This is a genomic window from Streptomyces sp. NPDC001868, from assembly GCF_040297125.1.
Classification (GTDB): Bacteria; Actinomycetota; Actinomycetes; order Streptomycetales; family Streptomycetaceae; genus Streptomyces.
The window spans coordinates 113,284-164,075 of sequence record NZ_JBEOYO010000020.1; the positions used below are offsets into that span (position 1 = coordinate 113,284).

Genomic DNA, 50,792 nt, shown 5'->3' on the forward strand with positions numbered 1-50,792 from the left:
CGACGCCGTCCCACTAGTTGGTGGGCGTGGGGCGGGTGGGGGTTGATCGACACCCCCCCCCCCCCCCACCGCTGCCGTATCCGGGCTCAGTTCGTACCGACTCGTGCCAACAGGTCCACGATCCGGGTCTGCACCTCGGTGCTCGTCGAGCGTTCCGCGAGGAAGAGGACCGTCTCCCCCGAGGCCAGGCGCGGGAGTTCGGACTGGTCGACGGCGGCGGTGTAGACGACGAGCGGGGTGCGGTTCAACTGGCCGTTCGTCCGCAGCCAGTCGATGATTCCGGCCTGGCGGCGGTGCACCTGAAGCAGGTCCATCACCACGAGGTTGGGCCGCATCTGCGCGGCCAGCGTCACGGCGTCCGCGTCGGACGCGGCCCGGGCGACCTGCATGCCACGCCGTTCCAGCGTCGCGGTCAGGGCGAGCGCGATCTCCGCGTGCTCCTCGATGAGCAGGACGCGCGGCGGGTGCTGCTCGGAGTCACGCGGCGCGAGCGCCTTCAGCAGGATCGCCGGGTCCGCGCCGTACGCCGCCTCGCGCGTCGCCTGGCCGAGTCCCGCCGTCACGAGGACGGGGACCTCGGCGGCCACGGCGGCCTGGCGCAGCGACTGCAGTGCCGTGCGGGTGATGGGGCCGGTCAGCGGGTCGACGAACAGGGCGGCCGGGTAGGCGGCGATCTGGGCGTCCACGTCCTCGCGGGAGTTCACGATGACGGGCCGGTAGCCGCGGTCGCTCAGCGCCTGGTGGGTCGTCGCGTCCGGCGCGGGCCACACCAGCAGCCGGCGCGGGTTGTCCAGCGGCTCCGGCGGCAACTCGTCGTCCATCGGCTGCGGATGCGGCCGGTCGGGGACCTCCACGGCGCCACCGGGACCGTCGAGCGGCTCCGGGCCTTCGTCCGCGTTCTCGTCGGGCGCCCCTATGGCGTACGACCGCCCGGCACCCTCCGTACGGCCCGTCAGCCGGGACTGTCCGGCGAGGGACGGCTGCGGCGGAAGCGGGACCTGCCCGGCGAGCGAGGGCTGCGACACCTGCGCGGCCGGCTGCTGCGGCTGGGCCGTCGGCTGGGCCGGGGGCGGGGTCTGGCCGGTGGCGATACGCATACCGGCGCCGTTGGTCAGGGTGGACTGCGGGTGGGGGCGCGCGGCGGTCTCGGGGCGGTCGCCGGTCGGCTGGGGCGGCGTCCCCAGCTTGCGGCGCCTGCCGGAACCACCGGGCTGGTTCGGGGCGGGCGTGGCCCCGGTCTGGGGCTGCGCCTGGGTGCCCGCCGCTGCCTGTCCCTGCGTCTGCGCCTGCGCCTGGGGGCCGCTTTGGCGGGAGAACGGGACGCCCTGGCCGAGCGTCCGCACGCTGATCGCCCGGCCGTGGGTGGAGTTGGGGTCCAGCGGAGCGGGTGCGGGGGCCGGCGGGGTCGCCTGAGCCTGGGGGCGGGCCTTCGCCTTCGCCTGGGCAGGGGCCGCGGCTTCGGCGGGCAGCGGCTGCGCGGCGCGCGGCTGCTGCTGTACGGCGACCTCCGGCGGCAGCGGGGTGCCCGAGGAGGGGGTCGACTGCGGGGGCAGCGGCGCCTGCGGAGCGGCTACGGGGATACCGGCGCCGGAGGTCTCGTGGCGGGGGTCGGGCCAGGACTGGGGCTGCGGCTGCGGTGCGCCGGGGGTCGCGGCCTGGGCCTGAGCGGCGAGGGGCTGAGCGGCGAGGGGCTGGTGCGCGCCCTGCACGGCCTGAACCCCTGGTACGGCCTGAACTCCTGGTACGACGACGGACTGCCCGACGGCTCCGGCCTGCGCGGGCACCGGCTGCTGTCCACCGGGGGCCCCTTGCGGCGGGACGGTGCCCTGCGCGGCGAGGGGGTGTCCGGCGCCGGGCTGTCCGGGGGCGGCCTGGGCGGCAGCGACCTGTGCGGCGCCCACCGGAACCCCCTGCGGAGCACCGGACTGGGCGGCGACCGCTGCCGGGACGGCTACGGCATGAGGGGCGCCCGGGACACCCTGGGCGGACACGGCGGGTTGCGCGGCGGCCACCGCAGCGCCCTGCGCGGGCACCGGCTGCGCGGGTCCGCCCTGGGGGGGAATCCCCTGCGCGGGAGCGCCCTGGGCGGGCACCCCTTGCGCGGGCGCCATCGTGGCGACGCCGTCGCCCTGCTGCGGAGCGGGCTGCCGTACCGCCCTGCGGCGGCCCGTCGGGGTGGGCACCGGGTGCGGCTGTGGAGGCGTGTGGTCGCCGGCCGGGTTGTGCGGCGCGGCGTCATGGCGGCCGTCGTCGACACCAGCGGCCGGGGCACCCGGCATCTGGCCCGCGGCGGGCACTTGACCCATGCCGGGCGTCTGGCCCTGGTTCACGCTGGGCGCCTGACCGGCACCGGCGGCCTGACCGGCATCAGGGCCCTGCCCCGCGCCGACCGCCTGACCCGCACCCGGGCCGGTGACACCCTGGGGCATCTGCTGCCCGGCCCCGGCGACCTGCGGCCCGATCCCGGCGGCGGGAACCGGCCCGCCGACGGGCACAACTCCCCCGGCCTGCACGGCTCCTGCGGCGGGCGCCGGCTGCCCGGCGGGTACCGGCTGCCCGGCGGGTGCCGGGTGCGCTTCAGCGGCAGGGACGACGCCCCCGCCCGCACCGGCTCCACCCTGGCCGCCTTCAGCTTCGTACCCCTCCCCGCCCTGCACGGGCGCGGCGGGCATGGCGGGCATGGCGGTTCCGGCGGGCAGCGGCATCGGCATGGGCGCGCCGGGCGCACCCGGGCCCGCGGGCAGGGGGACCGGACCGAGGCCGGCCGCCTGCGCGTACTCGGGCCCCCGGTCGGCCTCGGCCGGCGGCAGTGCGAAGACGGGCCGCGCACCCGGCTCGGGCGCGGGGGCGGAATCCTCCCCGCTCCCGAGAGCACGTCGACGGCGCCCGGTGGGCTGCTGGGCGCCGGAGGTCTCAGCGGAACCGGAGCCGGACCCGGAGCCGGACCCGGAGTCGGCGGCCGTCGCCTCGGGCACGGCGGGGCTCGGCCCCGCGGGCAGCGCCGGAGGCAGTGCGTTCTGTGCGGCGGGCTCCCGGCGCGCGCGCCGACCGCTGGGCGCGGGCACACCCCCCGGCGGCACCGTCCCGCCCAGTCCGTTGGCGACGGCGGCGGCACCCGCCGCGTGCTCGGCCGCCGTGACGACCGCGCCCTCGGTGGCCACGGACTCAACAGCGGCATCGCCCGAGGCACCCGGCCCACGCCGCCGTCCGGTACCCCCGGCGCCCTCGGCCTCGGCACCCTGCGCGGCCACGGAACTGTCACCGGCACCGACCGCGTCCTCGGCCCTGCGCCTGCGCCGCCCGGTCGGGGCGACAGGGGCCTCGCCCTCGCGGCTCTCGGGAGCGTCCTCGCTCTCCAGGAACGCGTCCACCGAAGACCGCCGCGCACGCCTGCGCCCGCCACCACCGGCGGGCTGTTCGGGCAGGGCGACCTCGGCACCGGTGGCCACGGCCCCCGAGTCGGCCACCACGGCGGGCACCGCGGCGGCGGGCACGGCACCGGCACCGCCACCCAGCGGCACCTCCAGCACATACGCGCTGCCGCTCATCCCCGGCACCTCGACCGTCTGGAGCACACCGCCGTGCGCCCGCACGATCCCCTGGACGATCGGCTGGTGCACCGGGTCTCCCCCGGCGTACGGCCCGCGCACCTCGATCCGGACGACCTCGCCGCGCTGCGCGGCGGCCACCACGACGGTGTTGTCCATGTAGCCGCCGGTGGACATGGGCGCGTTGCCCGTCGCGTCGACACCGGCGACATCCGCGACGAGATGCGCCAGCGCGGTCGCGAGCCGGGCCTGGTCCACCTCGGCCTCGATGGGCGGCGCGTGCACGGCGAACTGCACCCGGCCCGGCCCGACCAGCTCCACGGCGCCGTCGACACCGGCCGCCACGACCGCGTCGAGCATGACGGCCGTACGCACGAGGACGTCCTCGCCCGCGTCGATCCGCTGATAGCCGAGCACGTTGTCGATGAGCGTCGTGATCCGCGAGTACCCGGCGGTCAGATGGTGCAGCACCTGGTTGGCCTCGGGCCACAACTGCCCGGCGTCATCGGCCGCGAGCGTGCCCAGCTCACCGCGGAGCTGGTCGAGCGGGCCGCGCAGCGAGGTGCCCAGCACGGCGAGCAACTGCTCGTGCCGCGCGGCCAGCGCCTCGTACCGGTCCTTCTCGCGCTCCCCGAGCGCCGCGTACCGCTCGTCCCCGGCGGCGAGTTCCTCGGCGTGCTGCTCGCTCAGCTCGGCCAGCTCGGCGGCGTGCTCCTCGCGTACGCCCGCGAGTTCCTCGGCGTGCTCCTTGGCGAGCCGCTCCAGCTCCTCCGCGTGCGTCTCGGCCTCGGCGTCCTTCTCCTCGGCGAGCTTGTCGTACGGCCGCCGGTCGGTGAACGTCATCACCGCGCCGACGAGCTGGTCCCCGTCACGCACCGGCGCGGTCGTCAGATCGACCGACACCTTCTCGCCGTTCTTCGACCACAGCACCTGCCCGCGCACCCGGTGCTTGCGCCCGGACCGCAGCGTGTCCGCGAGCGGCGACTCGCCGTACGGGAAGGGGGCGCCGTCCTCGCGGGAGTGCAGCACGAGGGTGTGCAGCTCGCGTCCGCCGAGGTCACTGGCCCGATAACCCAGTATCTGGGCGGCGGCCGGATTGACGAGGACGATCCGCCCGTCCGTGTCGGTCCCGACCACGCCCTCGGACGCGGCCCGCAGGATCATCTCGGTCTGCCGTTGCGAACGCGCGAGTTCGGCCTCGGTGTCGACGGTGCCCGAAAGATCCCGTACGACCAGCATGAGCAGCTCGTCATTGGCGTAGCCGTAACCGTCGTACGCCTGCTGCCCGTTCTCCAGATTCGCGCTTGTGACCTCGACCGGGAACTCGCTGCCGTCGGTCCGGCGGGCGGTCATCCGGGTCGGCTTGGTCCGCCCCGTCGGGTCCATGGTGTCGGGGCGTCGCATGGAGCCCGGGATGAGCCGCGAGTCGAACTCGGGCAGCAGGTCCAGCAACCCGCGCCCGACCAACGCGGTCCCGGGGGTCTCGAAGGCCTCCAGGGCGATCGTGTTGGCGTTGACGACGGTCCCATTGGCGTTGACCAGCACCAACGCATCGGGCAGCGCGTCCAGTATGGCTGCGAGGCGAGCAGCGCCTCGGGATGGCCTGCTGCTCACGAGACGCTTCCTCCCTGTTACCGCACCTTGCCGACCGCTGGGCCCATGGCCATCTTGCCAACCGACCCACCACGTGTCACGCGAGGGAGTCTACGGGCAGAGGTTGCGCTCGCGACGCCGGATGAGAGGGAGGTCGCACACCGAACATACGGAGATGGCGTGACTGTGCGGACGGGGATGCCGTGACCGTGTGTTTTGCCGGACGGCTTTGTCGGCGGCACATATGTACGGACTGTGCGCGACTGTCGAGGAGGCTGTCCGCGCCGCCCGCCGGGTGGCTGGTTTCCCTTCCCTTGCTCCCTCGTGTTCCTTGCTCCCTCGCTCCCTCGTGGTTCCTTGCGAGTCCCTCCTTCTTCCTTCCTTCTTCCTTATGCGCGGAGGTCCGGCAGTACGGGCACCAGTGCGTCCCAGCGGGCGATCTCGCAGCCGTTGCCGCGGTCGAAGCGGGCGTCGACGCGACGCCCGGCCCAGGTCCCGGTGACGTACGCGGTGGCCGGCCCGCCGTACTGCATCGTGCACATGGTCCCGGAGCCGACCGGCGCGAACGGGTCCTTCCCCCATGTCGTGCGCCGGTCCAGCTGCCCACACGCCTCGCGTGCGTCCGGGTGGCTGCCTCCTTGGGGATGGCACCGCAGCTCGAACGTCCCGTCCGCCCCGCCCCCGGCGTCCCGCACGGTGACGGTCAGCCGGTCCCCGGGCTCGGCGGCCGGCGTGGGCATGGGCAGCGAGGCCCGCGACACCGCCTCGGCGGCGTACGCGTCCGGCGCCACCGGCGCGAGCGTGCCGGCGGCGGCCGCGGCGAGCGAGGCGGCGGCACCGAGGAACAGCCGGCCCAGGGCGGCGGGGCGGCCGGAGGGAGCGGCCTGAGGGAGCGGGTGCGCGGCTGGGGTGCGGTCGGAGGACTGCGGGTGCGCGGCGGGCGGGTGGTCGGAGGGCCGCGGGCGGGCGGCGGGAGGGCTCAGCAACATGACCTGACTAACGGCACGCCCGTCCCACGGTTGCGGCACCGCCGCGCACCGTCTCCACCCCTCCCCGCTGACCCTCCCCTCCGCCCTCATCGCCGGCCCGTCGCACCACTCCCGACGTGCCATACGGCTTTGCCCTGCGGCCTCTCCGCCTAGTACCGTGGGAGGCGATTGGTGACAGCCCACTCGGCTGTGTCATCATCTGCACGCACCACTCGCGCTCGCGCGGGAGGTTGTGCTGGAGGCGTCGCCTAGTCCGGTCTATGGCGCCGCACTGCTAATGCGGTTTGGGACTTCAATCCCATCGAGGGTTCAAATCCCTCCGCCTCCGCGCTTGATCACCGAAGCCCCGGTCCACCCGACCGGGGCTTCGTCGTTCCCACCCTGCCCCGATAGCGCCCCAGACGGCTGTATCCCCAGGTCACAAGGGGTATGGCAAACGGATTTCACATGGCGACGGCAGTCATGTAATGTTCTTCCTGTCGCCGCGAGCGGGCCGAAAGGACCGGGACCGGCAGAAAACAGAACAAGCACTCGTAGCTTAACGGATAGAGCATCTGACTACGGATCAGAAGGTTGCAGGTTCGAATCCTGCCGAGTGCACATTGACCGAAGGCCCCGGAGAGATCCGGGGCCTTCGGCGTTCGTGCTGTTCGTGCTGTTCGTGGGGCCCCGCGGGGGTGGGTGGAGGGGGTCGGGGGCGGGCTGGGGTTGGAACGGGGCGGACTGGGGGACAGGTGTGGGCGCATACTGGTCGCAATGACAAAGCCAGGTGCACCGAAGCGCTATTTGCCCACCAGTCCCTTCAAGGCCCCGGTAGCCCCGCCTCCCAAGCACTTCGCGGTGGGCGACCAGGTCACGCACGACATGTACGGTCTCGGCCGGGTGATCGGCATCGAGGACGGGATCGCCGCGCTCGTCGATTTCGGGTCGGCGAGGCAGCGGATCTTGAGCCCCTACACCAAGATGAGCAAGCTGTAGGGCCTCGGGCGGTACGGGGTCGGTCTCCGCGCCCCGTAGCCCCGGCCCGCGCCGAGCCGTCTCCCCCCTGAGCCGGCTGGGCAGAACGTCTTCGCTGGTCGGAGGCGTTGTCAGTGGTGCCCTCTAATGTCGTGGGGGATGGCACGCGTGTGGAGATGTACGGGGCTGCGGTGGGGTGCGGACGGACCGCTGCTGGGGTGGGCGGGCGGACGCGGGAGTCCGTTGCCGCGGGGTAAGGCGGTGGCTTTCGGGGTCGTGAGCGAGGGGCGGCGGACGTGCGTCGGGGCTCGGGGGAACCCGTGTCCGGTGCGGGCGGAGGTGCCGGGGCGCAGTACCGGCGCCCGGTGCGAGGAGTGTGCGCGGCTCGACCGGGCGCATTCCGTGGCCGCCGACACGATCGCCGATGATCCGCGGCCGTACCACGTCTACCTCGCGTGGTTCGGGCCCGGCATGGTGAAGGTCGGGATCACGGCGGTCGAGCGGGGATCGGCCCGGCTGCTGGAGCAGGGAGCGGTCTCCTTCGGGTGGCTCGGGCGGGGGCCGCTGATGGCCGCGCGGCGGGCCGAGGAGGTGCTGCGGGCCGCGCTCAAGGTGCCGGATCGGATTCCGTACGCCGAGAAGCGGGGTGTGCGTGACGGGCTTCCGGCCGTCGTCGAGGAGCGCGTCGCGGAGTTGGCGGTGCTGCACGGGCGGGCCCTGGGGCTCGCCGGGTGGCCCGAGTCGCTGGAGCCCGTGCCGTTCCAAGCCGTCGATCACTTCGGGGTGTTCGGGCTCGACGGGCTGCCGGCCGCGGACGGTGTGGTGGGCGAGCTGGTCGCGGGTGGGGCCGTGGGCGGTGAGGTCCTGGCCGTCGCCGGGCCCGATCTGCATCTGGCCACCGGGCGCGGGGTCGTCGTCCTCGATACGCGGCTCATGACCGGGTGGGAGCTGACCGCTCCCGCCGGCGCCGGGGCCCATGACGCCCTCACCGTGCCCGTACGGCAGTTGAAGGGCAGAGGGGACGGGAGCGTGCAGGACGGGCTGTTCTGAGGGGGCAGCGGGCAGCGGCCGGGGTCGGCGAAGCATGACGGCGCTTGCATAAAGGCGGGGTCAGGGGCGGGTGCGGAGGCAGTGGCGCCGGTGGCCGTGAAGCTGTGGGTCCGCGGTGAGGATGCCTGGGGAATGCCGTGGAAACGATCAGAAACGTGCTGGTCGTCGGGGGTGGTGTCCGAGAAGTCGGGGTTCTTCCCAGGGGTTGCCTGAGAGGTACCTGTGCGTTTCTTAGAAAAATCACAGGTTCCAGAAAGGGTGTTCTCAGGGGGCCCCGACAAGGTGTCCAGCATGACCACGACCTCGCCCCAGGGGCGCACCGAACTGCTGAGGCCGGACGGGAGCCCCGTCCGAGTGCTTGTGGTGGACGACGAGCTGTCGATCACCGAACTGCTGTCCATGGCCCTGCGCTATGAGGGATGGCAGATCCGGAGTGCGGGGGACGGCACGGGTGCCATCCAGACCGCCCGGGACTTCCGGCCCGACGCCGTCGTCCTCGACATGATGCTTCCCGACATGGACGGGCTGACCGTCCTCGGGCGGCTGCGGCGCGAGCTGCCGGACGTGCCGGTGCTCTTCCTCACCGCGAAGGACGCGGTCGAGGACCGGATCGCCGGGCTCACCGCCGGCGGCGACGACTACGTCACCAAGCCGTTCAGCCTCGAAGAGGTCGTCGCCCGGCTGCGCGGGCTCATCCGCCGCTCCGGTGCCGCCGACCGCCGCTCCGACTCCGTGCTCGTCGTCGGTGACCTCATGCTCGACGAGGACAGCCACGAGGTGTCGCGCGGCGGGGCGAACATCCACCTCACCGCCACCGAGTTCGAACTGCTGCGGTTCCTCATGCGCAACCCGCGGCGGGTGCTCAGCAAGGCGCAGATCCTCGACCGTGTGTGGTCGTACGACTTCGGTGGCCAGGCCAACGTGGTCGAGCTGTACATCTCGTATCTGCGGCGGAAGATCGACGCCGGGCGCGAGCCGATGATCCACACCCGGCGTGGGGCCGGCTATCTGATCAAGCCCGCCGCGTCATGAGCGGGCGACGACGGACACGTACGCAGTGGCAGCCGAAGCTGCGGCGAGGGCGAGGACGACAGCCACGCACGCTGCGTACGCGGCTCGTCGTCTCCGCGGTGGCGTTGATCGCGGTGGTGTGCGCCGTCATCGGGACGGTGACGACCGTGGCGCTGCGCTCGCATCTGTACGAACAGCTCGACGACTCCGTCAGCGAGGTGGTGGGGCGTGCTGCGGGCGCCGGCCCCAAGAACGCCCCTCCAGGCGCCACGCAGCCCAAGCCCGACGATGAGCGGGACCCCAACAAGAAGGAGACCGGTCCGCCGGACCTGGGAACCTTCGTCACCAGGGGTCCGCAGTCGATGATCGGCACCATCGCGGCGAAGGTCGAGAACGACACCGCCACCGAGGGCATGGTCGGCAAGGAGTCGACCTCCGACAACGGCGTCAAGGACGCCACGGCGGCCGCGCTGAGCGCGGACCAGCTCGCCGAGCTGAACACCGTCCCCAAGGACGAGGGAGCCCACACCGTGACCATCACGGGGCTCGGCGACTACCGCGTGATGTACCGGAGCGGTGACAACGGCGCCTACTACGTCGCCCTGCCCACTACCGACGTCGACAACACCCTCAGCACCCTCATCGCCGTGGAACTCAGCGTCACCGGCGCCGGTCTCATCGCCGCCGGCATCGCCGGCTCCGTCCTCGTCGGTGTCGCCCTGCGCCCCCTGCGCAAGGTCGCCTCCACCGCGACGCGGGTTTCCGAACTGCCGTTGCACACGGGCGAGGTGACCCTGAACGAGCGGGTGCCGGCGTCCGAGACCGATACGCACACCGAGGTCGGCCAGGTGGGCGCGGCGCTCAACAGGATGCTCGACCACATCCACGGCGCCCTGCACTCGCGGCAGGAGAGCGAGACGCGCGTACGCCAGTTCGTCGCGGACGCCAGTCATGAGCTGCGGACGCCCCTCGCGTCCATCCGGGGCTACGCCGAGCTGACCCGGCGCGGCAGGGAGGAGATCGGGCCCGACACCCGGCACGCGCTCGGGCGGATCGAGTCCGAGTCCGGGCGGATGACCATGCTCGTCGAGGATCTGCTGCTGCTGGCGCGGCTCGACGCCGGGCGGCCGCTGCAGTTCGAGCAGACCGACCTCATCCCCCTCGTCGTGGACACCGTCAGCGACGCGCGGGTCGCCGGGCGCAGCCACAACTGGCGGCTCGACCTGCCGGACATGCCCGCGCTCGTGTCGGCCGACGCGGCACGGCTTCAGCAGGTGCTCGTCAACCTGCTGGCGAACGCGCGGACGCACACGCCCCCCGGCACCACCGTCACCGCCCGCGTCCAGCGGCGTGGGCCGTGGATGTGCGTCGATGTCGAGGACGACGGGCAGGGCATCCCGGAGGAGTTGCTGCCGCACGTGTTCGAGCGGTTCGCGCGGGGCGACTCGTCGCGGTCGAGGGTGTCCGGGTCGACCGGGCTCGGCCTCGCCATCGTGCAGGCCGTGGCCGACGCGCACGGCGGTGCCGTGACCGTCGACAGCGTGCCCGGCAGGACCGTGTTCACCGTGCATCTGCCGGCCCTCGGCCGGGAGGTGCCGCTGTACGACGACGCCGCGAACTGGCAGCTCGACGACGAGCGGTACGACGGTGAGCAGGACGGGGAGTTCGACGGAAACGACCTGGTGACCGGCGCAACAAACTGGCAATCGGACTCACAGGCACACCACAGTGTGAGCACACGGGCATAACAGAGCGGCTCGCGAATGTAGTTCACATGCGAACCGACTCTTCTCCCGGCACCCTGCCGGCGCGGGAGCACCTCCCGGCCGGAAACGCCGGTACGCCTGTCCTGGACGTAGTGATCCCCGTCTACAACGAGGAGAAGGACCTCCAGCCGTGCGTCCTCAGACTGCACGAGCACCTCGCGCGCACGTTCCCGTACGCCTTCCGCATCACGATCGCGGACAACGCGTCCACGGACACCACCCCGCAGGTGGCCGCGCGGCTGGCGGCGGAGCTCCCCGAGGTCAGGTCGTTCCGGCTCGACCAGCAGGGGCGCGGGCGGGCCCTCAGGACCGTGTGGTCCGCGTCCGACGCGCCGGTCCTCGCCTACATGGACGTGGATCTGTCGACGGACCTCAACGCGCTGCTCCCGCTCGTCGCCCCGCTGATCTCCGGTCACTCGGACCTGGCGATCGGCTCCCGGCTCGCCCGCTCCTCGCGGGTGGTGCGCGGCACCAAGCGGGAGTTCATCAGCCGCGCGTACAACCTGATCCTGCGCGGCTCGCTCCAGGCCCGCTTCTCGGACGCGCAGTGCGGGTTCAAGGCGATACGCCGGGACGTGGCCCAGGTGCTGCTGACGCTCGTCGAGGACACCGGGTGGTTCTTCGACACCGAGATGCTGGTGCTGGCCGAGCGCGCCGGGCTCAGGATTCATGAGGTGCCGGTGGACTGGGTCGACGACCCGAACTCGACCGTGCACATCGTGAAGACCGCCACCGACGACCTCAAGGGTGTCTGGCGGGTGGGGAAGGCGCTGGCCACCGGGTCCCTCGCGCTGGACCGGCTCGCCCGGCCGTTCGGGGACGACCCCCGCGACCGCGAGATCCAGGACGTACCGCGCGGCCTCGCCCGCCAGCTCCTCGGCTTCTGCGTGGTCGGCGCCCTCTCCACCCTCTTCTACCTGCTGCTCTACAGCGGCTTCCGGACCTTCTCGGGGTCGCAGATCGCCAACGCGCTCGCCCTGCTGGTCTCGGCGGTCGCCAACACGGCGGCCAACCGGCGTCTGACCTTCGGTGTCCGCGGCCGGAGCGGTGTCGTCAAGCACCAGGCGCAGGGCCTGGTGGTGTTCGGCATCGGTCTGGCGCTCACCAGCGGCTCGCTGGCCGCCCTGAACGCGGCGACCTCCGACCCCGCGCACTCCACGGAACTGGCGGTGCTCATCGCCGCCAACCTCGCGGCGACGGTGCTGCGGTTCCTGCTCTTCCGGGCGTGGGTGTTCCCGGAGAGGCGTGACGGCCTCCCCGCCTCCGCCGAGGGTTCGACCGTCGTCGCCTCGCACCACCCGGACCCGCACCACCCGGACCCGCACCACCCGGACCCGCACCACCCGGACCCGTACCGCCCCGCCTCGCACCGTCCCGCCTCGCCCGTCCACGCGACCGCCGGGACGGTACGGCCGGGGCAGCCGGGACCGTACGGCCATCAGGACCGGTTCCAGCCCGGGTACACCGCGACCGGCACGACCAGCGGCACGACCACCACGACCCCGTTCCGCGCCGGTGAAGCCGCGGACGACCGCACCTGGGGGGACGCGACCATGCGGATGCGGCCGGTGGCCCCGCACGATCAGGATTCGAGGAACGCACGATGACCACGCAGTTCGAGACGACGAGCCGACCGGGGGGTCCGGGCCCGGGGCCCGACTGGGGGCCGGCGACGACAGCCCACCAGGAACCGGTGGTTCCGGAGGCGCCCGCCGAGCCCACCGCCCCCGAATCGGGTGAGCCCGGGCAGCCCTTCGCGAAGCGGCTGTGGAGAGGCCGCCCGGAGGACAACCGCTGGATCCGCCCCGGCTTCCTCCTCACCCTCCTCCTCATCGGCGGCCTCTACACCTGGAACCTCACGGCCTCCGGCTACGCCAACTCCTTCTACTCGGCGGCCGTGCAGGCGGGCAGCCAGTCCTGGAAGGCCTTCTTCTTCGGGTCGCTGGACTCCGCCAACGCCATCACCGTCGACAAGCCCCCGGCCTCGCTCTGGCCGATGGCGCTGTCGGTGCGGCTCTTCGGCCTCAACTCCTTCGCGATCCTGTTCCCGCAGGTCCTGATGGCCGTCGCCACCGCCGGGGTGCTCTGGGCGGCCGTACGCCGTCGCTTCAACTCCACGGCCGGCTTCATCTCCATGGCGGTGTTCGCGCTCACGCCCGTCGCCGCGCTGATGTTCCGCTTCAACAACCCGGACGCGGCCCTCGCGCTGCTGATGGCCGCCGCGGTCTACTGCACCCAGCGCGCCCTGGAGAAGGCGCGGACGAAGTGGCTGGTCTGGGCCGGTGTCGCCATCGGCCTCGCCTTCCTGGTCAAGACGCTCCAGGCCTTCCTGATCCTGCCGGTCCTCGCGCTCGTGTACGTCCTCTTCGCACCGGCCCCGGTGAAGAAGCGGGTCGGCCAGGTGCTGCTCGCCGGGCTCGCGATGGTCGTCTCCGGCGGCTGGTGGGTCGCGATCGTCGAGCTGTGGCCCGCGTCCTCCCGCCCGTACATCGGCGGCTCGCAGAACAACTCCTTCCTCGAACTGACCTTCGGCTACAACGGTCTGGGCCGCCTCAACGGCGAGGAGACCGGCAGCGTCGGCGGCGGGGGAGGCGGCGGTGGCGGCAACTGGGGCGAGACCGGCTGGGACCGGATGTTCAGCTCCTCCATCGGCGGCCAGATCTCCTGGCTGATCCCGGCCGCGCTGATCCTGCTCGGCGCCGCGATCTGGGCCACCCGGAAGCTCAGGCGCACGGACACCACCCGCGCGGCCTTCCTCCTCTGGGGCGGCTCACTGCTGATCACCATGGTGGTCTTCAGCTTCATGCAGGGCATCTTCCACGAGTACTACACCGTGGCCCTCGCCCCCTACATCGCACCGCTGATCGGCATGGGCGCGGCCCTGCTCTGGGACCAGCGGACCAAGTTCTGGGCGTCGATCACCATGGCGGCCGCGATGACCGCCACGGCCGTCTGGGGTTACGTCCTCCTCAACCGCTCCTCCGACTACCTGCCCTGGCTCAAGTGGGTCGTGCTCGTCGGCGGTCTGGTCGCCGCGCTCGGCCTGGTCTTCGTGGCCAAGCTGGGGCGTGAGCTGGCCCTGGCGGTCGTGGGCCTGAGCTTCGTCACCGCCCTCGCCGGCCCGACGGCGTACACGCTCACCACCCTCGACGAGGGTCACACCGGCTCGATCGTCACGGCCGGCCCGTCCGTCCAGGGCGGCCGGGGCGGCGGTCCGGGCGGCGGTGGCGGCATGGGCGGCGGTCCCGGTGGCGGCGGTGGCGGTATGCCGGGCCAGAACAACCAGCAGGGCAACGGCCAGAACCAGCAGGGCAACGGTCAGATGGGCCAGCCCCCGACCGGCGGCTTCGGCGGCCAGCAGGGTCAGAACAACCAGAACAACCAGAACAACCAGCAGGGGCAGCAGAACGGCAACGGCCAGACCCAGAACGGTGACGGCGGTCGCATGGGTGGCGGCGGTGGCGGCATGGGCGGCCTGATCAACGGCACCTCCGTCAGCGACGAGGCCAAGGAACTGCTGGAGAAGAACGCGAGTGACTACACCTGGGCCGCCGCCGCCATCGGCGCCCAGAACGCGGCGAGCTACCAGCTCTCCACCGGCGACCCGGTCATGGCGATCGGCGGCTTCAACGGCACCGACCCGTCCCCGACCCTCGCGGAGTTCAAGGAGTACGCGGCGGACGGCAAGATCCACTACTTCATCTCCAGCGGCTCCGGCGGCGGCATGGGCGGCGGCGGCAGCAGCGACGGAACCTCCTCGCAGATCACCTCCTGGGTCCAGGAGAACTTCGAGTCGGTGACGGTCGACGGCACGACGTTCTACGACCTGACGCAGGCGAAGTAACGCCGGGCGCGGTGATGGCGGGGCGGTGGCCCGGGGCGCGGATGAACCCCTGGGCCACCGCCCTTTTCGTACGCCGCCGCCGACGCCTTTCGTACGCCGCCGCCTCTCGGCCGCCGCTGACGAGGGCTTTCGTAGGTCGCCGACAAGTGCGTTGTACGCCGTATAGGAGATGTTCTACGGTGTACAGCATGTCGACCCCCGCCGCCCCCTCCACCCAGGGGCATCCGCAGCGCTGGCTGATCCTCGGCGTTATCTGTCTCGCGCAGCTCACCGTCCTGCTGGACAACACCGTGCTGAACGTGGCGATCCCCTCCCTCACCGAGGAGTTGGGGGCGGCCACGTCGGACATCCAGTGGATGATCAACGCGTACTCGCTGGTGCAGTCGGGCCTGCTGCTCACGGCGGGCAGCGCGGCCGACCGCTATGGCCGCAAGAAGATGCTGATCGCGGGTCTGGTGCTGTTCGGCATCGGCTCGCTGGTGGCCGGACTCGCCCAGTCCACCGGGCAGTTGATCGCCGCGCGGGCCGGGATGGGTGTCGGCGGCGCGCTGCTGCTGACCACGACCCTCGCCGTCGCCATGCAGATCTTCGCGCCCGAGGAGCAGCCGAAGGCGATCGGCATCTGGGCCGCGGTCAACGCGCTCGGCTTCGCGGCCGGTCCCCTCCTCGGCGGCTTCATGCTCGGCCACTTCTGGTGGGGCGCGATCTTCCTGATCAATCTGCCGGTCGCCGCGCTGGGGGTGGTGGCCGTGATCGCCCTCGTCCCCGAGTCGAAGAACCCGCAGGGGGACCGGCCGGATCTGCTGGGCGCGCTGCTGTCGACCATCGGTATGACCGCCCTCGTCTACGCGATCATCTCGGGCCCCGAGCACGGCTGGACGTCCGGGCGGGTACTGGCCACGGCCGCCGTCGCCGTGGTCGTCCTCGGGGCCTTCGCCTACTGGGAGAGCCGGATCCCGTACCCCATGCTCGACCCGCACTTCTTCCGCGACCGGCGGTTCACGGGTGCCGTCGCCGGAGCCGTCCTCATCACCTTCGGCATGGGTGGCGCGCTGTTCCTGTTGACCCAGCACCTGCAATTCGTCCTCGGCTACGACGCGTTGGAGGCGGGACTGCGGACCGCGCCCCTCGCCCTGGTCGTCGTCGCGCTCAACTTCTCCGGGCTGTCGGCGAAGTGGACGGCGAAGCTGGGGATGCCGGTGTCGATCGCGCTGGGCATGGTGCTGATGTCCGGCGGGCTGGTCTCCATCGCCACGATGGCCTCCGGCGGTTATGCCGGGACCCTGCTCGGGCTGATGCTGATCGGGGTGGGCTGCGCGATCGCCAACCCCGCGATGGCACACGCGATCATGAGCGCGATTCCGCCGGCCAAGGCGGGGGTGGGGGCCGGGATCAACGGCACGCTCGCGGAGTTCGGCACCGGGCTGGGGGTGGCCGTGCTGGGGGCGGTGCTCAACTCCCGGTTCGCGGCGCTGATTCCGGTGGCGGCGGTGTCCCTGCCGGGGGCGTTGGGGGCGGCGGGATCGGAAGCGGAGCGGGGGCGGATCGTGGACGCGTTCGCCTCCGGGCTGCAGACGAGTCTGCTGGTGGGGGCCGTGGCTGTGCTGCTCGGGGGGTTGGTGGCGGCGGGGCTGCTGCGCAGGGCGGAGAGGGCCGACGCGGAGTTGGTGGTCGCCTCATAGCTCGGGGGGTTCTGTGATCTCGCGACTGCGGGTGCGTCGTGGCTGATCGCGCAGTTCCCCGCGCCCCTTCGGGCGCGCTGCACGCCTAGCATCGTCACCAGTGGAGGAACGCAGGAGCCACGTCTCGGAAGGTGCTTCATGGTGAGGGCTGACGGTCGGGCCGAGGGTCCCACGCGGGCCAGTGTCTGGCTGGAGGGGAAGGTACGGGCCGGGCGGGGTGGGCAGCCGTCGGGGCTGGACCGGGAGCGGATCACCGGGACGGCCGTGCGGCTGCTGGACGCGGAGGGGCTGGCCAGGTTCTCGATGCGCCGGCTGGCGGCCGAGCTGAACGTGACGGCGATGTCGGTCTACTGGTACGTGGACACCAAGGACGACCTGCTGGAACTGGCGCTCGACCAGGCGTACGACGAGATGCGGCTGCCCCCAGCGGACTCCGACGAGGACTGGCGGGACCAACTGCGCACCCTGGCCGGGGAGTACCGGGCGGTGCTGGTCCGCCACCCCTGGGTGTCACCCCTCGCCGGCACCTTCCTGAACATCGGCCCGCACGCGCTGGACTTCTCGCTCGCCGTGCAGCGCGTGATCCGCCGCACCGGGCTGCCCCCGCGCGGCCAGGCCGGGGCCATCGCGGCGGTCTTCCAGTTCGTGTACGGCTTCGGCACCATCGAGGGCCACTTCGTGCAGCGCTGCGCCACCGCCGGCATGACCCAGGAGGAGTTCTTCCGGCACGCCATGAGCGCCGTGTCCGACTCCCCCGAACCCCACGAGGTCATCCAGCACTCCGCGGACCTCATGGAGGCCCGCGGCGGCGACACCGTCGAGGAGATGCGCGAACGGGACTTCACCTACGCCCTGGAGACCCTCGTCGCCGGCATCGAGGTGATGGCGGAACGGGGCTGATCGTTCCGGGCCGGCTACTCCCCGGTCACCAGGTGCGCGGGGAAGCCGCCGGTGGCGACCGGGCCCCACTTCACCGGGGTGATCCGGATGATCGACTTGCCCTGCTTGACCATGGCGGCCCGGTACTCGTCCCAGTCCGGGTGTTCGCCCGAGATGTTGCGGAAGTACTCCACCAGCGGCTCGACCGAGTCCGGGGAGTCGATGACCTCGGCCGTGCCGTCGATCTGGACCCAGGGGCCGTTCCAGTCGTCGCTGAGGACGACGACGCTCACGCGGTCGTCGCGCTTGGCGTTACGGGTCTTGGCGCGCTCGGGGTACGTGGAGACGACGATGCGGCCCGAGTCGTCGACGCCGCAGGTCAGGGGGGAGGCCTGGGGGCCGCCGTCGGCGCGGCGGGTGAGGAGGAGTGCCCGGTGCCGGGGGCGTACGAAGTCGAGGAGCTCTTCGAGGGAGACCGAGGTGTTGGTCGCGATGTTCCTTGCCATGGCGCCCAGCGTAGGGGCAGGGGCGCCTAGTAGCTCGGGGGGTTCCGTGCGTGGGCGGGTGCGGGTGCGTCGTGGCTGATCGCGCCCACGCGGCGGAGCCGCACATCGATACCGCCCCGCGCCCCTTGCGGGAGCGCCCCGCGCCCCTTGCGGGAGCGCTCCGCGCCCCTTGCGGGAGCGCCCCGCGCCCCTTGCGGGAGCGCCCCGCGCCCCTTGCGGGAGCGCCCCGCGCCCCTTGCGGGAGCACTACGCGCCCCGCCCCTGCGCCGCCTGCACGTCCAGCTCCACCCTCAGCGTCGTCCCGATCGCCGCGATCCCCGCCTGCACCACCTGGTTGTAGTTCATGGCGAAGTCCTCGCGGCGGAGTTCGGTGGTGGCCCGGAACGCGGCGCGGGTGCCGCCCCAGGGGTCCGCGCCGGTGCCGAGGTAGGCGAGGTCCAGGTCGACGGGGCGTACGACCCCGCGCATGCCCAGCTCGCCGTGGACGGTCCAGCGGTCCGGGCCGGCGGGGGTGAGGCCCGTCGAGACGTAGGTGATCTCCGGGTGCCGTTCGACGTCCAGGAAGTCCGGGGAGCGCAGATGCTGGTCCCGCGTCGCGTTGCCCGTGTCGATCGAGGCGGCCCGGATCACCGCCTCCACGCGGGACTTGGTCCCCTCGTCCGGGGCCGGGGCGATCTCGATCGAGGCCGAGAAGTCGGTGAACCGGCCGTGGACGCTGGAGATGCCGAGGTGCTGGGCCATGGCGGCGACGGACGAGTGGGCGGGGTCGACCGTCCAGGGCCCGGGCGGCGGCAGTTCCGCACCGCCGAGCCGCGCGAGCGTGACCGTGCCGACCTCGGCCCGCCCGCTCGCCGTCACCAGCGCGCCCGCGGCGAACGGCGCGTAGCCGACCGCCGTGACGATCACCGTGTAGGCGCCGGGGGCGAGCGGCGCCGGTTCGTGCACGCCCCCTTCGGCGTCCGCCTCGGCCCGCAGGATCTGCGTGCCGGTCATGTCGGTCACCGTGACGACCGCGTGCGACACGGCCCATCCGTCCCGGGTACGGATCCTCGCGGTCAGTCCCATGTCCGTCCAACTCCTCAGCATGCGACCGGCCGGTGGAGCGGGGGTGGCTCCACCGGCCGGTGGTCCGACTACTCGCCGGGCTACCGGCGGGGCTACTCGCCGGGGTGGGCGAGTTCGATGTCGTGGCCGTCGACGCCGGGTCCGGCGACCGTCAGGGCCGTGGCTACGGGCGGGTAACCGGTCGCGATGACCGTGTACTCGCCGCCGTCCAGATCGGTGAAGGCGTACGCCCCGTCCGCACCGGTGGTGGCCGTGCCGACCACGTTGCCCGCCGCGTCGACGAGGGTCACGCGGGCGTCGGCCAAGGCCCCGCCCGGCGCCCGTACGACCCCCTGGAGCCGGGCCCCGGCCGCCAGGTCGATCTCGATCCGGGTGACCCCGGTGCCGCCGACCTCGACGGGCAGCGCGCGCGGGCGGAACCCGGCGGCGTTCACCGCGACGGTCACCCCGCCCGGCACCAGCTCGCCGAAGCCGAACTCGCCCTGTTCACCGGTGACTCCACTGGCCAGCACATCGCCGCGCACATCGGTCACCACGACCATGGCGTCCTTCACGCCCTGCCCGTCCCCGGCGGCCCGCACCACACCGCTCAGCCCGCTCGTCCCGCTCAGCAGGATGTCGTACGCGACCGGCTCGCCGCCCACGACCACGGTGGACGCCTGCGGCTGGAACCCGTCGGCGGCCGCGATCAGGACGTACGACCCGGCGGCGGGCGCGTCCACCGCGTAGACCCCGTCGGCCCCGGCGACCGAACGGCCGAGCTGTCGCCCGCCGAGCGAGATCAGGGTGACGGCGGCCCGGGGCACGGGCGCGTTCTCGGCGCCACGGACGTGACCCCGTACGGGAATCCCGCCACCGTTGCTCGATGCCGGCGCGGCGGCCAAGGCGGAGGCGGAGGCGGAGGCCGGAGCCCGGTCCTCGTCGGAGGCCGCAGCGACCGAAGCCATGGCCATGGCGGGCGCGGGCGACACCTCCGGCGTCTCCGGCACGTCCGCCGCCTGGGCGAGCGCTCCGGTGGTCCGCAGCGGGACCTCCTTGATGAAGAGGGAGAAGACGAGGGCGAGGGCGGCGAAGGGGGCGGCGTAGAGGAAGACGTCTCCGATGCCGTTGCCGTACGCGCTTTCGATGACCGTGCGGATCGGGGTGGGCAGCGCGTCCAGGTCGGGGATCTCGCCGTGGCCCGTGGAGGAGCCGGAGACACCGATCTTGGCGAGGCCCTCCTCGGCGTAGTGCGAGATCCGGTGGCTCAGGACGGCGCCCAGCGCGGAGACGCCGATCGCGCCGCCGAGGGAGCGGAAGAAGGTGACGACCGAGCTGGCGGCGCCGAGGTCGCTCGGGGCGACCTGGTTCTGGGTGCACAGCACCAGGTTCTGCATCATCATGCCGACGCCGAGCCCGAGCAGCGCCATGAAGATCGCCACGTGCCAGTACGCGGTGTCGTACCGGAGGGTGCCCAGCAGCGCGAGGCCCGAGGTCACCAGCACACCGCCGGCGAGCAGCCAGGCCTTCCAGCGGCCGGTGCGGGTGATGACCTGCCCGGAGACGGTCGACGAGACGAACAGACCTGCGATCATCGGGATGGTCAGCACACCGGACATGGTCGGCGACCTGTCGCGGGCCAGCTGGAAGTACTGGCTGAAGAAGATCGTGCCCGCGAACATCGCGACACCGACGAAGAGCGAGGCCAGCGACGCCAGCGCGATCGTCCGGTTGCGGAACAGCCGCAGCGGCATGATCGGCTCGCTCGCCTTCGACTCCACGAGCAGGAACACCGCGAGCAGCGCGACCGTCCCGCCGACCATGGCGTACGTCTGCCACGACACCCAGTCGTACTTGTCACCGGCGAAGGTCACCCAGACCAGCAGCAGGCAGACCGCCGCGGTGATGAGGAACGCGCCCGCCCAGTCGACCTTGACCTTGCGCCTGACGACCGGCAGGTGCAGGGTCCGCTGGAGCACGATCAGGGCGATGACCGCGAAGGGCACGCCGACGTAGAAGCACCAGCGCCAGCCCAGCCAGCTGGTGTCGGTGATGACACCGCCGACCAGCGGGCCGCCGACCATGGCGGTCGCGAAGGTGGCGCCGAGGTAGCCGTTGTACCGGCCGCGCTCACGCGGGGAGATCATCGCCGCGAGGATGATCTGGGCCAGCGAGGAGAGGCCGCCCATGCCGATGCCCTGGACCGCGCGGAATCCGATGAGCATCCCGGCGTGCTGGGACAGTCCGGCGGCGGCCGACCCGAGCACGAAGATCACGAGGGCCAGCTGGATCAGCAGCTTCTTGGAGAAAAGGTCGGCGAGCTTGCCCCACAGCGGGGTGGACGCGGTCATCGCCAGCAGCGACGCCGTCACCACCCAGGTGTACGCGCTCTGCCCGCCGCCCAGGTCCTTGATGATGTCCGGCAGCGCGTTCGACACGATCGTGGACGACAGGATCGCCACGAACATGCCGAGCAGCAGCCCGGTCAGTGCTTCCATGATCTGCCGGTGGGTCATCGGGGCGTGATCGCCACCGCCGTGGGGGGCACTCTTGGCGGTGCCTCCTCCGTGCTTGGCGTGAGCCCGCACACCGGCTGGTGTGGTCGTTGCCATGGGGCTTCCTTTTCCTGTGTGCTCTTTGCGGGTGTACGGGTTGCTGCGGTGGCCTCTCAAGCGGGCGTACCGGTCGTCCTGGTGGGCGCGGGTACCTGCTGTACGGCCGTACGAGGCTGCTGTACGGCTCCCGTACGGGGCGGCGCGGTGGCGTCGAAGCTGTCGCGCAGCCGGCCCAGGAGCCGGGCGAGCTGTCCGACCTCGTCGTCGGACCAGTCGCTGAGCCGGTCGGCCATCAGCCTGCTGCTGCGCCGGTCCAGTTCGGCGATCACGGCCCGGCCCTCGGGGGTCGGGCGCAGGATGCGGGAGCGTTTGTCCAGCGGGTCGGGGAGGCGTTCGATCCAGCCCCGCTCGGCGACGTGCGCGACATGACGGCTGGTCACGGACATGTCCACCGCGAGCAGTTCGGCGAGCCTGCTCATCCGCATCTCGCCGTGCCGGCCCAGCAGGGTCAGGACTCCCGCCGATCCGCCGGGGCACTCGTGCGGCAGCATCCTGGTGAGCTCCCGCTTCACGGCCCCGAGGGCGCTGAGCTGACGGACCAGCTCCTCGTAGTGCGCTTGCCCGGCCATGGAGTCCCTCCCGTGGTTGTTGCTTAGGGCAACCATAGGAGTGGATGGTTGCTACAGGCAAATGAAATCGGGCGTCCGCGGCTCAAGTCTTGGCAAAGGAGAACGTTCGGGTGGTCGTGGGCGGACCACCCCGCTTGGGCGCGTCCTCCCCGATTCGCTAAGGTCTCGGGGCATGGCTGACAACCAGGGCCCCCAGGGCAACCACGACCCCGCGGGGAGCACGCAGATGTTCCGCGCCTTCGTCGACGAGACGCCGTCCGGGGGGCGGGGGGCTGCGGCTGAGGCCGCCTCCAAGCCGCGGGTTGGTGTGATCGTCGGTGTGATCGCGGCGGTGGCTGTTGTGGCCGCGGTGGTCTGGCTCGCGCTGGCGTAGTCACTTGCCCGGCGGAGGGGCGCCTACCCGTCTGCCGGGTGCGGGTTCATCGGCGGCCGCGGGTGCGTGGGGCTTCTCGCGCAGTTCCCCGCGCCCCTGAAAAGCAGGGGCTGCGCCCCACGCTTCTCATGCCGCAGCCCCGCCCGCCTTCCGGCCCGCAGGCCGGTCGCCTTTCATGCCGCAGCCCGTCGCCTTTCAGACCCGCAGGGCGTGGTCCTTCGTGCGCCCGAGCCGTGGTCCTTCAGGCCCGCCAGGGCCTGAATCTTTTAGGGGCGCGGGGAACTGCGCGACCAGCCCCCACCGGACCCGCACCCACCCACCCAAACGCACCCCTCACCCACGTACGACAACCGCCGGGCCGCCCCCTGCAAGGGCACCCCGGCGGTCACGTGTCAACGTGGTGGTTGGGCTCAGTCCGAGATCAGGCCCTCGCGGAGCTGGGCCAGGGTCCGGGTGAGCAGGCGGGAGACGTGCATCTGGGAGATGCCGACCTCTTCGCCGATCTGCGACTGCGTCATGTTCGCGAAGAACCGGAGCATGATGATCCGACGCTCCCGCGGCGGCAGCTTGGCCAGCAGCGGCTTCAGCGACTCCCGGTACTCCACGCCCTCCAGCGCCGTGTCCTCGTAGCCGAGGCGGTCCGCGAGGGAGCCCTCGCCGCCGTCGTCCTCGGGGGCCGGCGAGTCCAGCGACGACGCCGTGTACGCGTTGCCGACGGCGAGGCCGTCGACGACGTCCTCCTCCGACACACCCAGCACCGCGGCGAGTTCGGTGACCGTCGGGGAGCGGTCCAGCTTCTGGGACAGCTCGTCACTGGCCTTGGTGAGGGCCAGCCGCAGCTCCTGCAGCCGGCGCGGAACCCGCACCGACCACGAGGTGTCGCGGAAGAACCGCTTGATCTCGCCCACGACCGTCGGCATCGCGAACGTCGGGAACTCCACGCCCCGTTCGCAGTCGAAGCGGTCGATCGCCTTGATCAGGCCGATCGTTCCGACCTGGACGATGTCCTCCATCGGCTCGTTGCGCGACCGGAAACGTGCGGCGGCGTAACGCACCAGCGGGAGGTTGAGCTCGATGAGGGTGTCCCGGACATAGGCACGCTCGGGGCTGTTCTCGTCGAGTGCGGCCAGCCGCAGGAACAGGGAGCGGGACAGGGTGCGGGTGTCGATGTTCGCCGAGGCCGACAAGGCCGGAAGGTCAGTCACCGGCGGAGCCTGGGGACCGGGAAGGCCCTCAAGCGCCTGAAGGTCCTGAGGGGCCTGGATAGCGTCGGGCGCGGTCTCGCTCTTGTCGAGCGTGAGCACCTTCGAGCTGCCCTGGTCTGCGGACATGCCACCCCCTTTGGGTCGCGGACGGTCGCGGCGGACGCTCCGTCGTAAGGAACGCAGCCTCCACCTGAATACCGGCGGCGAGGCCACGGCAAACGCGCTGGGGAGAGAATGTCACACGTCGGCAACACGATGTAGTGACATGTCGACATGGAGAGGGTGAATAGGCCCTGGAAACAGATGGTCTGATGGGTTTTCAGCGCAGATCCGTCGGAAAAACCGTCAATGAGCGATTCGCTCTCACCGGTGACATCTCGACAGCGCATTCGGTCACGCCCATGGCCTGCACACGCGCACCGCTGGCCGATTCTGTGCGCCCCGCCTGCCATCGTGCGCCCCGCGTGCCCCATGGTCCATCCGGGACCTTTCGGAGGGCCTCGGTTACCGAAGGTCACCCACCGGGCCCCCGGGGCAGCGCCCCAAAGCGGCGCGGGGAACTGCGCGACCGGCCACGCGCGAACCCGTACCCGCGAAACCACGGAAACCCGGCAGACGAGTAGGCGCCCCACCCCCGAGCGGAGCGCCTACGCCTCGATCCGGTTGGCCGACCGCAGCCGCGCGAAGCTCCGGGCCAGCAGCCGCGACACATGCATCTGGGAGACCCCGAGCTCCGCGCTGATCTGCGACTGCGTCAGATTGCTGTAGTAGCGGAGCAGGAGGATCCGCTGTTCGCGCTCGGGAAGCTGGACGAGGAGATGCCGTACGAGGTCACGGTGTTCGACGCCGTCCAGCTCGGGGTCCTCGTAGCCGAGCCGGTCGAGCAGCCCCGGCATCCCGTCGCCCTCCTGGGCCGCCTCCAGGGAGGTCGCGTGGTACGAGCGGCCGGCCTCGATGCAGGACAGGACCTCCTCCTCAGTGATGCGCAGCCGCTCGGCGATCTCGGCGGTGGAGGGGGTGCGCCCGAAGGCGGTGGTGAGGTCCTCGGTCGCGCTGTTCACCTGGACCCACAACTCGTGCAGCCGACGCGGGACGTGGACCGTGCGGACGTTGTCGCGGAAGTACCGCTTGATCTCGCCGATGACGGTCGGCATCGCGAAGGTCGGGAACTGCACGCCCCGGTCCGGGTCGAACCGGTCGATGGCGTTGATCAGTCCGATGGTCCCGACCTGGACCACGTCCTCCATGGGCTCGTTGCGGGAGCGGAAGCGGGCGGCCGCGTAGCGCACGAGCGGGAGGTTCGCCTCGATAAGCGCCCCCCGCACGCGGTTGTGCTCCGGAGTGCCGGGCGCCAGATGCTTCAGCTCACCGAACAGCACCTGGGTGAGGGCCCGGGTGTCGGCGCCGCGACGTTTCTCCGGGGCTGGGGCGCTGGCCTGGGCCGTGACCTGGGCCGACGCGGGGTCGGGAGCCGGGACTTCTTCCTGGGGAGGCGCAGTACTGGCCGACACGGTCAACGCCACCTCTTCATCCATCAACTCAACCGTCAAAAGCGGTCATAGCATCACAAGACATGTGCACTGTGATCAAGCACCGCATATAGCCGTGTTGAGCAAGAGTTAAGGATGGGAAGGGCAATTGGGTGTAAAAAGCCCCGCACTGTTCGAGTGCGGGGCGAAAGATACGGCCGTATGGCCCGGAGGCGCGTCGGTACTGAGCACTGCTCGCGCGCGGTTCAGTACTGGTCGCGCGGCTCAGGACTCCTCGCGCGGCTCAGAACTCGTAGTCGGCGATGATCCACTTGGCGAACTCGCGCCACAGGGTGACGCCCGCCTGGTGGTCCGGGTGCTCGACGTACGTGCGGAGCGCGTCCGCGTCGTCGAAGGCGGAGTTGATGGCGAAGTCGTAGGCGATGGGGCGGTCGCTGACGTTCCAGCCCAGCTCCCAGAAGCGGATCCCCTGGATCCGGCCTTCGAGGGCGCGGAAGGCGTCCACACCCTTCACGACCCGCGGGTCGTCGCGCTCGACGCCCTCGTTGAGCTTGAAGAGGACCAGGTGGCGGATCATGGGTGCTCCGGGGAGGTCGTACGAGGTGCTGCGGAGGAAGGGGGCCGCTTCGGGGCTATTCGGCCCCGTCGGCGATCCAGGTGAAGAAGTCGCCGATGGACTGGGCCGCGTTGGAGACGCCCTCGAACCCTATCTGGACGTAGTCGGCGGCCTTGGCCGGGTCCGTGATGATCACGTAGAGCACGAAGACCACGAGCACGTACAGCGCGATCTTCTTCCCCTGCACCGCCACCGCGGCCTCCCCCGCCTCTTGTGCCCCGTGGGCCCTATCGGTCCCTCTTTGTCGGCCGCGAGTGTAACCCGATCATGCGTTCGTAGGGAGAGACGGCAGAGCCCGGAGACGCAGGAAGGGCCCCGCCTGACGACGGGACCCTTCTTCAGCGGTAGCGGAGGGATTTGAACCCTCGGTGACTTGCGCCACACTCGCTTTCGAGGCGAGCTCCTTCGGCCGCTCGGACACGCTACCGAGAGAGACCTTACAACAAGGTGGGGCGTGCTTTGAAATCGGTATTGCCGGGGCCTCAACGGGCGCGGAAGAACTCGGTGAGGAGCCGGGCGCAGTCGTCGGCGAGGACGCCCTCGACGACTTCGGGGCGGTGGTTGAGACGGCGGTCGCGTACGACGTCCCAGAGGGAGCCGGTGGCGCCGGCCTTCTCGTCGCGGGCGCCGTAGACGACCCGGTCGACCCGGGACTGCACGAGTGCGCCCGCACACATCGTGCAGGGTTCGAGGGTGACGACCAGGGTGCAGCCGGTCAGCCGCCACTCGCCGAGCCGCGCGGCGGCCCGGCGGACGGCCAGCACCTCCGCGTGGGCGGTCGGGTCGCCGGTCGCCTCGCGTTCGTTGTGCCCGGTGGCCAGTACGGTCGTGCCGTCCGGGGACAGGACGACCGCGCCGACCGGGACGTCACCGCCCTCGGCGGCCCGCCCGGCCTCGGCCAGGGCGAGCCGCATCGCGGGCCGCCAGCGGTCGCGTACCGGGTCGGGTCCGCCCGGTGCCTCCGCGTCGGTCGCGTCGGACGTGTTGGACGCGTCGGACGCGTCTGATGCATCGGTCACCGGGGGAACGCAGCCGTCGGACTCGGTGGGCTTGGCGGACTCGGCTGATTCGGTGGACTGGACGGACTCAGCGGACCGTCTCCAGGACCTCCGACGCTCCGAGTGCCTCGGCGATCGAGCTGAGGGCGTCGTCGGCGTCGAGAGCGCGCAGCTCCTTCTCGCCCACCCCCAGGTCGTCGAGGATCTCGGTGTCGCCCACCGGGCTGTGCGGCACGGCCTCGGCCGACGTGTCGTCATCGTCGTCGGAGTCGGACTCACCGTCCTCGGTGCCGTCGAGGTCGAGGGCGTCCAGGTCGGTGTCGTCGTCGCCGGGCTCCCTTCCGAGCAGTTCGTCGGTGAGCAGGATCTCGCCGTAGCTGCTGCGGGCAGCGGCGGCGGCGTCCGACACGTAGATACGAGGGTCGTCCTCGCCATCGATGCGGACGACGCCGAACCAGGCGTCCTCCTGCTCGATGAGCACCAGCACCGTGTCGTCGCCGGGCGAGGCTTCACGGGCCAGGTCGGCCAGATCCGACAGGGTTTCCACATCGTCGAGCTCTGTGTCGCTCGCTTCCCACCCGTCTTCGGTGCGCGCGAGCAGTGCGGCGAAGTACACCGTGACTCTCCCACTGGTCATAGGTGTGCCGGTTGGGGGTCCCCCCGGCGGAGGCTGTGGGTGGGGAGGCTTGCGGTCCGAGCCCCACCCACTCGGAATCGTGGCAGAAACAGAGCGCCCAGGGGACGTCTTCGGCTCCCTGTGTCCGGCTCTTTTGATCGCCGGTGGGTCCGCCGTTCACCTGCGCACCTGTTGCCGCCACCAGCGGATCGTACGCGGAGTTCCTGGCCGTATATGCACGACCACCCCGTGAACGCCCCACACATACCCCACGAACACGTCACACGGGCCCCACCGGGGGTGCCTGGAAGGGCCGGTCGGGGAGGGAGAGGGGAGAGGGAGGGGTCAGTCGGCGGTGCCCGGTTCGCCCGGGTTCACCAGCGGAACGTGCGCATCCGCATGGCGTGGCGGAGCCGGGCGGCCTTGGCGCGGCGCGGCTGGACCCGGTCGCGCAGCTCGCGTGCCTCCGTCAGCTCCCGCAGGAACTGCGCCCGCCGCCGTCGGCGCGCGGCATCGCTCTCCTCCCGCCCGGCACCCCGCGCCCCCTCGCCCGTGGCCGTACGCCCCGTCACCTCGTCGTCGCCCCGCACCGACTCACCAGACACCCGCCCCGCCCGACCGTCCGTCCCCACCGTCCGACCTTCCGTCCGTCCCGCCGTAGTGCCCGTCCGCGCCGCCCTGCCGGTCTCGGATGCCGCACCGGCCGCTGTCCTCGCTGTCCCGCCGGAGGCCCGAGTCGTTCTGTCGGAAGCCCGAGCTGTTCTGTCGGGCGGGCGCGTCGGCGCGGTGTTCGGCCGTGGGGGCTTCTCGGCCGTGCGGGGTGCCCTGTCTGCCGTCCGCGCGGGCCTGTCTGCCGTCCGCGCGGGCCTGTCTGCCGTCCGCGCGGGCCTGTCGGCCGTCCGCGCTGACCTGTCGGCCGTGCGGGGCGTTGTGCCGGGTGGGCGGGGTGGCTTGTCGGGGCGTGGGTGTCCGCGTTCGGCCGTCTGTTGTCGGTCGGTGGCGGATGCTCGGTCGGGTGGCCTGCCGGTGCCCCGTAGGCGTGGGGAAGCGTTGTTCGTGTCTGGCATGGGCTCACCACCGTCAGGCGTCGGTTCTTCCGTCGCCGCTCCGTTCATCCCACTTTCCCTCCGACGGCGGGTTTGATGCCATCGGGAGGGCGAGGCGGGAGGGCGGTCGGTGAGGGGGCGCCCGGGGGTGTGGCCCCAGTTACTGTTGTGGACATGCGCCTCCACGTCGTCGACCACCCCTTGGTCGCTCACAAGCTCACCACGCTGCGCGACCAGCGCACCGACTCCCCGACCTTCCGTCGCCTCGCCGACGAGCTGGTCACCCTGCTCGCCTACGAGGCCACGCGGGACGTACGCACCGAGCTGGTCGACATCACGACGCCGGTCGCCTCGACCACGGGCGTCAAGCTCTCCCACCCCCGCCCGCTCGTCGTGCCGATCCTCCGGGCCGGCCTCGGCATGCTCGACGGCATGGTCCGGCTGCTGCCGACCGCCGAGGTGGGCTTCCTGGGCATGATCCGCAACGAGGAGACGCTGGAGGCCTCCACGTACGCCACCCGTATGCCCGAGGACCTCTCCGGGCGTCAGGTGTACGTCCTCGACCCCATGCTCGCCACGGGCGGCACCCTCGTCGCCGCGATCCGTGAGCTGATCAAGCGCGGCGCCGACGATGTGACCGCCGTGGTGCTCCTGGCCGCCCCCGAGGGTGTCGAGGTCATGGAGCGCGAGCTGGCGGGCGCCCCGGTGACGGTCGTGACCGCCGCCGTCGACGAGCGCCTCAACGAGCACGGCTACATCGTGCCGGGCCTGGGAGACGCGGGCGACCGGCTGTACGGCGCCGCCGAGTAACCCCCTGAGGGGTCCTCACGGGCTCGCGTCAGCAGGTCTTCGTCGCGGTGGGCGTCGGCTCGGGACTGGTCAGTGCGGCCAGGGCCTTGCCGGCGTCCTTCTGCTCGCTGAGGGCCTTGAAGCCGGTGCCGATGACGAGGTCCACCTCGGTGGCCTTCTTACGGCCGTCGGTCTTGAGCCGCGCGCCGGAGAGCTGGGTGTTGAGGACGGCCAGCGCCGCGTCCTCGGCGGCCTTCGCGCCGAGCAGTATCGCGGCGCCCTTGACCTTCTTGTCGTACTCCTTGGTCGCGTTGCCCACGTTCCCGATGCGGAAGCCGCGCTTCTTCAGCTCGTCGGCGGTCTCCTTGGCGAGACCGGCGCGGGGCGTGGCGTTGAGGACGTTGACGGTGATCTTGCCGGGTGCGGGCAGGCCCTTCGCGGCGGTCCCGGACTTCCCGGACTCTCCGGCCGATCCGCTCGCCTTCGGGGACGGGCTCACCCGGGTCGCGCAGTCCGCCTTGGGGCCCGCCGCCGCTGCCTGGTCCTCGTCACCGGTGAAGACGTCGATGAGCTGCAGGGTTCCCCAGCCGACGAGGCCCAGCGCGGTCACGGACGCGACGACCGCGAGGACGAGCCTGCGACGCCTCTTGGGCCGGCGAAGCCTCGGGTACTTGTCCCCCGTGATCCGGTACTGGCCGCCCATGCCAGGAGGAGTCAGCATGCTCATGGGCGCAGCGTAGTGCCGTTGGACGGTGATGCCTACTAGATGATCATTCACCGCGCGGCAGTCCAACCCGAAAGGGCCAACCGGCGGGCGCCGGTGGAGGGCCCGGAAGGCTGGTGAAGGGGCGGGGCTAGTCCAGTTCGAGGACGCGTGCGTGCAGCACCTGGCGTTGCTGGAGGGCCGCGCGGACCGCGCGGTGGAGGCCGTCCTCCAGGTACAGATCGCCCTGCCACTTCACCACGTGCGCGAAGAGGTCGCCGTAGAAGGTGGAGTCCTCGGCGAGGAGGGTCTCCAGGTCCAGCTGCCCCTTGGTCGTCACGAGCTGATCGAGGCGGACCGGGCGCGGCGCGACGTCCGCCCACTGCCGGGTGCTTTCCCGGCCGTGGTCGGGGTACGGCCGGCCGTTTCCGATGCGCTTGAAGATCACACGGAAAGCCTACCGGTCGAGACGTTCCGGGCGCAGCCATGGCGACGGAGTGCGACCCCGGAAAAGGCGCCGCAATGTGGGACAAAGCGGTGATTCTGTGGGGGTCCGGTGGTGGTCATGGGTGCCCGGCGGGGTCTTTTCGGGGGCGCGGCGGGTTCCCCGGGAAGTGCCGTCGGTGATTCTCGACGGCCGCGCTCCCGCTTGTCCGGGGCTTCTTCGGGGCTTGGCCCGGACTTCTCCGGAGGGGCGCCGCGATGTCGCCGGGACGCCTTCCGCGGGCTTCCGGCAGTTCTCTGGCAGTTCTCTGGCAGTCCTCCGGGGGCGACGGGTTCGAGGTGAGTGGCGGTGAGTGGCGATGGGTGGCAAGCAGCCCGATCGGCGGCGTCGTCCGGGTCCGAGTCGCGGGCTGGGTCCGCGTCGGCATCCGCGTCGGCATCCGCGTCCGCGTCCGCTGTGGTCCCGGGGTCTTCAATCTTCGAGTCTCTGGCCCGGTCGTCGGGGAGCCGGATGGGCCGGGAGATCAGTCGGTCGGTGTTCGGGACGGCGCGGAGGGGGCGGTGGCGCGTCGGGGCGGGTGCTGGGCTGTCGCCGGTTACTTGCCGGCGGCCTTCGCGGCCTTCGCCGCCGCCTTCATCTCCTGTTTGTGGGCGCGGACCTTGGCCAGGGAGTCGGGGCCCTTGATGTCGGCGACGGAGCGGTAGGAGTCGGGGTCGCCATAGGAGCCGGCGGCTTCGCGCCAGCCCGTGGGGTGGACGCCGAGTTGTTTGCCGAGGAGGGCCAGGAAGATCTGGGCCTTCTGCCGGCCGAAGCCGGGGAGGGATTCGAGGCGGGAGAGGAGTTCCCCGCCGGTCGTCGCGTCCCGCCAGACCGCGCTCGCGTCGCCGTCGTAGTGGTCGACGAGGTACTGGCACAGCTGCTGGATGCGTTTGGCCATGGAGCCGGGGTAGCGGTGTACCGCCGGTTTGGCGGACAGCAGCGCGGCGAAGGACTCCGGGTCCGTCGCCGCGATCTCCTGGGCGTCCAGGTCGTCGGCGCCGAGCCGTTGGGCGATGGTCCAGGGGCCCTTGAACGCCCACTCCATCGGCACCTGCTGGTCCAGCAGCATGCCGACCAGCGCGGCGAGCGGACTGCGGCCGAGGAGTTCGTCCGCCTCGGGGTCCTGGGCGAGGTGAAGGGTGACGTCCATGACCCGATGATCGCGCGCCGGGCGGCACGCCGCAGCCCGGCCCGTACGCGGTTACGGGCGCCAGTAGCCCAGCGCGTGTATCCGTTGCTTCGGCAGGCCCAGTTCCTTGCGGAAGTACGCCGTCAGGGAGCGGGTCGTCGCGGTGTCGCAGGCGATCCAGACGTAGGGGTCGGGGGTGATTTCGAGGAGGGCGGGGGCGTCGGCCTTCACCTGGGTGAGGAGGCGGGCGCCGGCGTCCTGGCGTGGGACCGGGCGGAAGTCGTGGCGGGCGGGGTCGAGGCGGAGGGGGAGTCCGTCTGCTCCGGAGGCGTCGGCTCCTGGCCCCGGCCCCGGCCCCGTCTCCGGCCCCGTCTCCGTCTCCGTCTCCGTCGACGGTCCCGGCTCCGGTGACGTCTCGAACCAGATCGTCGCCGGGGCGGACGGGATCGCCCCGAGGAGGGAGTTGATGGCCGGGAGGGAGGCCGGGTCGCCGATGGCGAGGATGTGGGAGGGGGCCGGGTCGGGGTCGGTGAAGGCGGTGCCGTGGACCGTGGCCTCGATGGTGTCGCCGGGCTTCGCGGCGCGGGCCCAGTCGCTGGCGTGGCCGTCGTGGAGGGCGAACTCCAAGCTGAAGGTGCCGGCGACCGGGTCGGGGTCGACGAGGGTGTACGCCCGCTGGTGCGGTTTGCCGGCCGCGTCGAACCAGAGGCGTACCCACATCGTCGGGTGGACGCCGGTCACCGCGAGCATGCCGCCGTCGGTGAGGTGGACCCGCCGGTAGTGCTCGGTGACCTGTTCCGCCCCGGTCACCGTGAAGACGAAGTCCTTCCCCCGGAGCAGTTTGAGGACCGCTCCCTCCCAGCCGTGCCCCTGCCCCATGGCTTCTGCACCCTTCACGTACGCTTTGATCACGAGTTGATTAGGTGAGGCTAACCTAATTAGAGACGGGATGCAGGATGCGGGACAGCGGTGCGCGGGGCCGGGCTCAGGGGAACGATATGAGCCACGGGGACTACGGGGACTACGGGGGCTACAGGGATTACGGCACTTATCGCGATGCCTGGGGTATCCCGCACCTCCGCGCCGCCGACGCCCGCGCGCTCGCGCACGCCCAGGGCCGGGTCACCGCCCTCGACCGTGCCTGGCAGCTGGAGGTCGAACGCCACCGCGTGCAGGGCACCTCGGCCGCCTTCCTCGGCGTGGACGCGCTCGGCTGGGACCGGTTCGCGAGACGGGCCCGGCTGGAGGACACGGCCCGAAGATGCTTCGCCCGGCTGGAGAGAACGGACCCGGAGACCGCCGACTGGGTCCGGGCGTACGTCGAGGGCGTGAACGACGGGCTGGAGGAGGGGCTGGAGGAGGGGCTGGTCGAGGGCCGGCGGCGCGCGCCCGAGTTCGAGCGCGCCGGGATCGCGCCGGGGCGCTGGGAGGCCTGGCATCCGCTCGGCGTCTGGCTCGCCACGCACATCCTGTTCGCCGGGTTCCCCGCCAAGCTCTGGCGCGAGGAGGCGGTACGGCATCTCGGCGCCGACGCGGTCGGGCTCTTCGCCACTGACGGGCCCGCCACCTCCGGCAGCAACGGGTGGCTCGTCGACGGGTCCCGTACGACCACCGGGCGGGCCGTCATCGCCGGTGACCCGCACCGGTTCATCGAGGAACCCGGCGTCTACCAGCAGATCCACCTCTCCTGCCCCGAGTTCGACGTCGTCGGCCTCGCCGTACCGGGCCTGCCCGGCATCGCCCACTTCGGTCACACCGGCGGCGTGGCCTGGGCCATCACCAACGCCATGGCCGACTATCAGGACCTGTACCGGGAGCGGCTGCGCCACGGCGAGGAGGGCGACGGGGGTGGCGAGGGTGTCGTCGAGGCGCTCGATCCGGACGGGGTGTGGCGGGCCGTGCACCGGCATGTGGAGATCATCGAGGTCGCGGGCGGGGAGCCCGTGGAGGTGGAGGTGATCGAGACCGCCCGGGGGCCGGTCGTCATCGGGGGCTTGGAGCCTCGCGTTCCACCTGTGGACAAGACCGTTCCACCTATGGACCAGACCGCCGCCGACACCGACACCGACACCGATTCTGGCTCCGGCTCCGGCTCCGGCTCCGGTCTTGATCCGGTCGGTCCGCTCAGCCTCCGCTATCCACCCCGTGTGACCGAGGACCTCGGGATCAGCGCGCTCCTTCCTCTCCTCCGGGCCCGGGAAGTCGCCGATGTGGACCGGGCGTTCGACCGGTGGGCCGAGCCGGTGAACGTCGTACAGGCCGCGGACACGAGGGGCGGGGTGCTGCACCGGGTGGCGGGGCGGGTGCCGGTGCGGAGCCGGGACAACCGGACGCGGGTGGTCGTGGCCTGGGAACCGGGGCACGAGTGGGAGGGGTGGCACGAGACGCCGTACGGCACGTTCGAGGACGGGGTCGCGGTGATGGCCAACCAGCGGGGTCCGGCGACCCCGTTGGGCGTGGAGTTCGCCCCGCCGCACCGCGCCGAACGTATCCGCGCGCTGCTGGACGAGAAGCGGGTGTGGTCCGCCCCGGACATGCCGACCGTGCACATGGACACCGAACTGGCCTCCGCCGGGCCTCTGTTGGACCATCTGGCCGCTCTCACCGACACCGCCCTCGCCAGGGACGCCGTCCGCGCCGACACCGTCAACGTCGACACCGTTTACGCCCCCAACGGCGGCCCCGAGAGTTCCGTGCCTCTCACCCCGGCCGCGGCCGCGCTCCGCGACCGGCTTCTGCGCTGGGACCGGCGGATGGAGGCCGACAGCGTCGAGGCGGCGGCGTACGCGGCGCTGCGCGGAGCGGTCGTACGGCGGCTCGCGGCGGAGCCCGCCTTCGCGGCGCTGGCCGTGCCGCCGGCGTACCCCGAGGTCTTCCGGCCGTGGCTCTCGCTCACCGTCCGGATCGGGTTCGCGCTCGAACATCTGCTCAGGGCCGAGGAGTTGTACGGGATCGACCGGGCCGCGCTCGTACGCGAGGCGCTGGAGGAGACCGCCGGCGCCGAGTCCGGGCGCTGGGGCGACCGCCACCGGCTCGCGCCGTGGCGTGCGCTCCCTGGCGCCGACCCGGACGCGCCCCACGCCGAGCCGGGGCTCGGCGGTGACCACGACTGTGTGCTCTGCACCTCCGCCGTCCCCGGCATCACCGACCTCAGCGCACGCGGGCCCGCCGCCCGCTACGTCTGGGATCTGGCCCGGCGCGAGGACAGCCTCTGGGTGGTGCCGTTCGGGGCGTCCGGCGTGGGCGGATCGGCCCACCACCGCGATCAACTCCCCCTGTGGCTCAGGGGAGATCTCGTACCGGTCGTCACGGACTGGAACCGCCTCACCAAGGACGAGCGACGGGAGCGGCGAGGGCGACCGGAGCGGCGAGGGCGATCGGAACAGCGAGAACGACCGGAACGGCGAGAACAGCCGGAGCAGTGAGAACAGCTGGAACAGCCGGAACAGCGAGGAGAAGCGCCATGACCGTTGAGTCGTACGGGGGCCGTGTGGCCGTTCATGAGCAGGTGGTCGACGGGTTCGGGACCTTGCGGATCCTGCCGTTGGACGCGAAGGCCGATGCCGAGGTGGTGCATGGCTGGGTGAGTGAGCCGAGGGCCGCGTTCTGGGGCATGAACGGGTTCACGCGGGAGCAGGTGCGGGAGGTGTACGAGGGGCTGGAGGCCTTCGACACCCACCACGCCTACCTCGCGGTGCACGACGGCGAGCCCGTCGGGCTGCTGCAGACGTACGAGCCGGAGGCCGACCGGGTCGGCGAGTGTTACGAGGTCGAGCCCGGTGACATCGGCGTCCATGTGCTCCTGGCGCCCGCCGGGGTCGGCGGAGAGCGGCCGGGGTGGTCGTCCTCGGTGCTGGACGCGTTCACGTCGTACGTGCTGGTCGGGCTGGACCGGTCGCGGGTCGTCGTCGATCCGGACGAGCGGAACGAGCGGGCGATCGCGCGGTTCGCGCGGCACGGGTTCGAGCGCGGGCCGGTCGTCGTGCTGCCGGAGATCGATCTGCCGGAGGTGTATCTGCCCGAGAAGCGTGCCCAGTTGGCGTTCTTGCGGAGGGAGGGCGCGCTCGGTCGACGGTTCGGTCAGTAGTTCGGGTGGTGGGCGTAGCCTCGGGCGAATGACTCCCGAAGACCTCATAGCGCACTACGAGTTGGAGCCCATACCGCGCGAAGGCGGACGTTTCCGGCAGACGTGGGCGGGGCCCGATCGGGGCGACGGGCGGCCGGAGGGGACCGCGATCGTCGCGCTGCTCACCACCGAGCCGGGCGACTACTCCGCGCTGCACCGGCTGCCCGGCGACGAGATCTGGCACTACCACCTCGGCGATCCGCTCCGGATGCTGCTCCTCGCCCCGGACGGGTCCTCGCGGGTCGTCGTCCTCGGGCCGGACGTGCTCGCCGGGCAGCACGTGCAGTACGTCGTGCCCGCCGGGACGTGGATGGGGGCGCGAGTCCTGGGCGGTGGCAGTGGAGGTGGCAGTGGTGGTGATGGCAGTGGGGGTGGCGGAGGCTGGACGTTGTTCGGGTGCACGATGGCGCCCGGGTTCACCTTCGAGGGATACGAGCACGGGGACGCCGCGGAGCTGGCGCCGCTGTATCCGGACCGGGCCGTCGAGATAGGGGAGCTGGGGCGGGCGTAGGTCCGGAGGTGCGTAGGCGCGCAGGGGCGTAGGCGCAGAGAGGGGGGTGGGCCGGTGCGGATCGCGTTGAACGCGGCGTTCGTGGCGTGCGTACCTGTTCGAGGAGTCCGAGAGCCGGCGACCGTGGATCCGGAGCACTACGTGGACCGACGCAGGTACAGCGACCCAGCCAGCAATCCAGTCAGCGACCCGGTCGAGGGTACGGACCGGGGCGCGGACAGGGATACAGACAGGGATACAGGCAGGGGCGCGAGGCGACATGGCGGAACCGGCGGGGCCACCGGTGGACACGGAGGCCGGACCGGGAGCCGGATCAGTGGCCGGGTCGGCAGTCGGACCGGAGGCCACATCGGCGGCCGGGGCCGAGGGGTTCAGCGCCTGGTGCTGCTGGGCACCGTGCTGGTCCTGTTCCTCCTCGGCGGGGCGGGTACCGCGTCCGCGCACGCCGCTCTCAAGGGAAGCGATCCCGTCGACGGAAGCGTCCTCGACGCCGCTCCCCGGGACGTCACCCTCCGCTTCACCGAGTCGGTAAGCCTCCTGGAGGACTCCATCCGCGTCGTCGACCCGGAGAACCGGGCCGTCGACACGGGCAAGCCGGGGCGTGCGGGCGGCCGTTCCGACACGGCACGTGTCACCCTGCCCACCGGCCTCGGCGACGGCACGTACACGATCGCCTGGCGCGTGGTCTCCGCCGACAGCCACCCCATCTCGGGTGCCCTGATCTTCTCCATCGGCGAGCCCTCCGCGACCGCCGCGGTCCTCCCCGCCGACCTCACCGAGGACCCGCTCACCTCATCCCTCTACGACATCACCCGCTACTTCGCGTACGGCGCCCTCGCCCTGCTCATCGGCGTGACCTTCTTCCTGGCGGTCGTGCTCGGGGGCCCGAGCGCGGTGCTGCGCAAGCTGCTGCTGGGGGGATGGCTGGCCCTGCTGCTGGCCTCGGCGGTTCTGCTGCTGCTCCGCGGACCGTACGAGCGGGGCAGTGGCATCGGAGCCGCCCTCGACCTCTCCGTCCTGCGCGACACGATGGTCAGCCGGCCGGGGCTCGCGCTGCTGGCCCGGCTGGCGCTGCTCGCGGTGGCCGCCGTCCTGCTCGTACGCGTGGGCCGGCGGGGCGAGCGGGAGGAGTGGGGGAAGGGCGCGCTCGTCTGCGGAGCCCTGCTCTCCGTCGGTCTCGCCGGTACCTGGGCGGCGGCCGAGCACGCCTCCGCCGGTATCCAGGTGCCGGTCGCGATGACCTCCTCCGTGCTGCATCTGCTCGCCATGGCCGTCTGGCTGGGCGGGCTGACCGCGCTGCTCACCGTGCTGTACCGGGCGCCGAACACCCTCTCGGTCGCCGTGGTCACCCGCTTCTCCCGGCTCGCCTTCGCCTCGGTGATCGTCCTCGTCGTCACCGGCGTCTACCAGTCCTGGCGCGGCCTCGGCTCCTGGTCCGCCTTCACCTCCACGGCGTACGGGGAGGTCCTCGTCGCCAAGCTGGTCGCGGTACTGCTCTTGCTGGTCGCGGCGGCGTTCTCACGGCGCTGGACGGGGCGGTTGGGGGCGGGTTCGGTCGGGGCGGCGTCGGCGGGGGCCGAGGTGGAGGCCGCGGGTTCGGTGACGACAGCCGATCGGGCCGCCCAGGTCGGCGATCAGGCGGTGCAGGTCACCGATCGCGCCGAGGCCTCCGAGCGGGCGGCCGTGGCGGTGGCGGCGCGGGTGCCCGAGCGGGTGGGGGCCGTGGGCAGCAAGGTCTCGGACGGCGCCGACGACGGGCCTTCCGGTGACGTTGACGGTGCCGTGGACAACGGCGAGGTCGCGTCGGCGGAGTCACCGGCCGAGGACGCGTCCACGGACTCACCGGCCGAGGACGCCCCCGCCGATCCGCAGCGCCGGCGCCTTCGGGGGTCCGTGCTCGCGGAGTTCACCGTCGCGGTCGTCGTGCTGGTGATCACCACCGTGCTGACGGGGACCCTGCCCGGCCGGGCGGCGGCGGAGATCGCGAAGGAGAGCGCGGACGCGGCGGCCGGTGAGATCACGGCCTCCTCGGTGGCCGTCCCCTTCGACGTCGGCACCCCGAACGGCCACGGCAAGGTCCAGATCGACCTGGGCCCCGGACGCGTGGGCAAGAACTCGGTGCAGGCCGTGGTCTTCGGCCCCGACGACGGCATCGCGACCGTCCCCGAACTGCGTCTCACCTTCACCCTGCGGGCCCAGAAGATCGGCCCCATCGACGCCAAGCTCACCAACCGCGGCGGCTACTGGGCCACCGACACCCTCCAACTCCCCCTGCCCGGCAAGTGGACGATGAAGCTCACGGTCCGTACGACGGAGATCGACCAGGTCACGGTGGAGAAGTCGGTACGGGTGAGCTAGCCGGCCTCACCCCGACGATCCACCATCCCGACGATCCACCACCCGCCACCCACCATCAAATACGCAACCGCCGACGGCTACTCGTTCCGGTCGTGCAGCGGGCGGCCGCAGAGCGACTTCGACGGGGTGCCGTCCACGCCGACGGGCGGGTTCCCGGCGACCATGACGCGGTGCATGATGCGCGGGAAGTCCAGGTGGGCGGTGTCGTTGGGGGCGAGGTGGACGGTGGCCCGGTTGTCCCAGAGGGCCACGGAACCCGGCTCCCAGCGGAAGCGGACCGTGTACTCGGGGCGCGTGATCTGCTCGACGAACATCTCGAGCAGGAGCCGGCTCTCGGCCCGGGTCACGTCGACGATGTTCTCGACGTAGTACGGGTTGACGTACAGGATCCGTTCCCCGGTCTCGGGATGGACGCGGACGACCGGGTGGACGGACGCGACCTGGTGGTCCTGGAGATGGCGGAGGTAGGGGTCGGGGCCGGAGCGGGCGAGGTAGCCGACGCCGAGGCGGTGTTCGGCGCGCAGCCCGTCGGCGAACCGGCGCACCGGCTCGGACAGGCCCGCGTAGGCGGAGGCGAGGTTGGCCCAGGTGGTGTCGCCGCCGTACGGGGGTACGCGTTCGGCGCGGAGCAGGGTCAGGGCGGGCGGGTCGATGCGCGCGGTGTGATCGGCGTGCCAGCCGCGGAGCGTGGAGTGGCGGCGGCGCTCCAGCCATTCGGCCTGGTCCATGCCGTGTTTGCGGCCCAGTTCCTGGCGGTCGGCCGTCGTCTCGATCTCGGGGTGCTCGGAGGGCGAGACCGAGCCCCGCGAACGTAGCCGGATCGGCTCGCCGAAGCGGCGCGCGAACGCGATCTGTCCCGCGTGGTCCAGTTCCTGCCCCCGGAAGAACACGACCTTCCAGCGGAGCAGTGCCGCACGGATTCCGGCGACGGTCTCGTCGTCGAGCGGTCCGGCCAGGTCGACGCCGTGGATGTCGGCGCCGATGTGCCCGGAGGCCGGGCGAACGTCGAGGCCGCCGTCGCCCGTGGGTTCCGTCGAGGACGTGTTCGTGTCGATGCCCATCACTCCCTCGCTCGCCGTTCGAGGCCGCCCTATCCATCGTGCGGCCCGCGCATGCGACCAGGCCGGTCTTCCCATGGTGTGGCCCGCGCATGCGACCAGGCCGGGAAAGTGTCCTGAACGACCGCCGCCGGCCACTGACCCCACAGGGTTCACCGAAGGCCGTCGTCCGGGGCGTCACCGCGGCCCAGGTCTGGCGGTACCTGACCGACACCTCCACCTGGGAGTCGTACTACGACAACGTCGCCGACATCTCCTACCCGAACGGCGACGCGCCCGAGCTCAAGGCGGACGTGGCGTTCGGCTTCGGCACGTTCGGGTTCCCGCCACTGGACGCACGCGTCGTCGAGTTCCAGGCCCCAGCTCGGCGCCCCCGCCCCGCCCCCGCCCAGGAGCGCCCCAACCCCAGGCTCAACGGCCACCAGGCCTGGCTCGACGGCCTCGTCGGCGCGGCCGCAAAGTGACGCCGCGTCGCCCGGTGTCGTACCACCCGCCGACCCACCCCGGGCTGCGAAACTGCCCAGGGACCAACGCACTGTACGCGGCAGGAAGTTGACGTCATGACCGACAAGCTCACCGTAAGTGTCCTGGGTACCGGCATCATGGGCGCCGCGATGGCCCGCAGTCTCCTCCGCGCCGGTCATGCCGTACGGGCGTGGAACCGCACCCGCGAGAAGGCCGAGCCGCTCGCCGCCGACGGTGCCCTGATTGCCGACAGCCCGGCCGAGGCCGTACGGGGCGCCGATGTGGTGCTCACCATCCTGTACGACGGGGCCGCCGCCCTGGACGTGATCCGGGAGGCGGCGCCCGCGCTGAGCCCCGGCACGGCCTGGGTCCAGTCGACCACCGCCGGTGTCGAGGCCGTGGCCGGACTGGCCGGACTGGCCGCCGAGCACGGGCTGCTCTTCTACGACGCCCCGGTCCTCGGCACACGGCAGCCCGCCGAGGCGGGGCTGCTGACTGTGCTGGCCGCGGGGCCGGTCGAGGGGCGGGGGACGGTGACGCCCGTCTTCGACGCCGTCGGCGCCCGTACCGTCTGGACTGGCGAGGACGGAGCGGCGGGCACCGCGACCCGGCTCAAGCTGGTCGCCAACAGCTGGGTGCTCGCCGCCACCAACGCGACCGGGGAGGTCCTGGCCCTCTCCCAGGCCCTCGGGGTCGACCCGCACTCCTTCTTCGAGATCATCGAGGGCGGCCCGCTCGACATGGGCTATCTGCGCGCCAAGTCCGCGCTCATCCTCGACGGCCGTCTCTCCCCGGCCTCCTTCGCCGTCTCCACCGCCGCGAAGGACGCCCACCTGATCGTCGAGGCCGGCCGGCGACACGGCGTACGCCTCGACATCGCCGCAGCCGGCGCCGCCCGCCTCACCCGCGCCGCCGCCCAGGGGCACGCCGAGGAGGACATGGCCGCCGCGTATTTCGCCAGCTTCGACGAGGGGGAGGCAGGGGACGGGGGCACGGTCAAGGGTGAGGCTGAAGGGCGGGGGCGGGGCTAGGGGCAGGGCCAGAGAGCCAGAGCGAGCCAGGGGGCAGGCCGCCTGTGCTTCCGCTCGACGCCGCCGTACGCGACCGGCTGGCCACCGAAAGAAACGTCTGGCTCCGCACCCGTACTGCCCCGCCCGCGGAAGTCGGCGTGCCCACGCATCCATCTGCCCGCCCGGACGGCGTGAGACCCCCGCCCGCGCCGCCCCCCCTCAGGCCCGATCCGCCGCGTTCCGCTCGTCCAAGGCCTCGTGTGCTCCCGCCGAAGCCGGGGGAGAGGGAGCGGGAGAAGGAGAGGACGGGGATGGGGACGGGGACGGCGTGCCCCCCTCTCCCGGACCGGCCGTCGCCCGCCGCCCCCGCAGGCGGCCGGTGATCGACATGGCCACCGGCTCGGTCCACCGCGCGGTCAGGGGGCCGACGATGACCAGGATCAGGACGTACGCCGTGGCCAGCGGGCCGAGGGAGGGTTCGATGCCGGCGGTGACGGCGAGGCCGGCGATGACGATGGAGAACTCGCCGCGCGCGACCAGCGTGCCGCCCGCGCGCCAGCGCCCCTTGGCCGAGATCCCGGCCCGGCGCGCGGCCCAGTACCCGGTGGCGATCTTCGTCAGCGCGGTGACGACGGCCAGTACGAGCGCGGGCACCAGTACCGGCGGAATGCTCGCGGGGTCGGTGTGCAGCCCGAAGAAGACGAAGAACACGGCGGCGAACAGATCCCGCAGCGGCGCCAGCAGACTGTGCGCGCCCTCGGCGACCTCGCCCGACAGGGCTATGCCCACCAGGAACGCCCCCACGGCCGCAGACACCTGCAACTGCTGTGCGAGCCCGGCGACGACGAGCGTCACGCCCAGGACGACGAGCAGGAGTTTCTCGGGGTCGTCGCTGGAGACGAACCGGGAGATGTGCCGGCCGTACCGCACCGCCACCAGCAGGACGACCCCGGCCGTACCGAGCGCGATGGCCAGGGTGGCGCTGCCCGCCGCGAGACCGACCCCGGCCAGCAGCGCGGTGACGATCGGCAGGTAGACGGCCATGGAGAGGTCTTCCAGCACCAGGATGCTGAGCACGACGGGCGTCTCACGGTTACCGAGCCGCCCGAGGTCGCCGAGCACCTTGGCGATGACCCCGGAGGACGAGATCCAGGTGACGCCGGCCAGTACGACGGCCGCGACGGGTCCCCAGCCGAGGAGCAGGGCCATGGCGGCGCCGGGCAGGGCGTTGAGCGTGGCGTCGACGAGGCCGGCCGGGTACTGGGTCTTGAGGTTGGAGACGAGATCGGTCGCCGTGTACTCCAGGCCGAGCATGAGCAGCAGCAGGATCACGCCGATCTCGGCGCCGATCGCCACGAACTCCTCACTGGCCCCCAGGGGCAGCAGCCCGCCCTCCCCGAAGGCAAGCCCGGCCAGCAGATAGAGCGGTATCGGCGACAGTTGGAACCGCCCGGCGAACCGCCCCAGCAGCCCCAGCCCGAGGATGATCGCGCCGAACTCGACCAGGAAGACGGCGGAGGAGTGGGTGGAGGACGACTGGGCGAGGAGGTGCGCGGCGGACTGTCCGGTGCCGCCCTGCCCGGTGGCCTGGGGGAGGAAGGCCGGAGCCGCGGAGAAGTACATGTTCCGCTCACTCCCGCCCGAGTATCGCCGCGGCCGTCTCCACACCCTCCCGGGTGCCGATCACGATGAGCGTGTCACCGCCGGCCAGCCGGAAGTCCGGCGTCGGCGACGGAATCGCCTCGGCCCGGCGCAGTACGGCCACGATGGAGGCGCCCGTCTCGGTCCGCATCCGGGTGTCGCCCAGCACGCGCCCGTTCCAGTGCGACGTCGACGCCAGCTCGATCCGCTCCGCGACGAGCCCCAACTCCGTGGTGGACAACAGGTTCGGGCTGTGGTGGTCGGGTGTCAGCGCGTCGACGAGGGCGGTCGCCTCCCCCGAGGTCAGCCGCACCGACAGCGCACACGCGTCCGGATCGTCCTGCCGGTACGCGCTCAACGTCCGCGCACCGTCCCGGTGGGCGACCACCGAGATCCGCCGCTGTTCCCTGGTCGTGAGGTCGTAACGGACCCCGATCCCCGGCAACGGCGTACTACTGAGGCGCGGAGCACCCACGGCTGGCCCCCTGTCTGATTCGGATATGTCGTCGGACAACCGTCGGTGCCACCCTAACGAGACCCGAAATCCAGCCGCCGCCCGCGAGCCCGGCCCCCCGATGGAACAATCCCCCTTCAACCACCCCGGCCCCGAGGGCTGACCGAAAGGACCCCCACCATGCCCCCAACGGCCGCCTCCACACGTCCTGCGGCAACCGCAACCGCAACCGCAACCGCAAGCGCCCTGCCCGGGCATGAAACGGGGGCGCCGGCGGCTAGCGGTCCGGCTGCCCTGGTGGCGAGGCGCGCGCCTGCTCCGACGTCGAGTGGCCTGTCTGCCCTGCTGACCAGCGGTCAGACTGCCCTGGCGGCCCGTGAAGTGGGGTACCTGGCGAACCGTCACGGAGCGGAGGGCCACATCGGCAGCAGAGGGGCCGCCCCAACGGCCCGTGGCGCGGGTACCCCCGACGGAGGTGGCGCGGGCGTCCTGGCCGGCCGTGGCGCAGGCGTCGCCGACCCCAGCCCCAACCCGCACGCCGCGGAGATACCCGTTCCCCCCGGAGCAGAGGGCCCTCCGCCCCCTGGGGGTCCCACGTGCCCCGGGGGCCGCACGCCCCTCGGAGGACCCGAGCTTCCCGGCGAACCCGCACCCGCCAAACCCGCCACACCCCCCGCAGCACGCGTGCCCGAGACCCCCGGAGCGTGTCCGTGATCCAGTGGGTGTCTCTGGGGAGTGGCCCCCGCCCGGTCCCCCAGCCCGTGGCCACCCCCCTGGTGTGGGCCACGGCCTTCGGCGGGGCGATGGCGTTGGTGGCCGTCCACATCGCGCTGGTCGGCACGGACCGCCCTGGCCTGGCCCTGGTCGCGCTGTCCCTGCTCGCCGCGCTCCTGGGCGGGTACGCCCGCTTCACCGCGGCCCCGGGCACGGCTGCCCTGTGCTGGCTCTTCCTCAACGGTTTCGCCATCCCACCGGCCGGCGTCCTGACCTGGACCAACCCGCGCGACACCTTCTGGCTGGTCTGCCTCCTCACCGCGGCCCTCACCGGCACGACCCTCGCCCGCCTCCTCCAGGCCCGCGCCGCCTACCGCCGCCTCACCACGGCCCAGCCCCCACCCACCCCAGAACCACCGGACTGGCCCCCGCCCCACTGACCCGGCCTCACTGACCCGGCCTCACCGACCCGGCCCCGATGCCTCCGTATCGGCCGTACGACGCCCGCCACCACCCCGCCACGACCGCCCTGCTCGCCCCCGGCGTCCCCGACGCGCCGTGGTGGACCGGACCATGGTCTGACTGACTTGCCGTGCCTATCTCCCCAACTGGTGATCCGACCAGAAGGGCGGGGGAGCGCCCGCGCGTCAGCCGGTCAGCTTGTTCATCTTGCGGATCTGCTTGTCGAAGACCTGGGCGGGAGCGAGGCGGCGCAGTACGCGCGCGCGTGCGGCCAGAGGGCCGGCGGTGTAGCGCGGCTTCGGCTTGGTGTCGGTCGCCGCCGCGACGATCGCCTTGGCGACGACGGCGGGGGCGTCGCCGTTCCTGACGGCCTCCGCCATCACGCGGTCGACGGTCTCTCGCTGCTGCGCGTAGGCGTGCAGGGGGGTGTCGGGCTTCGCGCTGTTGGCCTCGAATCCGGTCCTGGTGTAGGCGGGTTCGACGATGAGCGCCCGGACGCCGTGGTCACGGACCTCGTGGTCCAGGGACTCGGTGTAGCCCTCGATCGCGTGCTTGGAGGCGGCGTAGGCGGCCATGTAGGGCTGGGGCAGGAACCCGAGCACGGACGAGATGTTGATGATGCGCCCGCGTCGCTGAGCGCGCATGTGCGGCAGGACCTCGTTCACCATGCGCATGACCCCGAAGACATTGGTGTCGAACATGCCCTGGGCCTGCGCGAGGGAGGTTTCCTCGGCCGCCCCCATCGAGCCGACGCCGGCGTTGTTGACCAGGACGTCGATCCGCCCGAACCGCTCGCGCACCTCCCGGACCACCGCCGTGACCGAGGTTTCGCTGACCACGTCGAGGTCGAGGAACGTCACACCGCTGAGCGGGGTGACGCGTGAGGTGTCGCGGCCTGTTCCGACCACGTCGAAACCCGCCGCGACCAGTGCGAGCGCGGTTTCCCTGCCTATGCCGGAGGACGCACCCGTTACGAGTGCCACCGGCCGATCTGTCGTCATCATGGACTCCCGCACGTCGAGAAACCGATCGGTTTCCATCAATGTAAACCGATCGGTTTCCGTGCGCAAGCTCAGGCGGGCAGAACGCAGAACGCAGAACGCAGAACGCAGAACGCAGAATGACGGCATGGGGCAGGATCAGGGCGCCGGAGGGGCGTGAGACCGTCATTCGCGCGGCGCTCGCCGCCTTCGCGCTCAGGGGCTGCTACGGCACGTCCACCGCGGCGATCGCCAAGCGCGTCGGCGTCGCGCAGCCGTATCTCTCCCGGCTCTTCCCGGACAAGCAAAAAGGCGATCTTCGTCGCCGCCTTGATGCGGGGCATGGAAGACACTCGCCTGGCTCGGCAACGCGCTCGCGGCTACGGGGCTTCCCCCGAGCGCCGGGCGGTAACGGGGCGTTCTGGACAGGTGAGGGTCAGCGCACGCCTGCCGCGTCGAGCAGGGTGGTCACCGTGGGCGCGATGAGCCCCGTCAGTTTGTCCGCACCGATCCCCGCGCGGGCGCTGGCGCCGTCGAAGACCAGGCTGAGCTGCCGGGCCAGCAGATCGGGATCGCTTGCCCCGCCCTGCTCGGCCTCGGCGCGGAAGAAGGCGGTCAGGTTCGCCTTGACCTGATGGGCGACCCGGCTCGCGGGGTGACTCTGATCCTTGAGCTCGATCTGGACAGCCAGATACTGGCAGCCTCGGAACTCGGGCGTACCCGCCTGCCGTTCCACCTGCTCGAAGACGTGCATGATTCGCTCGCGAGGTGAAAGACGGTCGTCCGCCGCGGGCAGGAGCGTCGCCACGTAGGCGGAGGCGCGCTGCTCCAGGCTCGCCGCCAGCAGGTCGTCCTTGCTCTCGAACAGCTGGTACATGGAGCGCTTCGACACCCCAGCCGCCTTGCACAGGGCCTCGACGCCGATCCCGACACCGTCTCGGTAGGTCAGCGTGGCCGCCGCGTTCAGCAGCCGCTCTCGGGGGCTGGGCTTCGCCTCGGTGGTCATGCTGCGAGGGTAACTCGATTTCGACAGAACAGAAACTGATCGGTTTTCGGTGTGAAGTCCGGGCGGAGGCTCGGCGACGGCCTGGCGGAAAGGCCGCCGCCGAGCCCTGAGGGTGTGCGGGCCAGTAGTCCCCGGCGACGCGCACACATCGGCGCCACCCCGGGTAATGGCCCCGTCCTGGGGTGTGGGGCTATGGGGGCACCCTCCGCTAGGCCGGGACCGCGTTCTTCTCTGGCGTCGTCTCCACCGGGATGCGATGCAACCCCTTGCGGTCGTACCACCCCAGCACGCCGAAGCCGAACAGCACGGCCACCAGGAGGCCGACGGCCATCATGACCCAGCCCCGGGTCAGGCCCGCGTCGCCCTGGGCGTCGTAGTAGAGGATCGAGCGGATGCCGCCGGTGATCTGCCGCAGGGGCTCGAACTCGGCGAGGAAGCGGTAGAAGCCGGGCAGCGCCTCCGGCCGCGCCGGCCATGACCAGGGTGCCCATCAGCAGGGACAGGCCGGTCATGAGGGTGCTGCTGATGGCGAGGGTCTGTACGCGGGTGGCCCGGATCAGCGGGCGGTGCAGGCGCAGTGGGCCCATGTCGTGGTGGGTGTAGCCGAGGACGTGGTCGACCTGGCCGCTGATGACGTTGGCGCGGCGGCCGAGGAGGTGAAGTCGGAGGGGGGAACGCCACTCATGACGTACGTGTCTCTCGGTCGGGTGACGCGGAACGTTTCGCCGGGGGCTGCCAGCCGCCGGTGACTTCCTTGACGGGCTTGTGGGGGAAGCGGCGCCGGGCGTACTCCTGCGCATGGGAGCCCGGCAGGACATAGAGCGTCTCCGTCTTCTCCTGGAGCGGGCGCAGCACGGTGTCCATGAACGACTTGCGGTCGTCCAGGTAGGGGCCCAACACGTCCTCGCCGGCGGGGCAGACGGCAAGGCAGTAGCCGGACTTGTAGCCGGGCGGCGAGCTGAGGCTCTGCCACATGGAGGCGCTCTCGGAATCGGTGACCCGCGAGCGGTAGTCGGCGGCGTCCTCGCTGTCGGCCACGGTCTGCGCCCAGTCGGTGAACCCGCTCATGAACTCGCGGTAGTTGTGCGTGGTGCAGGCCAGCGCGTCGAATGCCCCGTCCTTGCTGATGGCGCCGACCGGGCAGGCGGCGACGCACAACTTGCAGTCGATGCAGGGGTTGTAGTCCAGCGCCTGCCCGTACGCGCTCACCTCCGCGTCCACCAGGACGGTCACGAGCAGGACGAAGCTGCCGAACTTCGGGTGGATGACGTTGCGGTGCAGGCCCATCACGCCGAGCCCCGCGGCCACCGCGACCGTCTTGTGCGCCACCACCCAGATCCGCTCGCTGGGGAAGCGGTCCATCTCCTGGGGGAATCCGACAGAGGGATTGAGCGCGCGGTAACCGGCGTCCTGGAGCGCCTGGGTGACACTGCGGGCGGCGTGGTTGGCCTGCTCGTCAGTCTGGTGGAACTCCTGGTTGGCCACACTGCGGGCGGGGGAGCGGCAGTTGTCGCGGTTCATCCGGACCGCCATCGCGATCAGGGTGCGGGTGCCGGGCAGCGCGGACTGTACGTGCTCGCGCTCGCCGGCCAGGTCCGGGTGGTCCAGGCTGACCGCGGCCGCGTCGTCCGCGCCGGCCGCCAGGCACAGTTCCCGCAGCCAGGCCGCGTCGATCACCGCCGGCGGGCGCGTGACGTCACCGGCCCCGCGCCGGGCGATTACGGCCTGGACCGATGGGTGGGCGGCCAGCTTCGCCGGAAGCCTGGGACCCGTCGGTCGCCCCTCGGTGTCGCGCGCGGCAGTCATCGGTGCTCCTGTTGATTCGGGTTCGAGACTCGCCTGCACAGCGAGAAACCGATCAGTTTCACCACCGTAAACTGATCGGTTTCCTCACGCAAGCCCGAGCTGCGAGCCGCCCGATCCGCGGAAGCTGCTGAGTCGAACAGCGACATCACTCCCCTCGCCCACCCGCACAACCAAACCCCGGGCCGGAGAGCCGACCGGGCCGTTACGAGACCCACGGCGCACCCCGGCGGGGACACCCGCCTGACCTGTTGCGGATCGGCCGGCACGGGCTGGAGATCGTCATGGCGGTCGGCCAGAGCTTCGCGGTCCACCGCGAACCCGTGGGCAAACGGATCACCACGGCGATCGTGCGGCCGACGATCCCGGCGGGGACGTGCCCGGCCGCCGACTGTGACGGCTGTCGCCGTACCTGGCCGCTTTCCCGCGCCGCCTCCTGCACGGAGATGTACCCGGCGGGGGAGCGTGCCGGCGGGCGGGCAGGGCAGGTGCGCGTATGTAAGACCACACACGACGAAGGGCCCCACCGCGAACGGTGGGGCCCTTCGACATCGTGCCCGGTGAGGCACTGGCGGAGGATACGAGATTCGAACTCGTGAGGGGTTGCCCCCAACACGCTTTCCAAGCGTGCGCCCTAGGCCTCTAGGCGAATCCTCCGCCAGGAACATTACATGACGTCGGAGGGTGGTTGCGAACCCGTTCGAGGGCGGGGGAGCGAGGCGGGAGGGAGGGGTGGGGAGGCGGGTCGGGGGCCGTCCGGGATCGGGTAGGCTGGGCTCAGCCCCTCACGCGGCGCTATCTGACTGAACTCCCCCAGGGCCGGAAGGCAGCAAGGGTAGGTTGGCTCTGGCGGGTGCGTGAGGGGTCTTGTGCGTCCAGGGCCTTTCCGCCCAGGCCGGGGCCCGGACCGAGTCCGTGGCGGTCCGTGTTGTCAGTGGGCGCCTATAACCTCGTATGCGTGTCGTCTCTCGCGCTGTACCGCCGTTATCGCCCGGAGTCGTTCGCCGAGGTCATCGGGCAGGAGCATGTCACCGACCCGCTGCAGCAGGCGCTGCGGAACAACCGGGTCAATCACGCGTACCTGTTCAGCGGGCCGCGTGGCTGCGGGAAGACGACCAGCGCGCGGATCCTCGCCCGGTGTCTGAACTGCGAGCAGGGGCCCACACCGACGCCGTGCGGTGAGTGCCAGTCCTGCCAGGACCTGGCGCGGAACGGACCGGGTTCGATCGACGTCATCGAGATCGACGCGGCCTCGCACGGTGGTGTGGACGACGCCCGTGAGCTGCGCGAGAAGGCCTTCTTCGGGCCCGCCGGCAGCCGGTACAAGATCTACATCATCGACGAGGCCCACATGGTCACGTCGGCCGGTTTCAACGCGCTGCTGAAGGTCGTCGAGGAGCCGCCGGAGCACCTCAAGTTCATCTTCGCGACCACCGAGCCCGAGAAGGTCATCGGCACGATCCGGTCGCGTACGCATCATTATCCGTTCCGGCTCGTCCCCCCCGGCACGCTCCGGGAGTACCTCGGCGAGGTCTGCGGCAAGGAGAAGATCCCGGTCGAGGAGGGCGTCCTCCCGCTGGTCGTGCGCTCCGGGGCCGGCTCCGTGCGTGACTCGATGTCCGTCATGGACCAGCTGCTGGCGGGCGCGACGGACGAGGGTGTGACGTACGCCATGGCCACGTCGCTGCTCGGTTATACGGAAGGGTCGTTGCTCGACTCGGTCGTCGAGGCCTTCGCGGCGGGGGACGGCGCCGCGGCCTTCGAGGTCGTGGACACGGTCATCGAGGGGGGCAACGACCCGCGGCGGTTCGTCGCCGACCTCCTGGAGCGGCTGCGGGACCTCGTGATCCTGGCCGCCGTGCCGGACGCCATCGACAAGGGCCTCATCGACGCCCCCACCGAGGTCCTGGAGCGGATGCGGGCCCAGGCCGGCGTCTTCGGCGCCGCCGAGCTGAGCCGCGCCGCCGACCTCGTCAACGAAGGCCTCACCGAGATGCGCGGCGCCAACTCGCCCCGCCTCCAGCTCGAACTGATCTGCGCCCGCGTACTCCTCCCCGCCACCTACGGTGACGAACGCTCCGTCATGGCCCGCCTGGACCGTCTGGAACGCGGGGTGAACTTCTCGGGCGGCGGCGCCGGCCCGGCCATGGGGTACGTGCCCGGACCCGAGGCGCACGGGGGCGCGGCCGCCCCACCCATGGGCATGCCTCCGCAGGCCCCGCAGGCCCCGCAGGCGCCCCACGTTCCGCAGGCCGCGCAGGTCCCGCCCGGCGGCGGCCCCGCGGCGGCTCGGGCCGCGGTTCGGGGGACGGGCCCAGGGACAGGGGGCGGAGGCGCCTCCGACGCGTACGGTGCCGGGGGCCCCGTCGGCGGACAGCCAGGCCCCGCCGCGGCCCCCCCGGCCGCCCCCCAGGAGGCTGTCCAGCCCGCCCCGCCCCCGACTCCTCCCGGGCCCACCGCCACCCCGGGCGCGAGCCCCACCCCCCCTGCCCAGCCCGCCAGCACGCAGGGCGCCCCCGGCTCCTGGCCCACCCCGGCCGCCGCCGGCAGCGGGCGCCGGCCAGGCGGATGGCCGACGGCCGCCCCCGCCGGTGGCGGCTCCGCACCCGGGACCCCCCCCCCCCCCCGCCCCCGCCCCCCCCCCCCCCCCCGGCGCCCCCCCCCCCGGCGCCCCCCCCCCCCCCCCCCCCCGGCCCCCCCCC

41 protein-coding genes, 4 tRNA genes, 1 other RNA gene and 2 pseudogenes are annotated in these 50,792 nt (G+C 72.0%); 22 read left to right on the forward strand and 26 right to left on the reverse strand.

What is annotated here, in order from left to right:
* Window positions 1–86 precede the first annotated feature (86 nt).
* Both ABT147_RS23790 and ABT147_RS23795 read right to left on the reverse strand, forming a co-directional pair.
* Entirely contained in the window at window positions 87–5,162 is a 5,076-nt protein-coding gene (locus ABT147_RS23790; RefSeq protein ID WP_351409341.1) for a hybrid sensor histidine kinase/response regulator, read from the reverse strand.
* 368 nt (window positions 5,163–5,530) lie between these two features.
* Entirely contained in the window at window positions 5,531–6,130 is a 600-nt protein-coding gene (locus tag ABT147_RS23795; protein ID WP_351409343.1) for an SSI family serine proteinase inhibitor, read from the reverse strand.
* A 237-nt stretch (window positions 6,131–6,367) separates the two neighbouring features.
* On the opposite strand from ABT147_RS23795, the gene ABT147_RS23800 reads away from it, so the two are divergent.
* From ABT147_RS23800 to ABT147_RS23845, 10 genes are all read left to right on the forward strand, one after another.
* A tRNA-Ser gene (locus ABT147_RS23800) sits at window positions 6,368–6,458 on the forward strand.
* 199 nt (window positions 6,459–6,657) lie between these two features.
* Window positions 6,658–6,730, forward strand: a tRNA-Arg gene (locus tag ABT147_RS23805).
* A 156-nt stretch (window positions 6,731–6,886) separates the two neighbouring features.
* Window positions 6,887–7,108 carry a hypothetical protein gene (locus ABT147_RS23810; RefSeq protein ID WP_013002359.1) on the forward strand — a complete coding sequence of 74 codons (222 nt, stop codon included), beginning with the start codon at window positions 6,887–6,889 and terminating at the stop codon, window positions 7,106–7,108.
* A gap of 138 nt (window positions 7,109–7,246) precedes the next feature.
* Entirely contained in the window at window positions 7,247–8,137 is an 891-nt protein-coding gene (locus ABT147_RS23815) for a DUF2797 domain-containing protein (protein WP_351409346.1), read from the forward strand.
* A gap of 291 nt (window positions 8,138–8,428) precedes the next feature.
* On the forward strand, window positions 8,429–9,169 hold the full coding sequence (locus ABT147_RS23820; RefSeq protein ID WP_351409347.1) for a response regulator transcription factor: 741 nt from the start codon (window positions 8,429–8,431) through the stop codon (window positions 9,167–9,169).
* A complete protein-coding gene (locus tag ABT147_RS23825) occupies window positions 9,166–10,896 on the forward strand; it encodes a sensor histidine kinase (RefSeq protein ID WP_351409349.1) in 1,731 nt (576 codons plus the stop codon). Before ABT147_RS23820 ends, ABT147_RS23825 begins: the two co-directional genes overlap by 4 nt.
* Before the next feature lie 26 nt (window positions 10,897–10,922).
* Window positions 10,923–12,521 (forward strand): bifunctional glycosyltransferase family 2/GtrA family protein, encoded by a 1,599-nt coding sequence (locus ABT147_RS23830; RefSeq protein WP_351409351.1) that lies wholly within the window; start codon window positions 10,923–10,925, stop codon window positions 12,519–12,521.
* The gene (locus ABT147_RS23835) at window positions 12,518–14,758 is read left to right on the forward strand and encodes an ArnT family glycosyltransferase (RefSeq protein WP_351409353.1); all 2,241 of its coding nucleotides are present in this window, start codon (window positions 12,518–12,520) and stop codon (window positions 14,756–14,758) included. Before ABT147_RS23830 ends, ABT147_RS23835 begins: the two co-directional genes overlap by 4 nt.
* A gap of 188 nt (window positions 14,759–14,946) precedes the next feature.
* Window positions 14,947–16,440 (forward strand): MFS transporter, encoded by a 1,494-nt coding sequence (locus ABT147_RS23840; RefSeq protein WP_351409355.1) that lies wholly within the window; start codon window positions 14,947–14,949, stop codon window positions 16,438–16,440.
* Between the two features lie 138 nt (window positions 16,441–16,578).
* Window positions 16,579–17,340 carry a TetR/AcrR family transcriptional regulator gene (locus ABT147_RS23845; RefSeq protein ID WP_351409358.1) on the forward strand — a complete coding sequence of 254 codons (762 nt, stop codon included), beginning with the start codon at window positions 16,579–16,581 and terminating at the stop codon, window positions 17,338–17,340.
* Window positions 17,341–17,354: 14 nt separating this feature from the next.
* Here ABT147_RS23845 and ABT147_RS23850 read toward each other — a convergent pair whose 3' ends face one another.
* The 4 genes from ABT147_RS23850 to ABT147_RS23865 all read right to left on the reverse strand — a co-directional run bounded on the left by ABT147_RS23850 (window position 17,355) and on the right by ABT147_RS23865 (window position 22,053).
* On the reverse strand, window positions 17,355–17,825 hold the full coding sequence (locus ABT147_RS23850; protein ID WP_351409360.1) for a PPOX class F420-dependent oxidoreductase: 471 nt from the start codon (window positions 17,823–17,825) through the stop codon (window positions 17,355–17,357).
* Between the two features lie 246 nt (window positions 17,826–18,071).
* Complete coding sequence (locus ABT147_RS23855; RefSeq protein WP_351409362.1) at window positions 18,072–18,890, reverse strand: YceI family protein; 819 nt, start codon at window positions 18,888–18,890, stop codon at window positions 18,072–18,074.
* 92 nt (window positions 18,891–18,982) lie between these two features.
* Window positions 18,983–21,385, reverse strand: coding sequence for an MFS transporter (locus ABT147_RS23860; protein WP_502983143.1), 2,403 nt, complete (start codon window positions 21,383–21,385; stop codon window positions 18,983–18,985).
* Window positions 21,386–21,537: 152 nt separating this feature from the next.
* Window positions 21,538–22,053: a MarR family winged helix-turn-helix transcriptional regulator gene (locus tag ABT147_RS23865; protein WP_351409366.1), complete on the reverse strand. Its 516-nt coding sequence runs from the start codon at window positions 22,051–22,053 to the stop codon at window positions 21,538–21,540.
* Between the two features lie 172 nt (window positions 22,054–22,225).
* Between ABT147_RS23865 and ABT147_RS23870 the strand changes: the two genes are divergently transcribed.
* Window positions 22,226–22,426 carry a hypothetical protein gene (locus tag ABT147_RS23870; RefSeq protein ID WP_351409368.1) on the forward strand — a complete coding sequence of 67 codons (201 nt, stop codon included), beginning with the start codon at window positions 22,226–22,228 and terminating at the stop codon, window positions 22,424–22,426.
* 410 nt (window positions 22,427–22,836) lie between these two features.
* Here ABT147_RS23870 and ABT147_RS23875 read toward each other — a convergent pair whose 3' ends face one another.
* The 8 genes from ABT147_RS23875 to ABT147_RS23910 form a co-directional block, all read right to left on the reverse strand.
* Window positions 22,837–23,757 (reverse strand): RNA polymerase sigma factor SigF, encoded by a 921-nt coding sequence (locus ABT147_RS23875; protein ID WP_351409370.1) that lies wholly within the window; start codon window positions 23,755–23,757, stop codon window positions 22,837–22,839.
* 521 nt (window positions 23,758–24,278) lie between these two features.
* Window positions 24,279–25,166 (reverse strand): RNA polymerase sigma factor SigF, encoded by an 888-nt coding sequence (locus tag ABT147_RS23880; protein WP_351409373.1) that lies wholly within the window; start codon window positions 25,164–25,166, stop codon window positions 24,279–24,281.
* A 238-nt stretch (window positions 25,167–25,404) separates the two neighbouring features.
* On the reverse strand, window positions 25,405–25,698 hold the full coding sequence (locus tag ABT147_RS23885) for a Dabb family protein (RefSeq protein ID WP_351409375.1): 294 nt from the start codon (window positions 25,696–25,698) through the stop codon (window positions 25,405–25,407).
* Between the two features lie 55 nt (window positions 25,699–25,753).
* Window positions 25,754–25,930, reverse strand: coding sequence for a hypothetical protein (locus ABT147_RS23890; RefSeq protein WP_033526709.1), 177 nt, complete (start codon window positions 25,928–25,930; stop codon window positions 25,754–25,756).
* 149 nt (window positions 25,931–26,079) lie between these two features.
* A tRNA-Ser gene (locus ABT147_RS23895) sits at window positions 26,080–26,164 on the reverse strand.
* A gap of 55 nt (window positions 26,165–26,219) precedes the next feature.
* Window positions 26,220–26,651 carry a tRNA adenosine(34) deaminase TadA gene (gene tadA, locus ABT147_RS23900; protein ID WP_351409423.1) on the reverse strand — a complete coding sequence of 144 codons (432 nt, stop codon included), beginning with the start codon at window positions 26,649–26,651 and terminating at the stop codon, window positions 26,220–26,222.
* Window positions 26,652–26,823: 172 nt separating this feature from the next.
* Window positions 26,824–27,351: a tRNA adenosine deaminase-associated protein gene (locus ABT147_RS23905; protein WP_351409426.1), complete on the reverse strand. Its 528-nt coding sequence runs from the start codon at window positions 27,349–27,351 to the stop codon at window positions 26,824–26,826.
* 374 nt (window positions 27,352–27,725) lie between these two features.
* Window positions 27,726–27,923, reverse strand: a complete 198-nt coding sequence (locus ABT147_RS23910) for a hypothetical protein (RefSeq protein WP_351409428.1) — start codon at window positions 27,921–27,923, stop codon at window positions 27,726–27,728.
* A 648-nt stretch (window positions 27,924–28,571) separates the two neighbouring features.
* On the opposite strand from ABT147_RS23910, the gene upp reads away from it, so the two are divergent.
* Window positions 28,572–29,207 carry a uracil phosphoribosyltransferase gene (gene upp / locus ABT147_RS23915; RefSeq protein WP_351409377.1) on the forward strand — a complete coding sequence of 212 codons (636 nt, stop codon included), beginning with the start codon at window positions 28,572–28,574 and terminating at the stop codon, window positions 29,205–29,207.
* A gap of 28 nt (window positions 29,208–29,235) precedes the next feature.
* Here the strand turns inward: upp and ABT147_RS23920 are convergent, their stop codons facing one another.
* From ABT147_RS23920 to ABT147_RS23935, 4 genes are all read right to left on the reverse strand, one after another.
* Entirely contained in the window at window positions 29,236–29,889 is a 654-nt protein-coding gene (locus ABT147_RS23920; protein ID WP_351409430.1) for a LytR C-terminal domain-containing protein, read from the reverse strand.
* A gap of 151 nt (window positions 29,890–30,040) precedes the next feature.
* On the reverse strand, window positions 30,041–30,337 hold the full coding sequence (locus tag ABT147_RS23925) for a type II toxin-antitoxin system VapB family antitoxin (RefSeq protein WP_003999914.1): 297 nt from the start codon (window positions 30,335–30,337) through the stop codon (window positions 30,041–30,043).
* A 592-nt stretch (window positions 30,338–30,929) separates the two neighbouring features.
* Window positions 30,930–31,523, reverse strand: a complete 594-nt coding sequence (locus ABT147_RS23930) for an HhH-GPD-type base excision DNA repair protein (protein WP_351409379.1) — start codon at window positions 31,521–31,523, stop codon at window positions 30,930–30,932.
* Between the two features lie 51 nt (window positions 31,524–31,574).
* Complete coding sequence (locus tag ABT147_RS23935) at window positions 31,575–32,381, reverse strand: siderophore-interacting protein (protein WP_351409381.1); 807 nt, start codon at window positions 32,379–32,381, stop codon at window positions 31,575–31,577.
* A 119-nt stretch (window positions 32,382–32,500) separates the two neighbouring features.
* Between ABT147_RS23935 and ABT147_RS23940 the strand changes: the two genes are divergently transcribed.
* The 4 genes from ABT147_RS23940 to ABT147_RS23955 all read left to right on the forward strand — a co-directional run bounded on the left by ABT147_RS23940 (window position 32,501) and on the right by ABT147_RS23955 (window position 38,497).
* A complete protein-coding gene (locus tag ABT147_RS23940; protein WP_351409383.1) occupies window positions 32,501–34,927 on the forward strand; it encodes a penicillin acylase family protein in 2,427 nt (808 codons plus the stop codon).
* 38 nt (window positions 34,928–34,965) lie between these two features.
* Window positions 34,966–35,589, forward strand: coding sequence for a GNAT family N-acetyltransferase (locus tag ABT147_RS23945; protein ID WP_351409385.1), 624 nt, complete (start codon window positions 34,966–34,968; stop codon window positions 35,587–35,589).
* 28 nt (window positions 35,590–35,617) lie between these two features.
* Window positions 35,618–36,139 (forward strand): cupin domain-containing protein, encoded by a 522-nt coding sequence (locus ABT147_RS23950; RefSeq protein WP_351409387.1) that lies wholly within the window; start codon window positions 35,618–35,620, stop codon window positions 36,137–36,139.
* A gap of 381 nt (window positions 36,140–36,520) precedes the next feature.
* On the forward strand, window positions 36,521–38,497 hold the full coding sequence (locus ABT147_RS23955; protein ID WP_351409389.1) for a copper resistance CopC/CopD family protein: 1,977 nt from the start codon (window positions 36,521–36,523) through the stop codon (window positions 38,495–38,497).
* A gap of 77 nt (window positions 38,498–38,574) precedes the next feature.
* Here ABT147_RS23955 and ABT147_RS23960 read toward each other — a convergent pair whose 3' ends face one another.
* The gene (locus tag ABT147_RS23960; RefSeq protein WP_351409392.1) at window positions 38,575–39,558 is read right to left on the reverse strand and encodes a TauD/TfdA dioxygenase family protein; all 984 of its coding nucleotides are present in this window, start codon (window positions 39,556–39,558) and stop codon (window positions 38,575–38,577) included.
* A gap of 89 nt (window positions 39,559–39,647) precedes the next feature.
* On the opposite strand from ABT147_RS23960, the gene ABT147_RS23965 reads away from it, so the two are divergent.
* Both ABT147_RS23965 and ABT147_RS23970 read left to right on the forward strand, forming a co-directional pair.
* A complete protein-coding gene (locus ABT147_RS23965; RefSeq protein ID WP_351409394.1) occupies window positions 39,648–40,019 on the forward strand; it encodes a hypothetical protein in 372 nt (123 codons plus the stop codon).
* A gap of 96 nt (window positions 40,020–40,115) precedes the next feature.
* A complete protein-coding gene (locus ABT147_RS23970) occupies window positions 40,116–41,051 on the forward strand; it encodes an NAD(P)-dependent oxidoreductase (RefSeq protein WP_351409396.1) in 936 nt (311 codons plus the stop codon).
* A gap of 198 nt (window positions 41,052–41,249) precedes the next feature.
* On the opposite strand, the gene ABT147_RS23975 is transcribed toward ABT147_RS23970, so the two are convergent.
* Both ABT147_RS23975 and ABT147_RS23980 read right to left on the reverse strand, forming a co-directional pair.
* Window positions 41,250–42,653 (reverse strand): cation:proton antiporter, encoded by a 1,404-nt coding sequence (locus tag ABT147_RS23975; RefSeq protein ID WP_351409398.1) that lies wholly within the window; start codon window positions 42,651–42,653, stop codon window positions 41,250–41,252.
* Between the two features lie 7 nt (window positions 42,654–42,660).
* A complete protein-coding gene (locus tag ABT147_RS23980) occupies window positions 42,661–43,146 on the reverse strand; it encodes a cation:proton antiporter regulatory subunit (RefSeq protein ID WP_351409401.1) in 486 nt (161 codons plus the stop codon).
* A 689-nt stretch (window positions 43,147–43,835) separates the two neighbouring features.
* On the opposite strand from ABT147_RS23980, the gene ABT147_RS23985 reads away from it, so the two are divergent.
* A complete protein-coding gene (locus tag ABT147_RS23985) occupies window positions 43,836–44,279 on the forward strand; it encodes a hypothetical protein (protein WP_351409432.1) in 444 nt (147 codons plus the stop codon).
* Between the two features lie 207 nt (window positions 44,280–44,486).
* Here ABT147_RS23985 and ABT147_RS23990 read toward each other — a convergent pair whose 3' ends face one another.
* The gene (locus ABT147_RS23990; protein ID WP_351409434.1) at window positions 44,487–45,302 is read right to left on the reverse strand and encodes an oxidoreductase; all 816 of its coding nucleotides are present in this window, start codon (window positions 45,300–45,302) and stop codon (window positions 44,487–44,489) included.
* A gap of 119 nt (window positions 45,303–45,421) precedes the next feature.
* On the opposite strand from ABT147_RS23990, the pseudogene ABT147_RS47370 reads away from it, so the two are divergent.
* Window positions 45,422–45,532, forward strand: a pseudogene (locus tag ABT147_RS47370) (hypothetical protein); the annotation flags it as partial.
* A gap of 185 nt (window positions 45,533–45,717) precedes the next feature.
* Here ABT147_RS47370 and ABT147_RS24000 read toward each other — a convergent pair.
* The 4 genes and pseudogenes from ABT147_RS24000 to ABT147_RS24020 form a co-directional block, all read right to left on the reverse strand.
* On the reverse strand, window positions 45,718–46,287 hold the full coding sequence (locus tag ABT147_RS24000) for a TetR/AcrR family transcriptional regulator (protein ID WP_351409403.1): 570 nt from the start codon (window positions 46,285–46,287) through the stop codon (window positions 45,718–45,720).
* A gap of 208 nt (window positions 46,288–46,495) precedes the next feature.
* Window positions 46,496–46,928 (reverse strand): annotated as a pseudogene (locus tag ABT147_RS24005) (ABC transporter); the annotation flags it as partial.
* Between the two features lie 40 nt (window positions 46,929–46,968).
* Window positions 46,969–48,093: a 4Fe-4S binding protein gene (locus ABT147_RS24010; RefSeq protein WP_351409405.1), complete on the reverse strand. Its 1,125-nt coding sequence runs from the start codon at window positions 48,091–48,093 to the stop codon at window positions 46,969–46,971.
* 566 nt (window positions 48,094–48,659) lie between these two features.
* Window positions 48,660–48,747 (reverse strand) — tRNA-Ser (locus ABT147_RS24020).
* 119 nt (window positions 48,748–48,866) lie between these two features.
* On the opposite strand from ABT147_RS24020, the gene ffs reads away from it, so the two are divergent.
* Both ffs and ABT147_RS24030 read left to right on the forward strand, forming a co-directional pair.
* Window positions 48,867–48,963, forward strand: an RNA gene (ffs, locus tag ABT147_RS24025) — signal recognition particle sRNA small type.
* An 85-nt stretch (window positions 48,964–49,048) separates the two neighbouring features.
* Window positions 49,049–50,792, forward strand: a 1,744-nt coding sequence (locus ABT147_RS24030) for a DNA polymerase III subunit gamma and tau (protein ID WP_351409407.1), incomplete at its 3' end; no start/stop codon positions are given.

Bases quoted from the DNA above. Each gene is read 5' to 3' on its own strand.
- ABT147_RS23795 (WP_351409343.1), bottom strand. From the start codon at position 6,130: ATGTTGCTGAGCCCTCCCGCCGCCCGCCCGCGGCCCTCCGACCACCCG.
- ABT147_RS23810 (WP_013002359.1), top strand. From the start codon at position 6,887: ATGACAAAGCCAGGTGCACCGAAGCGCTATTTGCCCACCAGTCCCTTC.
- ABT147_RS23815 (WP_351409346.1), top strand. From the start codon at position 7,247: ATGGCACGCGTGTGGAGATGTACGGGGCTGCGGTGGGGTGCGGACGGA.
- ABT147_RS23820 (WP_351409347.1), top strand. From the start codon at position 8,429: ATGACCACGACCTCGCCCCAGGGGCGCACCGAACTGCTGAGGCCGGAC.
- ABT147_RS23825 (WP_351409349.1), top strand. From the start codon at position 9,166: ATGAGCGGGCGACGACGGACACGTACGCAGTGGCAGCCGAAGCTGCGG.
- ABT147_RS23830 (WP_351409351.1), top strand. From the start codon at position 10,923: ATGCGAACCGACTCTTCTCCCGGCACCCTGCCGGCGCGGGAGCACCTC.
- ABT147_RS23835 (WP_351409353.1), top strand. From the start codon at position 12,518: ATGACCACGCAGTTCGAGACGACGAGCCGACCGGGGGGTCCGGGCCCG.
- ABT147_RS23840 (WP_351409355.1), top strand. From the start codon at position 14,947: ATGTCGACCCCCGCCGCCCCCTCCACCCAGGGGCATCCGCAGCGCTGG.
- ABT147_RS23845 (WP_351409358.1), top strand. From the start codon at position 16,579: ATGGTGAGGGCTGACGGTCGGGCCGAGGGTCCCACGCGGGCCAGTGTC.
- ABT147_RS23850 (WP_351409360.1), bottom strand. From the start codon at position 17,825: ATGGCAAGGAACATCGCGACCAACACCTCGGTCTCCCTCGAAGAGCTC.
- ABT147_RS23855 (WP_351409362.1), bottom strand. From the start codon at position 18,890: ATGGGACTGACCGCGAGGATCCGTACCCGGGACGGATGGGCCGTGTCG.
- ABT147_RS23860 (WP_502983143.1), bottom strand. From the start codon at position 21,385: ATGACCCACCGGCAGATCATGGAAGCACTGACCGGGCTGCTGCTCGGC.
- ABT147_RS23865 (WP_351409366.1), bottom strand. From the start codon at position 22,053: ATGGCCGGGCAAGCGCACTACGAGGAGCTGGTCCGTCAGCTCAGCGCC.
- ABT147_RS23870 (WP_351409368.1), top strand. From the start codon at position 22,226: ATGGCTGACAACCAGGGCCCCCAGGGCAACCACGACCCCGCGGGGAGC.
- ABT147_RS23875 (WP_351409370.1), bottom strand. From the start codon at position 23,757: ATGTCCGCAGACCAGGGCAGCTCGAAGGTGCTCACGCTCGACAAGAGC.
- ABT147_RS23880 (WP_351409373.1), bottom strand. From the start codon at position 25,166: ATGGATGAAGAGGTGGCGTTGACCGTGTCGGCCAGTACTGCGCCTCCC.
- ABT147_RS23885 (WP_351409375.1), bottom strand. From the start codon at position 25,698: ATGATCCGCCACCTGGTCCTCTTCAAGCTCAACGAGGGCGTCGAGCGC.
- tadA (WP_351409423.1), bottom strand. From the start codon at position 26,651: ATGCGGCTCGCCCTGGCCGAGGCCGGGCGGGCCGCCGAGGGCGGTGAC.
- upp (WP_351409377.1), top strand. From the start codon at position 28,572: ATGCGCCTCCACGTCGTCGACCACCCCTTGGTCGCTCACAAGCTCACC.
- ABT147_RS23920 (WP_351409430.1), bottom strand. From the start codon at position 29,889: ATGGGCGGCCAGTACCGGATCACGGGGGACAAGTACCCGAGGCTTCGC.
- ABT147_RS23930 (WP_351409379.1), bottom strand. From the start codon at position 31,523: ATGGACGTCACCCTTCACCTCGCCCAGGACCCCGAGGCGGACGAACTC.
- ABT147_RS23935 (WP_351409381.1), bottom strand. From the start codon at position 32,381: ATGGGGCAGGGGCACGGCTGGGAGGGAGCGGTCCTCAAACTGCTCCGG.
- ABT147_RS23940 (WP_351409383.1), top strand. From the start codon at position 32,501: ATGAGCCACGGGGACTACGGGGACTACGGGGGCTACAGGGATTACGGC.
- ABT147_RS23945 (WP_351409385.1), top strand. From the start codon at position 34,966: ATGACCGTTGAGTCGTACGGGGGCCGTGTGGCCGTTCATGAGCAGGTG.
- ABT147_RS23950 (WP_351409387.1), top strand. From the start codon at position 35,618: ATGACTCCCGAAGACCTCATAGCGCACTACGAGTTGGAGCCCATACCG.
- ABT147_RS23960 (WP_351409392.1), bottom strand. From the start codon at position 39,558: ATGGGCATCGACACGAACACGTCCTCGACGGAACCCACGGGCGACGGC.
- ABT147_RS23965 (WP_351409394.1), top strand. From the start codon at position 39,648: ATGCGACCAGGCCGGGAAAGTGTCCTGAACGACCGCCGCCGGCCACTG.
- ABT147_RS23970 (WP_351409396.1), top strand. From the start codon at position 40,116: ATGACCGACAAGCTCACCGTAAGTGTCCTGGGTACCGGCATCATGGGC.
- ABT147_RS23975 (WP_351409398.1), bottom strand. From the start codon at position 42,653: ATGTACTTCTCCGCGGCTCCGGCCTTCCTCCCCCAGGCCACCGGGCAG.
- ABT147_RS23990 (WP_351409434.1), bottom strand. From the start codon at position 45,302: ATGACGACAGATCGGCCGGTGGCACTCGTAACGGGTGCGTCCTCCGGC.
- ABT147_RS24000 (WP_351409403.1), bottom strand. From the start codon at position 46,287: ATGACCACCGAGGCGAAGCCCAGCCCCCGAGAGCGGCTGCTGAACGCG.
- ABT147_RS24010 (WP_351409405.1), bottom strand. From the start codon at position 48,093: ATGACTGCCGCGCGCGACACCGAGGGGCGACCGACGGGTCCCAGGCTT.